Here is a 57,671-nt window from a genome sequence, read left to right on the forward strand (position 1 = left end):
GCTGGACATCGAGTTGCGACCCAATATCTCATGTCGGTGTTGCGCGGACATATGCCTGCTGAACAACTAATGCGCTACCGAGAAGCGGATTCCAAACTACCGGGGCACCCGGAATTAAAATTAACGCCCGGTGTTGAGTTTAGTTCTGGTCGGTTGGGGCATATGTGGCCCTATGTGAATGGTGTGGCGTTAGCGCATCCTGGTAAGGCGGTATTTTGCCTCGGTTCCGATGGGTCACAGCAGGAAGGTAACGATGCAGAAGCAGCCCGCTTGGCCGTGGCGCAACACCTGAATGTCAAGCTGTTGATCGATGATAATGATGTGACGATCGCCGGCCATCCGTCTAAATATCTCCCTGGGTTCAGCGTTCGGCAAACCCTGGAAGGACACGGACTGAAAGTGCTAGAAGGCGATGGCGAAGATTTAGACGGACTCTATGCCCGCATCTGTGAAGCCATCAATACGCCCGGACCAGTTGCGGTGATCAATAAGCGCCCGATGTGCCCTGGCATCGAAGGGTTGGAAGGTTCGAACCACGGACATGACGTAATTTCCGTGAAGCTGGCGTTGCAATACCTGGAAAAGCGCGGTCACACCGCAGCGGTAGATTACTTTAACCAGATAGAGAAGCCAAAAAATACCTACACGTTTTTGGGCATTGGTGAAAAGTGGGACTCTAATCGCAATGTGTTCGGCGATGCTGTCAACAGCGTATTAGATAAGATGAGCGAAGCCGATCGCAAAGCCAAGGTGATGGTAATCGATAGTGACTTGGAGGGGTCTTGTGGTCTGAAAAAAATTCATGATGCTCACCCGGAAGTGTTCATTCCTTCGGGCATTATGGAACGGGGTAACCTGTCAGCCGCGGCCGGATTTGGCATGGAAGAGGGTAAACAGGGGATTTTTGCTACCTTTGCCGCTTTCTTGGAAATGTGCATTTCCGAAATCACCATGGCGCGGCTCAACTACTCCAATCTGCTCTGTCACTTTTCCCACTCTGGCATTGACGATATGGCAGACAATACCTGCCACTTTGGTTTAAACAATTTCTTTGCCGATAATGGCTTAGATGATGGCTATGACACCAAGCTCTATTTCCCTGCCGATGCCAACCAGATGAAGGCTTGTGTGGAAGCAGTTTTCTTTGATCCGGGTCTGCGATTCATCTTCTCGACTCGCTCCAAAACACCGATCGTCTTAGACAGCGATGGCAATGAGCTTTTTGGTGGCGACTACAAATTTGTGCCGGGCAAAGATGAAGTGATTCGTGAAGGCACGGCTGGTTATATCGTCAGCTTTGGCGATGCTTTGTATCGCGCCCTCGATGCGGTAGAGCGCTTGAAGCAAGACGGTCTGGATGTGGGGCTAATCAACAAGCCAACGCTGAATGTTGTCGATGAAGACATGATGGCAAAACTGGGCAATGCACCGTTTGTGCTGACAGTTGAATGCTTCAACCGCAAAACTGGATTGGGCAGTCGTTTTGGCTCGTGGCTGCTAGAGCGCGGCTATGCGCCCAAGTTTGCTTATCTGGGCACTCATGAAGAAGGCTGTGGCGGCTTGTGGGAGCAATATCCACATCAGGGACTTGATCCTGTCGGTATCATGAATAAAGTGAAACAATTGGTTGGTTAGTTCAATATAAATTCAGATTTTCACAGCTCATGGGGAATCGGTGATGGGGAATTGTGGCGAAATATGCCTTCCCACCGATAATCCATGGGCTTATTGTTTAGGTTCTGTCGCGGACATAGTTCAATTGACTTCAGATTTGATGAAGAAAGTATAGAAATTCTACTCTTTGCCGGTAGGCTGGGAAAAATGAGCGTAGATTAAAAAATGATGCCGTCCCATAGAGGGTGATCAGGGCGATCGTTTTGCTGGATCTGCTTGGGATGTCGGGTTTGTGGTTGGATTTGTACTGAGGGAAGGCGACTGAAGGATAATAGCAATGACACCCAAGGATGAACTCCGAAATACTTTAAAAGAAGAATTTCGCATTAACAAAAATATTAGTGAATCTCTTAACAAAGCAGAGTGTGAACGGCTGCTGGCTCTTCTGCATCGTGAAGCGAGTGTGGCAAAGCTGGTGCAGTCTTTTGCAGATAAAAATGCTGAATTAGGTCGTAATAACGCCAACATTGGTAGGGAACGTGGGCGAGCAGAACGTAAACATGCCGAGCTACAGCAAGAATATGAACGGTTAGAACAATCAATCGCGTCGATCGAAGCAGCTAAGACAGAGCTTGAAACTAAAAAGAGAATGTTGGAAGAGGAGAACCACAAACTAGAAACCAAAATCCAAGATTTATCCTCTAAAAATCAGTTTCTAGGTTCTCAAGTGCAAACCTTGACCACTCGCAATGATGAACTGATGGTGGCCAATACCCAGTTGAAGCAAGACAACAAAAATCTGAAGAATATTGTTGATCAAATTAGGCTCCAGTTAGCCAGAGATACAAAAATGCTGCTGGAGCATGAAGATAACGAAATTCGTAAAGCGTTGATCCGATTATTTAGATGGACTTTAGGCTAAGGAACTCGGCCAATGGCACGTCAGAAACGTACTTTCAATGGCATGAGTTATGCGCAAGTACAACGCGCTAACTCAGAAAATCGCCGTAAACTGGAAAAAGATGAACAGCAATGGCTAAAGACCAATGGTTATAAGAACGTTGGCTGGAATCATGTCATTCAACTTTACGAAAAGATTGAGGAGTTTTTAGAGGCATCTCCGCTCAAAGACATGAGCCTCGAGGAATTATTTTTAGAGGCCGATCGCATTGGCAATAAATATCTTGAACCAGAAGACATCACAAACTTTAACCAACAGCTAGCGAAAGAAGTTTCTGAGATTGGCGAACTGATTGATCGCCAATTCCCCGATACGACGATCGAAGTGATTGACTTTAGCCAACCAACAGCCAAGAAATCCCCAAAAAAACGTAATCAAAAAACCTATCGCACCGCAAAACTTTAGTGAGGCATATCGTGGAGCTTGAGAATAAAAATCTTGAGGAATTGTTTCAACTCGCAGACGAAACGGGCAAAAAGCGATACCATAAGCTGACTCGCCAAGACTTTGAAGATTATAAGAAATTTGACCATTGGCGATACATCAATGGTGATAGCGAGTGTGGAACGACTCAGGAAAGCAAGGACTGGGCCAAAGAGCATTCAGATTTGTATTGCCCAATTTGTGGAGACAAATTCTCTGAATGTGGTGGCAGAACTATTGACCATAAACTCCCTCGATCGCAGTATCCGTGGCTATCGATGGACTTCAAAAACTTTTGGGTGATTTGTCGAGCTTGCAATCAGGAGAAAGGTGAAATGCATTGGTTCGAGTATGAACACTATATGTTCATTCATCACCCTAATCTTCTTCCAGCAGTACAGGCAGCGCGTCCAATTCAATTATTGAAATCTTTAGAGAAGTAACGACGACAGCTTAAGGATTGCAAAAACCTTGCTTAGTTTAAATTCACGATGGCGGAAAGGTCAATTGGTAGGGTGACGGTGAAGGTACTACCCTGTCCAGGTTGAGACTGGACTTCAATCTGCCCTTGCATCAGTGCTACCAATCGTGAGGTGATCGCCAGCCCCAATCCCGTTCCATCTGCTGTTTGTGACTGTGCTGCTTCGGTACGAATGTAGGGTTCAAAGATGGTGGTTTGCTCTTCCAGAGGAATCCCGATGCCATCATCACCAATAGAAATAGACCATTGATTTGGCGACACCGTTTGACATGTTAAGCGAACTGTACCGGCATTACTATAACGAATTGCATTGCCAAGAAGGTTAGTAAGAATTTGTTGAAGCCTTAGAGAATCCGTGAAGATATAATCTGGCGAACGATCGCAATCCACAATTAATGTTAGGTTTTTGGAGCGTGCCAATGGTTCTATCATATCTACCGTCAGTTGGATCAACTCGCGCACGTTGGTTTCAGCAAGCTGTAACTTCATCGTTCCAGTACCACAACGAGACATTTCTAGGGTGTCATTAATTAACCGCAACAGCAGACGACCGCTCATCAAAACCCGTTCAATGCTTTCCAGATTGGGCGATCGCACTTGCAGATCGGACTGTTGACGTTGTTGGCGCAGAAACAAGTCGGCATAGCCAATGATAGAAGTTAGGGGGGTTTTCAATTCGTGAGCGAGTTGAGAAAGGTTATCTTTGCTGGCTCGTACTAACCGAGTTAGCTCTTGATTCGTCAAGCGTAGTTGACTTTGCAGTTGTTCAAGTTCCTGAATGCGACCCTGAGTATAGCTTTCAAAACAGCGGGCGATCGCCTCATCAATCACGGTGTCAATAAGCCGAACCGCTCGCAGCATTTCTGTTGGGGTCGCCTTCAATAACTCATCCTCTAACACCGAAAAAATAACAAACCGCAATAAGCGATATTCTTCAGCAATTTCGGATGGCTCGAATCCTTGCTCGGCTCGAATCTGTCCATGCTTGAGGCTAGCTTGCACCAAGGTTTGCAAATCACTGGTTTCCCGATCGGACAATACGGTTGAGAGGGCCGTCAGAACACTCGGCAAACTATCGCGAATGGACTTGAAGGTTAATTCCCGCGTAGACTCGATACGATGATCCTGACAAACCGCTTCAATCCAGCGATCGACAATAGTTTCGCTTCGTTGGGTCAGGGTTTGGCTAAAATCCATGCTGTTAGAAAGTAAAGATCGATCCGAGTCTTGGTATCAAGATAGTGTGTTAATCATTACATGTAAACCTTACAAAAGATAGAGATATTTCAGGAACATCACAAAAGAGGAACCAGCGGATAGGTTAGATACACAAACAGGATTACGGCCAGCACGGCTAACATACCGTCGATGAGATTGCCGATGAAGGAACCAACAATCGTGCCAATACTGGCTTTCAGTGCAGCATTGATTCTCGATTCATCCGGCTGTTGTTGCCTAAATAGCCATTCTCCGACAAAGGCTCCAAGGAATGGGCCGATAAAGATACCAATAATGGGCCCTCCAATCGGCAAGGCCGGCAATAGCCCAACCACTCCCAGAATCAACCCTACGATTGCACCGATTTGCCCCCAGCGACTAGCCCCAAACCGACGTGCTCCCCAGGCGGTGGCAAAAAACTCGACGGCGGCACTCAACACCAACAGGGCAAACACAATCATGATCGACCACGTTACCCCAGCAAATTGTGTAACGGCAGACCAGATGACGATCGCTGCCAAAATTAAGCTGGCTCCTGGCATTCCTGGAATCAGTTCCCCGATCGCCCCCACCACCATCACAGCTACTAAGATCCAATACAGCGTGGTTAAATCCATCCTTCACCTCAGCCTATGTTCTAAGCGATACACCATCAGCCGGCAATGATTAGGGCAAGCGGGGCTGAACTTCTTGTGCAAACTCCAACTCACCTTCGCGCAATTCTGGCGGAACGCCATTGGGATAAGTTTCTGCAATTAATGCCTCGAGCCGTTCAACTCGGTTGCGAGGATTGGGATGAGTACTCAAAAACTCAGGTGGTCGCCCGCCTTGTTGAGCCGAGTTGAGGATTTGCATCAGTTCTACGATGCCTATGGGCGTGTACTCAGCTTCGGTCATAAACTGAAACCCCAACCGATCGCTTTCCAGTTCGTCGGCGCGTCCATAGCGCAAATTGACCAACTGGTTGACAGCTTGTGCAAGGATAGAGGCTTGCTGGCTACTATTCGGATCATCGCTGGCGGCAATAACAATCGCATTTACCAACGCCCGCCCAAGCTGCTGTCGGGCCAAATGCTCGGAGCCGTGCCGCGCCACCACATGCCCCACCTCATGCCCTAACACTCCCGCTAATTGAGCTTCGGTTGTTAAACGACTAAGCAGCGCGACTGTGATAAAAATCTGGCCACCGGGTAGAGCAAAGGCATTGATTGTTTGTGGATCGTTTAGTACATGAAACTCAAACGGATAGGGTGATTCGCTCGCGATCGAGTCTTGCACCACTATCTGTCCCACCCGATCGATGTAGTCTTGCACTGTTTCGTCTGGATAAAGCCCGCCAAACTGCGCTGCCATTTCAGCACGAGCTTGTTGTCCCAGCACAATTTCTTGCTCTGGCGTCAGTTGCACCCGTTGCCGCTCGCCTGTTACTGGGTTTTCAGAGACATTAGTGGCGTAGTTAAACAAGCCGATGACGACAAAAATCAGCGCCAGAACGAAACGGATCAGCAATCTAGCCATTAGAGCACAGCCAACCTTTACAGCAATTTACGTCGAAAGTACTATGTCCGCTGACCTTCGGCATCAGCCCAGCGAGAGAGGAGTACTATAAAATGGCTAACGATTAATTTGGGCTGGTTGTGCGCACATAATGGACAACGATCGGCGCTAATTTGTCGGTAAGCTGTTCGATAATCGCCCGATCGAACTCACTCCAAACTCGCGGCTGCCCAAACATGCAAGGTTGCAAAATACCCCAAAGCTGCTGTTCATGACAAATGTGAGCGTGAATCAGCGCCCGATGGCCAAAGTATTTTCGTTCAAACTCTAGATTCAAAACTTCGGGAGCAGCCGTTTCTACGTCTTCTACATAAATCGAAGGGGCTGTTCGCAGGGCCGCCGCAAACATCGGATCTTCTTGTTCCCATTCTTGTTCCGGTTGCCAACCTTCGGTACTAGTATCCGGTAGGTCAGGCGATCGTCGCCAACAGATATTTCGATGCAAGCGCGTCTGCGGATTTCGCACCTCTAGAAAACAACGATCGGTTTGCAAGACTTCACACACCGCAGGCAGCAGTGCCACGAAAATTGCTTCTGGGTTGGAGTGAGCAAAAGATTGTTCCAGAACAGGAGGTAGTGTCATTGAAGACATGCGTTAATAGTCAAAAACAACAACAATCAGACAGGCATCAGACAGGCGAGGGAATGGATGAGAACCTATCAGAATCTTGGCAATCGAGCATGGTGATGCATTAGTTACGGATATCGCATTCGGATCTGAATTGTGCGGTTGGGTTCCTCCACAGCAAACACGGCATCGTCAAACTTGGCTGGACCAAAATTGGCAGGTGCATCGTTGGAGAACCCATATCCTTCGGCTGGAATGCCAAATAAAGTTCGATTCAGTCGTTCATCGCGGTTGCGATCGTGGTAGATGGCAACGGCATAATTTCCCACAGCAAGGTTTTCAAAAGTGTAGCGGAACAGGGGTGCAGTATTTTCAGAAGCAGCGTCGATCGCGAGTTCATCAGCCTCAGTTGGCTCAATGGGCTGGTCAATCGCGACACAGGTGCGTTCTAGAGCACTGTCATCGTCATTGGGAAAGCCGTCACCACTAGAAAACAACTTTAAGCAAACATTCCCCTCTTGATTCCTCAAGTTGGCTACTTCAACCGTCAGCGTTGTTGTCGATTGAGCTTCAGTGGGTTGAGCTTCAATTTCTTGAGTTTCGACTTGGGCGATCGCTTGATTTGCCCCGTACAGGCTTCCCATTCCCACCAGCAGAAACAAGCCGAGGGTGAATTGCCACATAAACTGTCTGTTCATGGTCTTTTCTATCACTTGACGTCAAATGCATTGCCATCAAACATATCAGGGCGTTGTTGAATGCAAGTCGGAGTTGCCCTTATCCCCAACCCTTCTCCTTCCAGGAGAAGAGAGCCAGAGCACGAGTTCTCTCGCCTGATGGGGGCGGACTAGGGTGAGGGGGATCGGTCAGATTCATAGCTCGATGCAGCCAGGCCCATATCAGAGACAGGGTAACGCATTCTGGACTAGTCATGGGTGGGTGCGTCAAAACAAGGCTAATTGTCAAGCGTTGCTAATTGGATGGATCTCGTCAGGTGGTTGTGCGAAACGCCCTGACAATTGGGAACAAGGTGGGCCAATCATGCCTGAATTCAGCAACATCCAAGCAGTTAAATTTAATCAAGTCATTCAAGCGGGGTTATAAAAATCCTTGCACCCCGATTTGAACCACGCCAATCGCTACCTGCACCACAACCCAGCCCAATGTACAGATGCTAATTGCCTTGCCTCGTTTGAGGCTGCATCCGCTTTGCAACGCCACGATCGCGGCAATAAGGCTCCATACGGCTAATCCAAGCTCGATTGGTCGTCCTAACAGCGGCACCACCGTAAAAATATTGAACACTTGCGGAGCATAGGTAAAGCCAATCGGATTTAGTAAACGCTTGTAGCGGGGAATTGATGCTTGCAGCCACACACCAAACTGCCAAATGGTGAATGTCCAGATATAATATCCGGCAACAATACTGGCTGCATTGATTAAAAAGGCCAGCAGTTGTAACCCCAACGACGTGTTGTAGGTCAGCAAAATCATGCTACTGCCAACAGTATGGGACAGAGCCGCCACACCAACCACAATCTGCGCCGATCGCAGGGTTCTCCTGGCTCTAGTGGTTTTTGTATAGAAATCCGTGTCTAGCGTTAGGGCACGCCACCAAGCTTGACCAAGTCGGCAAGGCAAAAATCATTCTCCAACGGGACGACTATTTCCAGTATTATCCGATACTAAGAACTGAATAACGTGTTTGTCTAGCTCAATTCAATGTTTACACTGGTAGGAAAGCTACTAGCGGGGTTGCGGAACGGTGGTTTCATCGTTTTACTATTCACGCTTTTTCTGGTACTAATTTGGGGAACGTTTGCCCCTGTTGGCACACTGGTTTGGTGGCTCGATCGCGGGCAGAAAAAATTAGAAGAACGCAGTCGTGAGTTGGAAGCATTACTGGAAGATAATCCGGCTGAAGGAAATGGTAAAACCTGCTATATCGTTTTTTTGACAGGAGTGGGCGATCTGTCCGCTGATGAATTGACTGATGGCGAAACCGAATTTCTCGATCGCTTAGAGCAAGACCAACCCCAGTGCGTGACGGTGCGGGATGTGTTTCCCTACTCGGCAGCCAACGCCGATGTTAGTGGACAGCAAGTGTTTGATTTTTTGCGGAATGTCACCGAACAGTCCAATGGCTGGTCGGACTTTACTCAATTTCTGCTCGAAACTCGAAATGTTTGGCGGCTGGCGTTGTCGGCTGATAACCGTTACGGACAGGTTTACAATCCTGCGATCGCTCTAACGATTGTAGAGCGTATGGAAGCGCAGCAAGACATTCCTGCTTCTAGCGAAACGCCAATTCAACTAGTATTAATGGGAAAAAGCGGAGGCGCGCAAGTGGCACTGGGGGCAACTCCGTACCTGCAACGATGGTTAAACGCCAATATCACGATTGTTTCGTTTGGTGGCGTCTTCAATGGCAATGACGGCTTTGATGCAGCAACACACGTTTATCACTTTCGGGGCGATCGAGACTGGATTGAGAACATCGGCGGTATTGTGTTTCCATCGCGGTGGCGTTGGACAATCGGGTCTCCCTACAATCGTGCCCGTCGAGAAGACCGTTATACTGTCCTCAGCAGTGGCTCGCATACCCATCAAGGGGACGAGGGCTATTTTGGGTTAGAGGAAGCTGAAACTGGAAACTCCTATGTGGAACTAACGGTTGAGCAAACGAATCAACTGCCAATTTGGAACGAGTAACCAGATACTATCCAAAACGTCCACTGACATAGTTCTTGGTGGTTTCTTGTTGAGGATCTTCAAAAATACGAGCCGTTTGATCGTATTCCACCAAATATCCAAATCGATTTCCGCCCTCTGCTTCTTCGGCATTGAAAAAAGCGGTCATATCAGCAACCCGCGATGCTTGCTGCATGTTATGTGTCACGATCACGATCGTGTAGTGTTGTTTTAATTGTTGCATCAGTTCCTCAACCCGTAAGGTTGAAATGGGGTCAAGGGCAGAGCAGGGTTCATCCATCAAGATCACCTCTGGCTTAATGGCGATCGTGCGAGCAATACAAAGCCGCTGCTGTTGTCCACCAGATAGCGATAGAGCGCTTTGTTGCAAGATATCTTTCACTTCCTCCCAAAGTGCGGCCGATCGTAGCGACTCTTCCACCAAGTCATCTAAGCTACCTTGATGGTCTTGAAGTCGTGCTCCAAAGGCTACATTGTCATAGATGGTTTTGGGAAATGGATTTGGTTTTTGAAACACCATGCCTACGCGACGACGCACTTCAACCGGATCAACCGATTTGTCGTATAGATCGGTGCCGCGATACAAAATGCGTCCTTCGATACGTGTTCCTGGAATCAAGTCATTCATTCGATTAAAACACCGGAGCAATGTACTCTTGCCACAACCAGATGGGCCAATGAGCGCCGTAATCTTATTTTTGAAGATATCAAGGTAAACGTTGCGCAATGCTAACACAGAACCGTAATGCACCGAAACGTTTTCAACATTGAGAACTGTTTGAGTATCTACAGCAGAAGGAGATGGCATTATAAAACCTCTAACGATCGACTACAATTTTCAATTTCTGTGAATTTGGGAATGAATGCTGATAGATACAGTCAGTTCAATACAATCAGCACATGAACACCACTGTTCTGTCTAGTTTATCGAGTACTTCTACTGCCAGTTGCGCTAGTATACCTGTTTCCGTGCCAAGAGACGAGCAATAACGCTGATGATGAGCACAATGCTAAGTAACACTAGCGCCGCTGCCCAAGCTAATTCTTGTTGCGCCCGAAACGGAATGATCGAGAAGAAGTAAATGAGAACAGGTAAAGTGGCGATCGGTCTAAATAAATCAGTAGACCAGAAGTTGTTGTTTAATGCCGTAAATAGCAATGGGGCTGCCTCGCCAGCTGCACGAGCAACCGCTAAGGTGACAGCGGTAGCAATTGCCGGTAGAGCCGTCGGTAACACAATACCAACGGCGGTTTGAAACCGGGTTGCGCCTAGTCCAACTGCTGCTTGGCGCACTTCACGAGGAATTAACAGTAACCCCTCCTCAGCCGTTCGCATGACGATCGGTAGCATAATTACGGCTAGTGACACCCCACCCGCAAAAGCGGAGAAAGAACCTGTTGTTCCCACAACCAGACTGTAGGCAAATAGTCCTGCTAAAATGGCAGGCACTCCTGTTAACACGTTGGCCGAAAACCGCACCCAGTAGGATACTTTGGAACCACGGCCAAATTCAGATAAATAGATGGCTGCCAAAATACCGATCGGTGCGCTCAGTGCAATTGCAACCGCCAACGTCATCAGGGTACCAATAATAGCATGACCGAATCCGCCATCACTAAGTCCTGGTGGCGGTGGCAATTCAGTAAAAATTTCTGGCCTTAATCGCGGTAAGCCTTGTCGAGCAACATCGAAAAGAACAGCGGCGAGAGGAGCCAGAATCAGAAATGTGAAAAAGCCAGCAATGGTGGTCATCGCCGTATTGAAAATCGATTTGCTGGACGTTTTGGAGCGGGTAAGGTTAATGGGTTCGATCGGTGTAGAATAATCGCCCTGAGTACCGGTCATGAGAAACCCTCTTTCATTAGTAAAGTGTCAACAGAAATCTTAAAATTACTCGATATTTTGGAACTTCCGAATGATTAATTCAGCGAGGATATTGACAATTAAGGTCAGAATCATCAATACCAGTCCGGCATATAGTAATGCGGATACTTGTGTACGGCCTGCCTCGCCAAACTGAGATGCAATTAGGGAAGTAATGGTTGCGCCCGGTTCTAGTAACGATACGGTGATGCGGTTAGAATTGCCCACTAGCATAGCGGCGACCATTGTTTCGCCCATGGCTCGACCTAGTGCTAGCATAATTGAGCCAATGATGCCAGACAATCCAGCAGGAATCAGAACACGAAAAATTGTTTCCCAACGAGTGGCTCCCATGGCCATTGCGCCTTGACGCAGTTCTGGCGGCAGAGAGGCCAATGTCCCTCGCGATACAGAAATGATGAGTGGGGCAATCATAATAGACAGCACAATTCCCAGAGTCAGCAAACTATACCCTCTAGGAATACCAGCAAACAGCGGAATCCAACCTAGCGTATCTGAAAGAAATTGATAGAATGGACGTAGGAACGGAATGAATACAAAAATTCCCCACAACCCTAACACAACGCTAGGAATGGCTACAATTAGCTCGATTGCAAAGGCGATCGGTTCGCGAATATATGCCGGAAGAAAATCTTCGCTGAGAAATACTGCTACACCAATGCCCACAGGAACAGCAATCACGAGTGCAATAGCAGATGTCACCAGGGTTCCATAGATTTGGGGCAAGGCTCCATACACATTTGTGACAGGGTTCCAAGTGGTTGTTACTATAAAGCTAAGCCCGAAGGATTGAATGGCCGGCCAAGCTGACATCGCAATTTCAAAAATCACAAACGCCAGAACCGCTGCAACTCCAATCGCCATTACTAGCGTTAGCCATACAAAACCCTGATCCAAAATTCGTTCCGTTGTAATCTCTTTCTCGATGCTATGTCGGTTGTACAACCTTGTTTCTCGCGCTTCTCCTACCATGCCCACCTCTATACAAACTCTCTACATCCAGTTCATTCATCGATAAAGTTACCAACCAAGGAGAAGAGTAGGGCAGTGAACAAATAAAGCGATGGTTTCTCTATCCACTCACCTCCCACTCATCCATCCCTGTACAAGTTCTACTTATCCATGCAGCAAGCCATTACGCTTGTACCTCATCTAACCTTTCTTGAATTCGTTGAACAACACTATCAGGCATGGGTACGTAATCTAACTCCGCTGTAATATCTCGACCGTCGGTCAGCGCCCACTCCAGCACGTTTCTGAGTGTTTGCCAGCGTTGTGGATCATCGTATTCAGGATAAACCAGAATCCAAGTTAATCCTGCGATCGGGAATGCCTGGTCGTTCTCTGGGTCAGGAACCAGCAATCCAAAGTCTTCAGGGATTTCGACATCTTCAAAGGCTGCTGCTGCTGCCTCTGGAGAGGGTTCAATGAAGTTCCCCGATGCATTCTCTAACGTGGCCATTGGAATATCATTCAACTTAGCGTAGGCGTATTCTACATAGCCGATCGCTCCTTCATTTTGCTGAATTAATGCTGTCACGCCTTCATTTCCCTGTCCACCTTGTCCTGTAGGCCAATCTACCGAGGTTCCTACACCAGCTTGCCAATTCGGACAGGCTGAATCTAAATGATTGACGAAGATAAACGTAGTGCCACTACCGTCCGAACGATGGGCAAAGACAATATCGCGATCGGGTAGGTCGAGTCCTTCATTTTCAGCCACAATCGCCGGATCGTTCCACTGAGTAATTTCGCCTGTGGCAATCCCGCAGTACGCCTCGCGGGATAATCTCAGTTCTTCACCTTCAACTTCAGGTAGGTTATAGGCTAGTACAACCGCGCCGCCTGCCATCGGCACCTGAATGGGTTCAGCATTGTACTGCTGTCGGAATGATTCCAATCGATCGCCCTCGATCGGAGCATCGCTGGCCCCAAAATCAACTGTACCGTTAATGTACTGTTCCAGTCCAGCACCGCTACCAACCGACTGATAGCTAATTTGCACACCTGAATCCACTTCCCGGTTATAGGCATCAAACCAGCGTTGGTATAAAGGTGCGGGGAAGGTTGCCCCTGCGCCACTAATTGCCACAGTTTGTCCATCACCCGTTTGAGCCGGGGCATCGCCTGTTCCAGCCGCCGTATCACCCGGAACGGGAGCCTCTGCGGTGCGTGGCCCACACGCTGCAACACCCATAGAAGCGGCCAGAAGCGTGGCCAAGAGGCCCTTCTTGCTACTCAATGTCATAAATCACCTCGTCTTATCTGCTGGTGTTGAAGGTCAATGTTCAACTTGGCCACAGCATGACAACGAAAAATGATTTGAATATGATTGAAGTTTAAGAATACGTTAAGGAAATTTTACAGCACTCAGCAGCAGAAGAACAAAGTGATAATCATCGATTCGTACTATGGCAACGAATGAGTCAATCAGGAGAATCTCAGGTTGCTGAAACCTGAAATGAATGAGTTTGAAGGGCAGACCTGTCTGAACCATCCTTCATACCGCTACATCTCATGAAAGCGTATAAAATTTTACTTCTAAAATTATCAAAAATATACTCAACTAAAGCGGAATGAAACCAACTCGTTCTACAATTTGTTGACCTTGAGGGGATAATGTCATTTCAATAAACTGTTTAACCGCAGGACTTGTTTGTTGTTTTGCGACCAAATAGACTACGCGGCTAATTGGATAATTCCCTGTTCTCACCGCTTCTCGATCGGTTGGAGAGATATCATTGATGGGAACAATGCGCACCGTTTGTTGATTGACAACTTGTTGCACCGTGCTGTAAGTGATGCCGTCCGTTCCTAGCGATCGCAGTAATGGTGTCGTTTCGTCTTGTTGTGCGGTTGTGAAGTTGGGACCGTCTGCTGCAAACGGTTGCCCCAACAAAACAACATCCTGAAACAAAGTATAGGTTCCACTGTCGGGTGCTCGATTGATCACGCGAATCGGTGCAGGTGAGCCGCCCACCTCTGACCAGTTTGTAATTTGCCCTTGAAAGATTTGCTTGAGTTGATCCAGCGTCAGGCTGCCTGTGAAAGGATTATCAACTCCAACCACGATCGCCAAGGCATCTCTGGCGATTGGCACACCCTGTAAGCCAACATTGGTCTCATCTGGCCGCAGCGGACGGGAACTAGCTGCCATCCACACTTGGTCACGAATTAAATTTTGAATGCCAGCGTTAGTGCCATTCGGTCTCCCGTCGGGTACACCATAGGTCGTCGGCAGTGACGGATTGACCTGCGTGTAGGCAAGCTGAAGTTGCTTCATCAACGCCACCATGGTGACACTGCCATCGATCGTCAACACATCTGGATTCGGCAGCGACGGGTCAAGGCGCAATCCCCCAGTTGCTTGATTTGGAGAAGGTGTGGGGTCTGGAGATAATGGGGGCTGGTTTGGTTGAGTTGGGGAAGGTGGAGATTGCCCAAGGCTCGAAATCAAATTTCTGCCAAAGAACCAGAATCCGGCTGCAATCAACCCCACTGTAATTAGAAAAGCCAGCAACAGGGGAACCGTTTCGTTGTTTTGTCGAGCCATAAAGAGAGAAGAACAGCGCAACCAAGCGCAACATAGTTCGACTCCAGTTTAGCCAATCACAGCCGCATCTTTGACCGATTCAATCAGCTTCTCGACCCGCTCTTTAATTTCATCTCGCACACGCGGGAAAATGTCAGGTTGTTCAGCCGGATCATCCAACTGCCAATCCTCAAACACTTCCTGCATCACCCATTCCGGTGGCAAATTTACCCCACAGCCACAAAGCGAAATCACCACATCAAACTCGTCTGCCTTGAAATCACTGAGTGGTTTCGAGTATTGATCGCTGATATCAATTCCGACTTCTTTCATCGCCGCGATCGCCTCCGGACGTACTTGGCTAGCTTCCAATCCAGAACTCGTCACATCAATTTGGCCCTTACCCAAGGTTTTAGCAAATCCCTCTGCCATTTGCGATCGAGCCGAATTCTTCTTACAAACAAACATGACTTTTTTCACAGCAAGTGTCTCCTTTGTACGTGTATACGTGCGACAGGTAATCGGTAATCAGTAGTTGGTTTCCCACTCCTGGTTCCCAACTCCCAACTAATTCCATCCACTGGGAACACAACGAGGATCGGGCAACGTTGCTTTTTCTGGCTCACGGGGAAACCAAAAAGCGGTGCGCTTGCAACACTCAACTAGCATCAGCATCACAGGCACTTCGATTAGCACCCCTACCACGGTTGCGAGTGCGGCTCCAGAGTTTAAACCAAATAGGGTAATGGCGGTAGCAATGGCAACTTCAAAGTGGTTGCTGGCTCCAATTAAAGCCGCTGGAGCAGCATCTTCGTAAGCTAACTTCATCTTTTGGGCGATGACATAGGTGATAAGGAAGATAAAGTTCGTTTGAATGAAGAGTGGAACAGCAATCAGCAGAATATGGAGCGGGTTTCTAACAATGAGTTCACCCTTAAAGGCGAACAGCAATACTAAGGTAATTAGCATGGCTGTGATGGCTACCGGAGTTAAATACTGCAAAAACTCACGCTCAAACCAAGCTTTACCCTTGTGTTTAAAAATCCAATATCGGGAATACATTCCTGCGAGCAACGGCAACCCCACATAGATCAAAACCGAAAGCACGATCGTTTGCCAAGGTACGCTCAAGTTATTAGCAGCTAGCAACCACCGTCCTAATGGTGCATAGAGGAACAACATGGCCAATGAATTCACCGCTACCATCACCAGCGTGTGTCCCTGATTGCTGTAGGATAAATAACCCCACATCAACACCATTGCCGTACAAGGAGCAATACCTAGCAGAATTGCTCCCGCAATGTAAGAATCAGCCAACGGAACTGAAACGCCCCGAATCAATTCAGTTCCAGCAATGAGTGGACGAAACAACCATCCTAGAAAAAACTGAGCAAATACCACCATTGTGAACGGTTTGATTAACCAATTCACAATTAGCGTAAGAATTACAGGCTTGGGGGCGCGAACTGCTTGTTTCGCTTGCGAAAAGTCAATCTTTACCATGATGGGATACATCATGAAGAACAGACAAATCGCGATCGGAATAGATACCTGGTAGATGCTCATAGCGTCTAATGCCACTGCAACGCCCGGAAACAATCGTCCCAGAATCACGCCTGCAATAATGCATAGAAATACCCATACCGTCAGATAGCGCTCAAAAAAGCTCAGCTTACCTCCAGCTTGTACCGCAGATGAATTGCTTCGATCGCTCATGATGCTCCTCTACGCTTCAAAAAGTTAATTAATAGGTCTTCTCCCGCTGAAGAAGATCTTCCAGTTTCAAATTTGTTTCCGCAACGCCACCAAAGGCCGTTCCCACCTTGTTTTGCTGCAAGTGATCTAGTGCAATCGTATAGACTTCATCGGGTAGGGGCACATAGCCAATGGCTTTGGCAAAGGTTTCAGCATTGAGCAGATAGAACTCGACAAATTCTCGCAGTTCTGGCTTGTTTTGCAGCGCATCAGTGTTGACGTAGATAAACAGTGGTCGCGCTAGGGGTTGATAATCACCAGCTACAACAGTTTCTGAAGACGGTAAGACTGGGCCATTCCCGTTGTCGATCGCCACAGGTTTCAGTAACCGCTGGTTCTCTTCATAGTAGGCATAGCCAAAGTAGCCCAAGCCATTGGGGTCAGAACGCAGTCCTCGCACCAGTGCTTCATCATCTTCGCTGGCAGTATAATCGCTGCGGCTAGCGCGAGATTCGCCTACGATTGCTTCGGTGAAGTAATCAAAAGTTCCAGAGTCACTGCCTGCCCCGTACAAGTTAATTGGTTGATTCGGCCAATCCGGGCGAATTTGATTCCAGTTGGTGATCGTTCCCTCAGCCGCAGGTTCCCATAATCGCTTTAACTCGGCAACGGTCATACTTTCTGCCCACGTATTGGTGGGATGTACCGCGACTGTCAGCGCATCATACGCCACAGGCAGTTCTACATAGTTCACCCCTGCCGATCGACAGGCTTCAATTTCACTGGAGTTGATAGGACGAGAAGCATTGGAAATATCAGTTTCTCCAGCACAGAATTTACGAAATCCACCAGTTGTACCGGAGAAAGTGACCGAGAACTCTGCTGTTTCCCGGTTTTCAAACTGGTATTCCTGCACTGCTTCATCAGTGAGGGGATAGACGGTACTGGAACCATCGGCAACGATCGTCACCTGCTCAACGGTTCCAGTTGTTTCAGTTTGCGGTGACTGTGAACCTGTTTGAGTGGTTGAAGTTGGAGCAGAACAGCCCACCGTCAACGCCAGAACACTAAGGGCAACCATCCCGCTGTAGACAGACTGGCGGATGGGTTGGTGAACTTGATGTTGAATCTGGTTTTGATTTTGAATAGATTTTTGAATGAATGTGCTCATAGCTACTTAATTCCCATGATTGTAGCGAAGGGTACATTGCTTATAATTTCAAAAAAAATTGATTTGTCAAGTTATGGAGAAAACAATCTGTGAAAACAATTGTTAATCTTAAAACGAGGCGATATGGCAGAACGGACTGCTGTTACTCTTCCTCATGACAGGTGCGAGACGGTAGGATTGGGCTGAATCGTCGAAACTCGGCTAGGTACTGCTCTAGAATCACAAATTGAGATAGATTCAGGCTGTAGTAAATCCAACGTCCCTCCTGGCGCGATCGAATCAACTTAGCTTCTCTCAGAACTTTCAAGTGGAACGATAGCTTGGACTGCGCCACATTCAGACTCTCGCAGAGATCACACACACATAACTCCTGCTCTCGCAGCAAATCAACCACCTGCAAGCGCAATGGTTCTGAAAGGGCATGAAATCCAGCACTAATTTCGATCGAGGGAAGAATTGCAAAACCCATCAATTTATGTTGAATTAATTTTTGTTGAAACGTTTCTATCTTAAAACAAACTTTAATTTTCTGCCATACCCTCATCAAGTTTACTCAAACTATAAAAAACCGCCCCAAATCGCTGGAGCGGCAAAGATTAATCTAATCACTCATTCAAGTTTCTAACTGCAAAGAGCGATGCGAACTCTGCTAGACGGCTATTTCTCCAGCAATGAATCAGCCAGTGATGCTACCGCCATCTAATCGACGAACGGCAATCACGCTGGGTTTAGCCGGATCATTCACCCCTTTGCCCGGCCAGTTAGATCCGATCGGCACTTCACGAGTTTGTATAAACTCCTGACCATCTGTGGTTCTCATGGCGAATTCACGAGTTTCAGAGGCCATGTTTTGCCGAATTCCGTTATACTCACCGGGATGCTGAGGTGCTAGGAACAGCGTTTTCTCATCGGCTGAGAGAAACGGACCACAGATTTCACAATCCATTGGCCCATAGGCAAACAGATACGCCTCACCTGCATTCGGACCAGACGTAGGAAGATACCAGACTGAGTTGTTACCAAACAAGCCTCGCAAATCAGACTGGCTAACCGCAGAGCCATCCTCTTTAGTGCGGCTAGGAATGGCTTTGTTGTGCTTGTCTGTAGACATATCTGTCACCATCCAAACATTGCCCTTGGCATCAAACATCAGGTTGTCTGGATTGGAGAAGCCCAAACCGCCCTCAGCAGGCTCACCACCCGTTGCGAAAATTTCCCAGGTGAAAGTCATAGCTGCCGGATCACCATTGTCATCAATCAGCTTCATAATCCAGCCGTGCTCATACGGGGTTTCCCCATTCGGTCCTGCAAAAATGCTGGCGTTGGGACCGCCATCGCTACCGCTGGGTGAACCCGAAGTGTAAGCGATGATCAGCGTTCCATCATCTGAGACATCGGTGTCTTCTGGGCGTGCGCCACAGGTAACGCCCGCAGCATTAGCGGCAAAGTGAGCATCAATGAGAATGGCTCCTTGCTTTTCCTCGTCACTCCCAACATAGAGATCGCCAAGGGTGCGGAACTGTTGCTTGTAGGCTGCGATCGCCGCATCATCTTCAACTTTAATACTGCCGCCTGCGGTGCGATCGGGGTTGGGGAGCGTGATGATCCCTCCTACATGCGCACTAGGCAGATCGGGATTAACAGGTGTGTCCAGCGTTAGAGCAATCCACTGCCCTGTCCCATCAGGATTAAATTTTGCACCGTAAAGCATACCATCTTGCAGTAATCGCGAGTTGGCCTTGTCGGTGGGGTTGCTGACCGCGCCGCTGCTAACAAACTTGTAGAGGTGTCCACTACGACGATCGCAAGCGGAATACACCGCCAAGGGCTTGCCCTGTTCGGCTCGGAAGGCAAAGGCTTCGTGGCGATAGCGTCCTAACCACGTGTGCTTCGTGCCATAATCGTTGGCGTTTGCCGGGTCTACTTCTACTGCCCAACCGTATTTGTTGCCCGCATATCCCAACACGTTTCCTTGTCCAGCAATGTCTTCGATTTCGCCTTCTTCCCAAACCCAGTTAAAGGGTTTAGCACTAGGGGGAAAGGAAGTTCCATCCGCATACACAGGTTCTGCAACTTCACCCTGGAAATTTTCTTCAGCACTAAACACGGTTCCCCAGGGGGTGGTGCCACCTGCGCAGTTCTGGTGCGTCCCAATGATTTTGTCTCCAAGTCCATCCAAGTAACCTTGACCACTGGTTTTACGGAAGATAACAGCCGCAGGCCCTGTTACTTTCAGATAATTGCCATCTTCTAGCCCAGAGATACCAGTGATGCGGCGATCGGTTGCAGCATTGGTGCGCTCCCAAGTTCCATCGGCCTTCTTGCGAATGGAGAGGACAGAAAGTCCTGCATCGTATTGAGCCGCTTTGGAAATTTCGTAAATTTGCGCCTTCAAGGGATCGCCATCGGGGAGAGAGAAGGCATCAATTTCACCGTCTGGAGTGGCTTGAATAGCAGCAAGAACTTCATCAAATGGCAAAGATTTGCCAATTACTTGCTGATATGCCTGCTTCCAAGACTTCGCGCTAATATACTCATGATTGACGACTAAATATCCTTCATTAGAAGCCGTTTCAATAAAGGTGACATAGTCGTTGTTGTATCCAAAGTGGTCGTTCTCACCAATGGGATCTCCCCACGAAACAATCACCTGGTAAGTATAACCTTCTGGCAGTACGACATCATCTTGAACCACAAACTGGCTGTAATCGCTCAGTTGTTTGGACTGATCCATGCCGTCATTCAGCAAAGGCATCGGCCCCCGAATGGGTCGAAAGAACAGTCCACCTGCTTGAGCGGACGCCGTTTCACCTTGCACGGAAGGAGAAAATAGTTGTCCGTTTCCGTTCTTCATAAAGGGTTGCAGTGCGATCGAGCCAGCCCCTGCACCCAAGAACATTAAAAAGTGTCTGCGCTTAACCGCCATAATTGTCAGTGCTCTTCTCTCTGGATAGGTTCGTAATTTGTCAAACAATAACCGAATACCACACAATCCTTAAAAAGGATCAAAACCACCCACGAACCTACCAAACGTGTATTAACGATAGATTAAGCAATCGTTAATAACATCCTGTTGAATTCTATAGATTTTCTTTTATTTGTTTTCGCCGATGTCGTTTTACTGAATACTACCCAAACAATAGCCTTTACCTCGTGCCGTTTTAATGTATTGTGGAGCTTTCGGATTCGATTCAATTTTCTTGCGCAACCGTTCAATGTAAGCGCGCAGCGTTTTAGGATGAATTTCGCGATCGTTTCCCCAAACCTGTTTGATCAGTTCCGCCTGAGTTAAAATCTGCTGGGGATGTTTAAGAAATAGTTGTAAAATCCGAAACTCCTGTAGGGGTAAGTTAACAGGCTGTCCCTGAATTTCAACTCGATATTCATCGGGATATAGCCGAATATCGCCAAAGCTTAAAACAGTAGGTTGACAAAGATAATTCAAATGGGAACGTAATAAGCAACGACACCGAGCAACCAGTTCTCGTAGATGAAATGGTTTTGTTAGATAATCATCTGCTCCCATTTCTAATCCTAAGACTTTATCTTCTTCGCTATTTTTATGACTAATCATTAAAATTGGTACAGGATTGCGACGGGCACGAACAAACCGGCAAATTTCCAATCCATTCATTCCTGGTAAAACGGCATCCAGAACAATTAAATGAAACGGAAAATTTTGTCTATCGCTATGTCTTTGTCGTTCAGCAAGATAAAGCTCTTCCCAGGCAGTTCGCCCATCTGACAAGCAAATTACTTCTAATCCCTCTTCAATCAAAGCAAGCCTGACCGTGTCGCAAATAGATTTTTCACTATCAACCAACAAAACTCGTGTGGTTTGATATCCGTTTCGACTGTGCCATTTCTCCATTCCAAGCTACTTATCCAGCCTCTATTCAGCAGGTGAAGCAAAATTCTACTTCATCTCAACATTTCATTCACCCAGCCAAATGCCAAAGTATACCAATCCTACCCACACGAATGGGGGCAGGATTGCATCAACTAAAATAACAACAACAAAAGATCTAATAAATCGAATTAACCAAAGCGACCACTCACATAGTCTCGTGTAGCCTGCTCCATTGGATTGTTGAACACTTGCTCTGTGGGTGCATATTCAACCAAGTAACCGATTTTGTTACCACCTTCCGTGGCTTCTGCGTTGTAGAAAGCCGTATAGTCAGACACACGGGTTGCCTGCTGCATGTTGTGCGTTACAATCACGATCGTGTATTGCTCTTTCAACTCCTGCATCAGTTCTTCCACGCGCAAAGTTGAAATGGGGTCAAGCGCTGAACAGGGTTCGTCCATCAAAATCACTTCAGGTTCGATTGCAATTGCCCGCGCAATGCACAGGCGTTGCTGTTGTCCACCCGACAAGCCCAAACCACTCTGCTTCAGCTTGTCCTTCACCTCGTCCCAGATGGCAGCTTTGCGTAGAGAGGTTTCCACCAGTTCATCCATATTGCCCTTGTAGCCGTTAATCCGAGCACCGAAGGCAATATTTTCGTAGATTGATTTCGGAAAGGGGTTTGGCTTTTGGAACACCATACCAATGCGACGACGCACCTCAACCGGGTCAACACCTTTACCGTACAGATCTTTGCCGTGAAACGTAACCTTACCTTCAACCCTCGCTCCAGGGATCAGATCATTGGTGCGGTTGAAGCAGCGTAGAACCGTACTTTTACCACATCCAGATGGGCCAATAAACGCCACGATTTGGCGCGGAGGAATATCAAGTGACACATCTCGAACCGCCAACGAAGAACCATAATAGACATTGAGGTTCTTCGTGCGAAGAACGGTTTCGGTAATAGTAGGATGAGAGGCATTAACCATAATGGTGAGTTCTGAAATAGATTAAGGTAACAACAAAAAACAAATGATGAACAACTGGCCAGGTAGTAATAGCTCTGCAAACTCAATTGATTAATTGGTGAACCGGAAGCATGAAGTTAACGAGACTGTTGCAGTCTATTGCGTAGATAAATTGCCAGCGAGTTCATTAGCAACAGAACCACCATCAATACAATGATGCCTGCTGCTGCTAATTCGTGGAAAGCAGGTTGTGGACGAGAGACCCAGTTGTAAATTTGAATAGGCAAGGCAGTAAACGAATCGCGAATGCCGCTGGGCAAGAACGAAATAAAAGTCAGCGCTCCGATCGTGATTAGCGGAGCCGTTTCACCGATCGCCCGCGATAATGCCAAGATAGTTCCAGTGAGAATACCGGGTAATGCTTGAGGCAGAATGTGCTCGCGTACTACTTGCCATCGAGTTGCCCCCAATGCAAACCCTGCTTGACGCAAACTACCAGGAACCGCCCGCAACGCCTCACGAGTTGCCACAATTACGATCGGCAACACTAGCAGGGCCAGTGTTAAACCGCCAGATAGAATGCTCCGACCTCCTGTGATAGGAGCCATAAACCGCACAAATGCCGCTAAACCTAACAAGCCGTAAATAATCGAGGGGACTCCGGCCAGGTTAGCAATATTGATTTCGATAATGTTTTCCCACCAGCTATCAGTGACAAACTCTTCCAAAAAAATGCCTGCGCCAACTCCAACGGGAAACGCAACCACAGCCACAATCAGAATCAGCCACAGCGAACCTACCAACGCTGAAAGCAAGCCAGCTTGATCGGGACGACGAGATGGAAATGAGGTCAAGAAGTTCCAGTTTAGGCGAGGCAACCCATCGACTAGTACATCGATCAACAACCAGGCCAGCACCAACAAGCCAAACAACGTACACACCAGTGCCAGCACCGAGAAGATGCTATCTAACTTATAGCGCCCCGCTAAATTTGGTTGAAAAAGACTATCCTTGGGAGCACGCTCATCGTAAAGAATTTGAGAATCTTGGGCAGTCATTAGTCGTACTTCTCCCGGAAACGGTTGACAAACCAGAAGCTGAACAGGTTCAGAACCAAAGTCATCAAGAACAAGGTCATACCCACTGCGAAGATGGTTTTGTAGGCAAGTGACCCGGCGGGTGTATCGCCCAAACTTACCTGTACGATGTAGGCGGTCATTGCCTGCACTGGAACCAGTGGGTTGAAGCCCAAGCGTGGATTTTGCCCTGCTGCCAGGGTCACGATCATGGTTTCACCGATCGCCCGCGATACCGCCAAGATCACGGAGGCAACAATGCCCGATAGCGCGGCGGGTAACACAACTGAGGTAATTGTTTCTCGCTTAGTTGTGCCCAACGCATAGGAACCATCCCTCAAACTGCGGGGCACCGAGTAAATAGCGTCTTCACTGAGAGAAGCGACCAGAGGAATAATCGAAATGCCAAGTACAATTCCAGCACTCAGGGCGTTGAATCCCTGCAATCCTGGGATAAACGCTTGCAGGAACGGTGTCACTGTTAATAGGGCAAAGTAACCAAATACAACCGACGGAACCCCTGCCAAAACTTCTAGCGCTGGCTTCAACCACTTGCGGAGTTTGGGACTGGCATATTCACTGAGATAAATGGCTGCCATTAATCCGAGCGGCACGGCTACCAAAATAGCGATCGCCGAAGTCATAATGGTGGCGCTAATCAGCACGAAAATACCAAACTGCTGATTAGAGAACAACGGCGTCCATTGGCGATCGGTTAAAAAGCGCCAAAGCGGAACCGCTCGAAAGAATTCGATCGTCTCGAAAATTAGTGTTAAGACAATTCCGATCGTCGTGATGACAGAGACAAAGGCAAAAGCCGCAAAAACGACCTTGACAATATTCTCCATCGTTTTACTCAATTGACGATTAGGCTGCCATAAACTGGACGAACCCGGAGTGGGTGAATCAAGAGTCATCGTAGAAATACTGGGTAGAGAAACTACACAAGCCAGAGAAAACCCGCCAAGTACACCAAACAAATGATTTGCTGTAGAGGTATCTAACATAGACACCCCTACAGTGAGCTACATCAGGACTCAGCCAAGCGGAATAAAGAATATGGCTGTTTGCTGTTTGCAAACTTAGTCCTATTGCTCGGCGGCTAATAGATCGGATAACTTCGTGCCAACCGCAGATCCGCCTTCAAACACCGAGCCAGTTTTTCTATCTTCAATACGCTGCACTCGCAGTTCATTGATCTCGTTCGGCATCGGCACATAGCCCACTTCCTGGATCAAGTTGGCATTAGCTGGGTCCATTTGGAAGTCCACAAAGGCCCGCACAGCCGGATTGTCCAGCGACGTGGTCTTCACATAGATAAACTCCGGACGAGAGAGGGGCTGATAGGTTCCGTCGGCGATCGTCTGTTCGCTAGGAGCGACACAACCATCCCCTCCATCGATTTCTACCAGTTTTAACCGATCTTGGTTCTCCACATAGTAGGCATAGCCAAAGAATCCAAGTCCACCGGGATCAGCAGAAACACCCTGCACAATCACGTTGTCGTCTTCACTAGCCGTAAAGTCACCTCGGGTTCCATCTTCGCCCACAATGGCTTCCGCAAAGTAGTCATAGGTTCCAGAATCGGTTCCGGGGCCATAGAGTCCCAAGTTGAGGCTGGGGAAATCTGGGCGAATCTGATTCCAGTTGTTGATGGTGCCCTGAGCGGCAGGTTCCCACATCGTTTTCAGTTCGTCTACTGTTAAGCACTGAGCGAAGTCGTTCTCTGGATTAACTACCACCGAAAGACCGTCAAAGGCGATCGGAAGCTCTACAAACTCAACACCACCTGCTTCGCAGGCTTCAATCTCTTCCTGCTTAATGGGGCGAGAGGCATTGGAAATATCCGTTTCACCCGCGCAGAACTTCTTGAAACCACCGCCTGTGCCTGATACACCGACCGTGACCCGAACACCAGGATTCGCAGCCATGAACTCTTCCGCCATCGCTTCCGAAATGGGGAACACCGTGCTGGAACCATCTACTAGCACACTACCAGACACATCACCGCCACCCGCCGTGGTGCCACCTGCCGCTGCCGTGGTGTCGCCCGCAGGACTTTGAGTGGTCGTGGTGGTGGTGCCGCCACCGCAAGCGGCCACTAAACCAGCCGTCAAGAGAACGGCTCCAAATTGCTTAAGGGATTGATTCAGAAGCGACATAATCCTTTACGGGGTCTCCTGTTTATCGAAATCATTTGAATTAGCCTCCTGTGAGTTTATAACTTATTTGTAAAGGGAAGGTTAAGGACTCAATAAGACGGTATGAAAACTAACAAATCTGCGGCTTGTTTTATGCTGAGCAAAGCATAGTTTTTAAATTAACTAATGTTAATGGCGTTGAACTGAGAGTCCGAGGCTGGCGATCGCCACATCATAATCAAGTATTAATTTTTTCATAACCTTTGCTCGTTCTAGTTTTTAAAAAATCTTAATCTTAACCAGTTACGTTAACTCCTGACGCCTTGTTTATCTTTACTCAGCGTCGTGGAGTGTGATGCATGTTAAAGAATGCAGTGAAAGTTAAACCTGGTCGATTCCTGGTAGGAACCTTGGCCGCTACCGTGACTGTGATGGCAGCTTCGGTGTCTGCGGTGTTGTCTCAAGGCACTTCTGAAATTCAAATCGACGGTTCCAGCACGGTGTTTCCCATTTCAGAAGCGATGGCGGAAGAATTCCAGGCTGCGAATCCTGGTACACGAGTGACAGTGGGTGTATCGGGTACGGGAGGCGGTTTCAGCCGCTTTTGTGCCGGAGAGACAGCAATTTCCAATGCGTCTCGTCCCATCAAAGCCGAAGAAATTGCGGCGTGTGAAGCAGCAGGTATCGAATACATTGAGCTACCCATTGCCTACGATGCCCTAACGGTTGTAGTCAATCCCAACAACGATTGGGTGGACAGCCTCACGGTCGAGGAACTGAAGACGATGTGGGAACCCGCGGCTCAAGGAACCATCACAAGCTGGAGCCAAATCCGTGAAGGATTTCCTGATCAACCCATCAATCTCTATGGTCCTGGAACTGATTCTGGTACCTTCGATTACTTCACTGAAGCAATCGTGGGTAAATCGGGGGAGAGTCGGGCTGACTTTACAGCCAGTGAAGATGACAACGTTCTGGTTCAGGGTGTGGTCAGCGATGTCAATGCGCTGGGTTATTTTGGTCTTGCCTACTATGAGGCCAATGCAGGTCGGTTAAGGGCTGTTCCAATTGATGGTGGCGATGGCCCGGTTGCGCCAGAGCGGGCTAATGTTGAGAATGGCACCTATCAGCCCCTTTCTCGCCCTCTATTTATTTACGTTAATGCAGAGGCAGCACAGCGTCCTGAAGTTCAGCAGTTTGTGCAGTTTCATCTCCAGAATCCAGAGTTGGTGACTGAGGTCGGTTATGTTCCGTTGCCGTCTGAGGCGTATACCCTAGCCCAAGAGCGATTCAACGAAGGACGGACAGGTACCGTGTTTGCCAACCAAAACACGATCGGCGTTCAGATTGAGGACTTGTTGCGGCTCGAAGCTCAGTAGTTTGTATTCGCAATAACAGTCTGCGTTAGACGCTATTACATCCTGCATCTACCAATGCATGTTGCTTGGGGCGAACTATCCTCGCCCCATTATTGCTGACTGGTACAGATACTTCTAACTTTCCCATGCATCGCTTATCCAATCACTCACAAAAAACGGGATCTCCGCTTTGGAACATCTTGTACCGTCCGATGCTGGTTGCCTCACTGGCCCTGCATGGCTTAGTGTTACTTGTGCCTATTCCCTCTGAGCCAGAATCAGTTGCCGAAGAAGAACCTCCTGAGGAAGAAACGATCGATTTAGCCTCCCTCAATGCCTTAATTGAAAATCCCTCTGCTTTGCCTACGCCCACGCCCACGCCCACGCCAGAGGCGATCGTTCCCACTCCATCACCTGTTCCTGTTCCCACTCCAGCCGCCGTTATTCCTAGTCCCGTTCCCGTTCCCGTTCCCGTTCCCGTTCCCATTCCAGAACCCACACCTGAGATTACTCCAGAACCGACACCAGAAGTTTCCCCCGAACCAACACCAGCAGACCTATCGGTCACCCCTACCCCATCGGATGTGGCTCCCGGGCCAACCCAGCCGTTGCCAGAAGCGTTCCAAGGGCTGACACCAGAACAGTTGCAACAACTGCGAGATTTTTTGGCTCAACGTGAAGCGTTGGATGCAAGTGCCGCCGGAGCGATCGGGCAAACAGCCCGGGCTGCACAACAAGCTGAAATCAACTGTGCTTTATTTGCAGAACACGCGCCATTGTTTTTTGATGACTGTGGGGAAGCAACAGGCGAACCACAGCGAAAGCCAGGCATATTTACAATTGAAATTATCCTTCCCCAGCGGCGTAATCAGATCCTGGAATATTATCAAGAAACTTTTCCAAATTACACCTTTGAACCGATCGAAACGACCTATGCGAATGGAGAGGTGTATGCCATGAAGTTGGATGATAATCCAGTACTGTATCTAAATATTGTCTCAGTGGGGTTACGAGGCAGTACCAAAATTGCAGTATTTTGGTTAAATGATCCAACGACTTAGATCGACTTAGATCGATGTGCTTAACCGCATTTAACACGAGCATGTCCTGAATTCGCTCCCAAGTAGTGGTGACGGATGCTTCAAAGTCCATACTTGGTTCTACCATCGATCGCTCCTGATCGTAAAATGAAATCTCAATGGTTTTCTCTATCTAGCGTTGAAACGTTGAGTGATTGGCCGCGCTGTTTCACCCTCAGCCGAGGTTGATTCACCATAAAATTGCTTAAAGTTGCTCAATATCTCAACCCGAGACGACCACCTGTTGTTGAGGTGACATGATGCCGATTGCTGTAGAACCATCCCTAAGTTTAGAAGTTAAGCTGTTATCAGGGTTGTTTGCCGTTGGCTTAACGCTGGTGCATCTTTTCGCCGGACAACTCCAATTTCTGGAAACCCTGCCACGCAGTCGTTGGCTATCTTTGGCTAGTGGTATTTCAGTTGCCTATGTGTTCGTTCATGTTTTACCTGAATTAAATGCAGCCCAGCAAGGTTTCACTCTTCAACCAATTGGAGGGCTAGCTTTTCTAGAACATCATGTTTACCTACTGGCGTTGATAGGGTTGGTAGCATTTTATGGACTGGAACGATCGGCCAAGCTGTCCCAGCTACAAAATCGTCGGGCTGGTAAATCCGAAATGACTACAGTCAGTGTCTTCTGGATTCATATTGCCTCGTTTGCCATTTATAATGCATTGATTGGCTATCTTCTGGTTCACCGAGAAGAGCCAGAGTTCTTCAACCTAATGCTGTTTTTTATTGCAATGGCAATGCATTTCATTGTCAATGATTTTGGATTACGGGAGAACCATAAGTGGCCTTATGATCGAGTTGGCCGTTGGGTGCTGGCTGGCGCTGTGCTGATCGGTTGGGCGATCGGGACGCATCTGCGCATTCATCAAGTGCCTATGTCCATTCTATTTGCATTTCTGGCGGGGGGAATTGTCCTCAATATTCTCAAAGAAGAACTTCCAGAAGAACGAGAGAGCCGCTTTGGAGCGTTTGCGTTTGGAGCCGCCGCCTACACGATATTATTACTGCTAGCCGAATAACTGACTGAATGCTTCTCACATTAAAGTCCGAATTACACAGCACAAATTAGGTGTGAAATAACACGGTGAGTAGCGGTAAAAACGCGATCGACAACCCTATCCACGCATGATGAGGACAGCCAACCTCATCCTCTGGATCACTCAGTAGTGCGTCAATGCGCTCTTCTAGTCGATCGAGGGCTGGATCGGCTCCAAACGCAGCGCTGAAGGCTTGGGACGTTGTCAACGGGGCTTGCATCACTAGTAACAATGATTCGGCCAGTACCAACGGATCTACTTGCTGAGCAGCCCAGCGATCGGCCCGCAGTTCTCGTAACAGCAATAACTCTTGCCACAGGGCTTCTGTGCAGGGCAACCAGCCTGTAATCTGCCGCAGCCAGCCTAACCAAAAGAACCAGAACGTATCGCGATGGTAAGCATGGGCCTGTTCATGAGCCAAGACTGCTTGCAATTGTTCCGCCGTCAAACTATCCAACAATCCCTGGCTAATGACCAGTTGCGATCGCCACACCCCTATCTGCGCAGCAAATGGTAACGCCTGATTGATGACTCGTCCGCTCAAGCCGTTGATCTGACAGCGAGGATATCGCCGCAGATGCCAAGCCGATCGCCAGCCCAGCACGGCTAACCACAGCAGTTGCAAGAGGGAGGCTCCGGTAAACAGCACGGCTAACCAATAGCCAAACCAGCCAACGGGCAAGCCAAACATGGTGCCCTGTGTGCCCATCGCCAACACGGCTACAGACGTAGACAGCAACAGAAACGGTGGCAGAAGAAACAGCAGCAACGCCCGGGCCCATCGCTGAGAGTTGAGTCGCTCTGATGAGGTCACTGAACCTGTTAAGAGACGCACACCGTAAGCAAATCCGATCGCAAACAAAATCAGGCTGAAATGCATTATGGTGTCTCCCTGGCTTCGCGAACAGCTTTTAAGCGCTGAGCAATGGCTTCTAGTTTCTCAGCACTCGATCGATCTAACTCATCGGCAAAGGCTGCAATCACATCGGGATTCCCTACTGCCAAAAAGCGTCGTAGATGATCATGAGCGTGTAAAACCTTGGCTTCTTCCCGCGATACCAGTGCTCGCCATCGAAAGGCGCGATCGTGCTTGTCACACGCCAACCATCCCTTTTGGGTAAGACGACGCAACACCGTTGTTACGGATGCATATGCCAGTTCGCGATCGGGATCTGCCAAAATTCGATCGTGCACATCCTTCACAGTGACTGAACCTAGTGTCCAGACAATTTCTAGAATTTCCGATTCCAGCGGGCCTAATGAAAGCTGCTTTGGGGTGTGATGGGGCAACGCCATAGCGGACATTGAGCACTACATTGTCCAGTGTAGTGCAGGTTGTCGCCAATGTTGAAACTTGGTGCTTCAGGTCTACTACTTTGTCAATTTTAAGGTCAGTACATTTGGGTGCAGATGAGTTCCTGCTAGCAAATTTTGAGCAACCTACTTAGACTGTAGGTAGATGCGTTGAACCGCGCTGAATTATGCCTAAGGTGGGCTAGGATTAGGAGTGATATGACGGTTGGTGTATGGGTTTTAGGCGATCAACTATGGACAGAACAAGCTGCGCTGCAACCCTGTGCCGATCGCCCGTCGGCAACACCCGTGATTTTGATTGAATCGCTTCAGCATGTGCGCCACCGTCCCTACCATCAGCAAAAATTGGTACTGGTGTGGTCAGCCATGCGCCATTTTGCCGAAGAACTGCGCCAAGCTGAATGGCCGGTAACGTATGTAACCGCAGAGGATTTTGAAGCGCCACTACGACAGTGGATTCGGAACCAGGGTATCACCGATCTACGAATCATGCAACCCGCCGATCGCCCCTTTGCTCAGTTCATTCAGTCGCTGGAGTTACCTTGTAACCTAACGATTGTGCCCAATAACCACTTTCTCTGGTCGATTGATGACTTTCGGCAATGGGCCAAGGGGCGCAAAAACCTGTTGATGGAGTATTTTTATCGGGAAGGACGCCAGCGCTTTAATGTGTTGATGGCAGGCAAACACCCAATCGGTGGACGATGGAATTTTGATAAAGAGAACCGTCAACCCCTCAGGGGCAACCTGAAGCCGCCTACTCCGCACTGGTTTGCGCCAGATTCGATCACTCAAGCTGTGATCGAGCAGGTCAAAACAGGAGACTTTGCCACCTATGGACAAGCAGAACCGTTTCGCTGGGCTGTTACTCGATCGCAAGCGCTGCAAGTCTTAGAACACTTTATCGAGCATCGACTTGCTACCTTTGGCCCGTATCAGGATGCGATGGTGACGGATGAAGAAACCATGTGGCATGCGCTACTGTCGCCCTATCTTAATCTTGGTTTGCTGCATCCCCTAGAAGTGATTCGATCGGCTGAACGAGCTTACCACGAAAACAACTTGGCATTGAGCAGCGTAGAAGGCTTCATTCGCCAGGTTTTGGGCTGGCGCGAATATATGTACGGACTTTATCACTATGTAGACGAAAGCTATTTTCAGAAAAATTGGTTTCAACATACGCAATCTCTTCCTAGGTTCTTCTGGAATGCAAGCGAAATTGAGATGAATTGCTTACGCCAAACGCTATCCCAAGTAGAACGCATTGGTTATGCTCATCACATTCAACGCTTAATGATTTTAAGTAACTTTGCACTGATTTCTGGATTATCACCTCAGCAAGTAGAGAACTGGTTTCATGCTGCCTTTATTGACGGTTATGATTGGGTCATGCAAACGAATGTCATCGGTATGGGTTTGTTTGCCGATGGTGGTGTCGTTGGATCAAAGCCCTATGCTTCGTCTGCAAATTACATCAACAAAATGAGTGATTACTGCAAGCAGTGCCGCTACAATCCCACCGATCGCACTGGAGACACTGCCTGCCCATTTAACTTTTTCTATTGGGACTTTCTCGATCGCCATCGTCACGTGCTGCAATCGCAAGGACGCATGAGTTTTATTTTGAGAAACCTAGATAAATTCAGCGACACCGAATTGCAGGCGATTCGCCAAAAGGCGAGCGATTGGCATCAACAACATTTATAGAGTATGGGTTCTCTCTATCTCATTCTCAACTGTTTTGGAGTAGATTGAAGTATTCTACGATCGCCAACGGATTCATTCCACGTTAAATAATCTTTCCCTTTCCAGTTTGAGCAACCGTCTTGGCTATTCTTGCAACAGTTCATAGGCGCTGAATCAACCTGCCCACGTGGGGGCAAGAACAACTGCATGATGCTGAATAGCTTTTGGCGATTTCCTAAGAGTTTTCTAATCGTTCACTGAGAAACCTGAGAAAATAATCAAGTGGTTTACGAATAATTGGGCATAGGTCATTAGCGTCAAGTCTTTACCTATTGCCGATCGTCAGCACGAATTCACCATCACCACGCACCTGCCATGACCTCAATCCAGCCGTCTACCTTTTCCTATAATCAAGCCTTGGATGTTGCCATTGCAGCGGCTCAGGCAGCAGGAAGCCTACTACGATCGGCGTTTCATGGATTGGATAGCAGGGACAGCGGAGCAATCGCCATCGATGCGGAAGCCGAAGCGGTGATTCGCCAAATCCTGACCACGGCTTTTCCAAACTATGGCATTCGGGGTGAGGCGTTACGCCATCTCGATCGCACGTTTCAGGATCAGCAACAGCATCTCTGGCTGATTGATCCCAATAATGGCACAGCGTCTTTTCTGCGCGGCGAGCGGGGTGCGGCTGTCTCGATCGGACTGCTGCGGGCAACGGTTCCAGTGCTGGGGGTGGTCTATGCCTTTGCGGCTCCTGATGATGCGGGCGATCTGTTTGCATGGGCAGAGGGCTGTGGCGATCTGAAACGCAATGGTGTGGCAGTGCAGCGCTCACCCTGGGCTACATCTCTAGACCCAACCCATACCGTACTAATTTCTCAAGATGGCGATCGCAATTCCAAAGCCAATGCCAAACTGGTAGCTCCTGCTCGCTTTCGCACAGTCCCTAGTATTGCCTATCGCTTGGCATTGGTCGCTGCCGGAGAAGGAGAAGCGGCTGTTTCTCTCAGTGACCCGTGTGAGTGGGACTATGCAGGGGGTCATGCTTTGCTGCGATCGAGTGGCGGTGAGTTGTTTGATGCGTCAGGGCAACCCGTCACCTATGCGATCGATGGCCGCAGTGATAGCGGTGGTCGCTGTTTTGGCGGCTCGGTGTCCATTGCACCGCAATTGTCCCGCAAAAATTGGAGCATTGTGTTTCAGCCCTACAGTTACGACAATCCTTATCCCCTAGCCGTGCTGTCTCGCGGCGAAGCCATCTCGGAAGTGGGGCTATTGGCCCGGGCGCAAGGCTGTTTGCTGGGGCAATTGGTAGGAGATGCTCTCGGTAGTTTAGTCGAGTTTCAAACGGCCCAATCAATTCAGCGCCGCTATCCCCAAGGACTTGACAATCTGGAAGACAGTAGCATCTGGAATACCCTAGCCGGACAGTCAACCGACGATTCAGAGTTGGCGCTGATGCTAGCCCGAGCGCTAGTGCAAGCCGAATGCTTTGATCAGGCTGCCATTGCTGCGGCTTATGCCTACTGGTATCGATCGCCACCGTTTGACATTGGTAATACGACCCAGCAAGCTTTATCGGCTGCTGCGCAAGCCATCAGTCGGGGCAGCAACCCTGCCGAGTCCGCCATCCGAGCCGCTACATTGGATAGTGAAGCGAATGGTGCGCTGATGCGAATTAGCCCTCTGGGCATTTTTGGTCATGCCACCGATGAAGCCCAACTAGCAGAATGGGCACGCCTCGATGCACAACTAACCCATCCTCATCCGGTTTGTCAGGATGCCAATGCGGTGTTTGTGATTGCCATTCGCCATGCGTTGACGACGGGAGAAGCCCCAGCGGAGGTCTATCGCTATGCCAAAAGTTGGGCGGCTGAGTCCAATCTGCATCCCCATGTGCAGCAATGGCTAGCGGAGGCGGAAACTCAACCTCCGGCAGACTATATCGAACGCATGGGATGGGTGCACATTGCCTTACAAAATGCGTTTTATCAGTTATTACATGCCCCCTCTCTAGAGGCAGGGATTGTCACAACGGTGATGCAAGGCGGCGATACCGATACCAACGGCGCGATCGTCGGAGCTTTACTAGGAGCCGTTTATGGACGTGCTGCCATTCCTTGGCAGTGGCGCGATCGAGTGCTTACCTGTCGTCCTATTCAAAAACTGGCAGACGTGAAGCGCCCACGTCCCCAACCCTTCTGGCCGATCGATGCCCTGCAACTGGCTGAACAACTGTTGATTACCGGCAGGAAAGGAAGCCCCTGAAAGACGATAAAAGGAATAAACGACGGCTTAAGTTAGGGAACAAACACAGACAAGGCAGAGGGAACCACACGAAAATGGGCTGGTGTTTGGGCTGTAGATTCGCCATCGGTGTTGATGTCATAGGGCGTAAGGGTGCGGATTTCAACTTCCTGGCATTCAAACCCCTGAATCCACTCTGAATAATCACCATACTTGCCCGACCACAGCGCTGGTAAGGTGGGCACAAATTGCCACCAGTGCTCAATATTCAAGCTGCAAATGTGCAATCGTTGATCACAAACCGATGCATCCGGCGCGATCGTCAACCGTCCTCCCCAATAGCGCCCATTGGCCACCACAATTAGTACCGACCGCAATCGGTGAACCGTGCCCCCATCCAATCGCAATTCCGCCCAAAACGGCGGTGACTCTCGCAAAATCTGAAAACCCGTCATGCCATAGGCCAACACGCCCCAGCGATGTTTTGCTTCTCTAGAAAGTTTGCGGCTGATTTGTACCGTTAGCCCCAAGCTACCTGTATTGAAGAAATAGCGATTGTTGACCCAGCCTAGATCGATGCGTTGGCAGTTTCCCTGAATGATGACATCACAAGCTTCTGGTAACGTTAAGGGAATGCCAAGCGTCCGTGCCAGATCATTGGCCGTTCCCAATGGCAACACGCCCAATGGTAACTGCGTATCTAGCAACCCTTCAATTGCCCAGTTCAGCGTGCCATCACCCCCAGCCACAATCACTTGATCGACCTGATTGCGATGCTGCCGAATCGTGTCTGCTAAATCCCAAGATTGTTCAACCGCTTCAGGAACCACATCTACTCCAGACTGCTGCAATCGTTCGATCGCCTCAGCTAGATCAGCCCCTCCTCGTCGTGCATGACGATTCACTAACAGTAATGCCCGTTGAGCCACAGTGCTCTCCTCTCAGAGAAAATGTTAGAGAAATCTATCAACTATCTATTGATTATCGTTGCTTCTATCATCTTCGTGGGACGAGGACCTAATTGTGAACCATTGAATTAAAAATTCCAAACATTCCAACGGTTAGGCAGGATCGCTCCCTTCCCTACATGTAGTTAGTGATATAGAGACTTGCTCACTATAGTTATTTTTATTTCTTCTAACGCAATGCAACTGCAACCGGTTAATTCAGATCAAATTTATGCGATCGGGTATGATGCGGCGATCGAGCGCCTAGTAGTTGTGTTTCAAAACCATCGCATTTATCAATTTTTTGACGTTCCTGCAACGGTGTATCACGAGTTGCTGCGTGCTGGCTCTAAAGACCAGTACATACAGACTTCGGTAGTTGGTCAGTATCCCTATGCGCAATTGCTGCGGCGCAAGCGCAAACGACATCGGTAAGGGGCAGGTAATCGGGGGATGGGGGATGGGGAGATAGAAGAAAGAGATAGGGGAGTTAGGAAAGCTGAGTAGGATCGACTCCAACTGTCAGGGCATTTCGCAAAACGTCCTGACGAGATCCATCCAATCAGCAAGGCCTCAACCCTGTTTCTCCGGTATGGATGAACATTAAGAAAACTTTAGCCTTTGGCGTTTAGCTTGTACGATAGCAACGAGCCTCATTGGATTTACGTCAGGTTTATGTTAAGCGCTGGTGTTGCTATGCAAGTTGATAGACAAAAAGATCTGTTTGCCTACGAAGCCCTTGCCCAAATTCCCAAAATTCTGACGTTGCTCGATCGCAATCCCCACAGCCCCACCTATGGCTGTTTCGATCGCAACTTCTGGCATTACAAAATCATTGATTTTCCTAGCGGGATGGCGCAAGAATTTGTGCTGCCACTGGCGTTGGCCTACAGCACAAACGTGGCGAATAACCCATTTTATCGACAGCCGATTATCAAGCAATGGGTTGAAGCTGGGATTGTCTATGCAGCAAACAGTGCGCATTCCGATGGCTCGTGCGATGATTATTTTCCCTATGAACGGGCAGCCGGGGCAGCGGCATTTTCGCTGCTGGCAGGAATTGAAAGCTACTTGCGGTTGGGATTAAGTAACCCTATTGTGCTGGAGTTCTTTACCAAGCGAGCCGACTGGTTGGCTGAGCACCAAGAAAGTGGACAGTTGACCAATCACCAAGCGTTGATTGTGCTGTGTCTAGAGTTGCTGTCACGGTTGTTGCAAACCGATCGCTGGAATCGCGCCAAAGTTCAACGGTTAGAATTGGTGCATGCTTGGCAAAACGAAGAGGGCTGGTTTCAGGAATACGAAGGCTGCGATCCGGGCTATCACACGCTAACGATTGCGTGCCTCGCTCGAATTTATAAGCTCAATCCCAATCCTCGCTTACAAGAAGCGCTGATCAAAGCTGTAGAATTAGCCGATCAGTTTGTGCATCCCGATGGATCATTTGGGGGAGAATACACCAGTCGCAATACCTACAATTTCTTTCCGCACGGGTTTGAACTGGTGGGGCGCTGGATGCCAGAGGCGCTGGCGATCAACGATCGTTTCTTGCAAGGATTGGCAACGGGTAAGGCTCCCTGTTATGCCGATGATCACATCATTGGGCATCATACGTGGAATTATCTGCTCGCCTGGCACGATTTTGTAGACGATCGACCTGAGCTTCGGCCCCGTACCAACGAGCGGATTTGGTTAAAACAAGCCAAGCTGTTGATTGATCGACGGGATGGTACAGAACTTTATTTAGCCTTAAACAAAGGCGGTGTCTTCAAGCTGTTTCGTGATGGTGAATTGATCGCCTCCGATACCCAATTTTCGCTTCAGGTGCAGGAGGGCGGCAAACTCAGAAATGCAGTGGGACACTTGATTAGTGACTATACCGTTGAGGTAGAACCCAACGATATCTTAATTCGCGGGCAGTTGGGTTGGGCGAAACAAAAACAAATGACGCCTCAAAATTTAATGATTCTGCGTGTAGTGATGCTGACGATCGGGCGGTTTTTCCCAAATCTCATTCGCAAAACGCTACAAAAGATTTTGATTGTTGGAAAAAATGATGCACCGTTTCAGTTCAGCCGCCAGTTGCACTGGAGAAATGGACGCTGGATTGTCACTGATGAACTAAAAGCCAATGATTGGAAACATGTGATTTCAGCTGGCATTGGCTGCGATCAAACCTCCATTTATGTGGTGATGAGCCGCACGTTTCAAGCCGGTCAACTACAACCTTGGATTGATTTAACGAAAACGGTAAAGCAGTTGCGTGCTGGGGAGTCATTGCAAGTAGAACGAGAACTGTAGCATAGGAAATTCCAAAGGGATTTCGTCAGGTTTTAGTGAGTATTTAGCCGAGCACCGCAGGTATCGGCAGATTCCTTGTTGAGGAGACAGGCAGGAAGTTGATGATGCCTACAGATTGAACAAATCTGCTCTGATTAAGCCCGTGACGCAAACAGACGGGTAACTTCGCAAGCAAAACCAGGCAATAGGGGAGACGTAATCACATCCTCAACCAGCAGGGTCGCTACTAACATCAATTGGGCCTGATTACGACGATAAATTTCAACTCGCTGAGACAGGCGATCGACAATCCAATATTCTCGAACTCCTTGCACTGAATAGAGTTTTAGTTTGGCAGAGCGGTCTCGATTTTCATTTACTTTTCCGGGAGATAGCACTTCTACAACCAGTTCAGGCGCACCGCAAAAATGCCCTGCCTCATCTTGAATTTGCACCAGTCGCTCATAGCTGACCCACACAACATCAGGAACTACATTGTCTGAGTCTGAAAAAATCAAACCAGGCATGATGGAAGCTTCTCCTAAGCCGCTGCTGAGTGACCATTCATCCAGAACTGCAAAAAGTCGTCCAGTGACTTGCTGGTGTTTATGGTGAGGCGATCGCGTCACGAACAACTCTCCATCAATGATTTCGTAGCGAATCCACTCGTTGTCGGGTAACGCTTCCACATCTTGAATTGTCCAGCGAACACCACCTGTGGGTTGGCTCATCAGCGTGCTTACATGACAAGGCTATTTCAATTGTAGAAAAGGCAAGGAAAAAGGGAAATCCGTCCGTGGTGGAGAGGCTGCATTCACCCCCTGCCACCACGGTGGATGAGTAGAAGCAGCAAATTGTGCAGGCGATCGTGCAGGTGACAGAGGTGCAGGTTAACCTCACAGAAACTGGAGTCGAAGTCATTCTGGAAACCGCAGAGGGGCAACTGGCTAGTCCTGTGACTGACTTCTGTGGTCGGTAATGCGCTGATTGCGGATATTCCCAATGCGGTGTTGGCATTGCCGGAGGGTGAAGAGTTTCAGGCGGCAAGTCCAGCCGAGGGGATTGCGCTCGTGGCAGTCACATCGAGAGCCGATGGAGTTCGAGTAGCGATTACGGGGACAGAACGGAGATTCTCCCCACGGGTTCACGGTTGCCAAACCCTATCCACCCCCATTACCCAATTGATTCTGTTTAGGGGCGGTTTGCGAACTGTTCCTGCGAAATTCCCCTTCGATCGCTTATTCCCAATTACTTATTGCCCATTCCCAATTCCACATTACAATTCGATATCCATCTATCAACTTTTCTCAATTCTGTGAATGGAAAGATCAAAAAGATTGAATATTAAAAATGGTTGTGATTGGCTCCATTTCCCAATATTCTGATAACCGAGAGCACCTTTCATGACTGCGTTTGCGGCTCGTGCGAGGTAGGAATTATAGAGCACAGTTAGCAGCTATCAACGAAGATTTAACAAAATGGTACACGATCAAAAACCGACGGTTATCATCACAGGCACCTCTTCTGGAGTTGGTTTATATGCCTCCAAATCCTTTGTCGATCGCGGCTGGTATGTGGTTATGGCCTGTCGTGATATTCCCAAAACTGAAGCAGCCGCACAATCTTTAGGAATTGCGAAAGAAAATTACACAATTTTGCCGATCGATTTGGCGTCGTTGGAGAGTGTTCGGAACTTTGTCAAAGATTTCAGAGCGATCGGCAGACCGTTGACGGCATTAGTCTGTAATGCTGCAATCTACATGCCACTGCTAAAAGAACCACTGCGTAGCCCGGAAGGCTACGAGCTAACTATGGCCACTAATCATCTTGGCCATTTCCTGTTGTGCAACTTGTTGTTGGAAGATCTAAAAAATTCACCTGCTCCTGACAAACGGCTCGTAATTTTGGGAACCGTAACGCACAATCCGGATGAGCTTGGTGGAAAAATTCCGCCCCGTCCCGACTTGGGCAACCTGGAAGGATTTGCGGCTGGGTTTAAAGCACCTGTTTCTATGATTGATGGTAAGAAGTTTGAGCCAGTCAAAGCTTATAAAGACAGTAAAGTGTGCAACGTGCTAACCATGCGAGAGTTACACCGGCGCTATCACGAATCCACTGGCATCACCTTCACCTCGCTCTACCCCGGCTGCGTCGCCGAAACTCCCCTATTTCGCAATCACTATCCGCTGTTTCAGAAACTATTTCCGCTGTTTCAGAAGTACATTACGGGCGGCTATGTGTCACAGGAACTGGCGGGCGATCGGGTAGCAGCCGTAGTCATCGAACAACCCTATAGGCAATCAGGAGCCTATTGGAGTTGGGGCAATCGCCAAAAGAAAGACCGAAAATCCTTTGTGCAACAAGTGTCACCCCAAGCGCGAGATGATGCCAAAGCAGAACGGTTATGGGAACTAAGTGAGAAATTGGTTGGACTGGCGTAAGGAAAGGATGAGGAATGAAAAATGGAAGTCGATGTAGAAGTTTGACTCATCGACTCATTAACTCATTCCTCATTGACTCAACCCAATAGACGCTTGCTTGAGCGGAGTTAACAATTCAGTTGATAGATGCAGGTGATTTAATTCAGTATGGCGATCGTCCGTTTTACCAAGAGCCGGGCCATGATAGTCACTGCCGCCTGTTTTCAAGAGACCATACTGTTGACACAAGGCTTCTAGAGTTTGAGTTTGCGCGATCGTATGGCTGGGATGATAAACCTCCAACCCCATCAGCCCAGCAGCAACAAAGTCTGGCAGCAATGTTTCCACCTGTCCACCACAAAATAGATAGGGGTGGGCCCACACGGGCACGGCTGTACAATCGCGCAGTAGTTTAATCCCTTCAAATACTGAGAATTTTTCATATTCTACGTAAGCTGGTTTACCTTCCCCCAGCCAACGATCGAACGCCTCTTGAGGCGATTGTATATATCCGGCTTTAACCAGAGCATTCGCGATATGAGGGCGTCCTGGAACCATGGTTCCGCGCATAGACAATTCAACCGGATAGCCTAGATCTGCCAGCCGATCGACCATCTTCTGGGCACGGCGAAAGCGACCGGCAATCCGTTCCTGTAGCGGTGGTTGCAACCGATCGCGATTGGGATAAAAGCCCAAAAGATGCAGCGATCGACCGTTATGAACGGTGCTAAGCTCTAGTCCGGGGACGATTTCAATATCATATGGTTTGGCCGCAGTTATTGCCTCGTTCCAGCCAGAGAGCGTATCGTGATCCGTAATTGCCAACACCTTGACACCCGCAGCCAAGGCAGCTGATACCAGTTCCGTCGGGGTCAGGGTTCCGTCTGAGTGGGTGGTATGACAATGAAGCTCTAACATTAGGATCTCGTAGGAGGGTTACTGTTTATGTTAAATTCACCAAGGCGATCATTACCATGTTTACTAGCCTATTTATTCGTCTGGGTTCTATGTCTCTCACCTGCCAACAGCTTTTAACCACTCACCCTCACCTGTGGGAAGACGCTACGGCGCATCCTTTCCTCACGCAATGTCAGACAGGTGAAATTGCAGCCAATCAGTTCAATACCTGGTTAGTACAAGATTATTGGTTTGTGGTGGACTTCACGCGATTCACTGGACGAGTGTTGGCAGCAGCCCCAGTACAGCATTTTGAAGTGCTGTTGGCAGCGTTTGGCACATTGAAAGAAGAACTGAAGTGGTTCCAAGCGAAAGCCACTGAGCGCCAGCTAAATTTAAACACACCGCAACATCCGACTTGCATTGAGTACTGCGATTATATGGCGGGGTTAGTGGCAGACCCCTATGCTGTACAAGCCGTAGCCTATTGGGCGATCGAGTGTGCCTATAATCAGGGTTGGCAGCGACCGGGGCCCATGTCCGAACCCTACTCTGAGTTTGCCGATCGCTGGGGCAATGCTGGCTTTACTGCCTATGTCAAACAATTAGAACAGCAAGCAGATGACGCGCTGCGATCTGCTTCAGAAGAAGTGCAACAGCAGGCAGAACGAGCATTTCTAGAAGTTGCTCGGCTTGAAAAAAAGTTCTGGCAAATGGCCTTTAGCGCTGAGTAAGAAGAACTCGTGATTGGTATCACGCCATATTTGAACAAATTTGCTTCAATCTAATTAGAACTATGTTGAGAGAGGTTCCAATTAATGGATTGTTCAGTTCGATCGATTTCCTCGGTAAGTCTATTCAACTAAGTCAATCTAACTATTGTTGCCTTTCCATTTAGTTTGCTATACTTTGGGACGTGCGAAAGTGATGAATTGAGTCAACCATTTCCAAGTTCTTAAACAGCAATTTTGTTTAGTTCCCAAGCTGTTTTAGTGATTGATTACTTGGCTTTCGCGTTTGCATTTGCCCAGCTAGAATTTTCAGTTCTCAGTCAATGCTTTCATTTAATTAGATAGGCTTGCTATCGTAGTACATGGGCTAGGTATCGTTGTGCTACAAGAACTTGGCTGCGATCGTTCATGCGACCAAAAACCATAAATGAAACCATAGTTGCATGAGAACTGTCAATTCCAACTAACCATCTAGTGCTTAATTTGGCACTTACTAGATACCGTTGTTTTGCATTTACCATTCATCAGTTAATGCCAGGATTAAATCTAATAAGGATTGAATTATTTGTCATTATTCATCCTCCTGGTAATGTTTTCTAATTCTGAGGAGCAATCATGGAAGAGCAAAACTTCAACACTGACAATGAAAAGCGTGATCTTGTCGATGCAGATGCAGCCGTAGATACATCAGTGATTGAGGCGTCTAAGACGGAATCTACTGGTACTTCTGTGCAAAAATCTGATTTCGAAGCCGCGCTGGACGCATCCCTGGCAGACGATGACCACAATCATGCCAAACCTGAAGATCACAATCACGCTAAACCTGAAGGGGCCGGAAATCCTGCCAATCACACATCGTTGGGCGATGTAACCGTGATTAGAACCCTTAATGCAGCGAATATTAAAGCTGATACGTCCCTGCGTGACAATCTGGGAAGACGGGGCGATTTGATGATGCCAGGTAGCGGTAAAAACACCGTCATTGGCTCTGGCGACTCTGACATCATCGTAGGAATTGGAGGTGGTTTTAATACCATTACAACGGGTACTGGCAGCGACACGATCGTATTGGGGGCTGAAACCACCAATCGAGTGTTTGACTTTGATCCAAGTAAAGACAAATTGGCGATCTACAGTGATCTCGACCCGAACAACATTGTGATTGCGCAAGGGAAGAATCCGGGGAAAGGTGGTATCGATCAGCCCCTTGATTCGGTCAATAATGCCCTTGTCATTGACAAATCCTCAGGTCACATTTTGGCTTCTCTGACCTTTACCCAAGCCTCCGCTATTAACGATAACGCTATCAGTAAGATCGATGAGGCAGCCTTGGCTAGCCTTGACTCGGTTCGGTTCAATGTGCAAGAAGGCAGCGGTAAATTAACTGGAACTCGGCGCAGCGATAAATTGGTGGGTGGTGCTGGTGACGATTTCCTTTACGTGGGTGACAACGGCTTCCGCATAGTCAATGCTCGTGGCGATGGCCCAGGCGAGTTCCCCTTCCCCAATGATAGCCCTGGAACCACCAATCTTCGGGCCGATTTGAAGGGCGGTGTATTGCGCATCAACGGCAACTACCGTAACTTTGATGGCGCACCGTTGTTTAGCCAAGGCGAGACGGCGATCGACGAGAAAGCGGTGATTCTGAACGGTTCCGATCCACAAGCGCTGATCAACGGGTTCCTGCAAGTTCCCCAAGACTCTGAAGGCAACCCCATCTCTGGAACTCACCTACACTTCAGCCCTGCTGGAGACAGCCGTGGTAACTTTGCCGATGCCACCGTAGAACGGTACCTTACCAACACTCCTCTCAACAAAAAAGCTGGCCGAATCTCTGGAGAATTTGAACTCTCACCGGAGGAACAAGCTGCTTTCTTGGCAGGCAATTTCTACATCAACCTGCACACCAATGTAGACATCGATAAAGACGGGAAAGGAGGCTTCCCAACGGGTGAAAATCGCGTTAACTTAAACCAAAACGTGATCAAGTTTGCATAACGATGCAACGTTAAGAGGGTGCTTCTGAGCAAAACAAACCTGATGACCAACCGCCTGTTGAGAGGAATTTCAACAGGCCTTTCTTCATGTGTTTATTGTATTAAACTGGGCTGAATTAATTTTGAATTTGATCAAGCACCTGTTTGTCTGGAGGAGTCAGTGATTCGGCGTCAGGAGTCTGATCAGCCCGTTCAGATAAATCTTTCAGTTTATGGCTAGCCGTTTCTCGCGCCTTTTGAATTACTTGATTGCGCTTATCGGTTTTTCCAATGATGCGCTTAGTTGTGTCAAGTCCTTCAAAAATTTGCTCTGATGCTTCATCAGCTTTGGCAGACGCTCGATCGACGTCAATAGAGTTTGGATCAGGTACTTGTGCACTCGATTCATAGGTGGCGACGATCGGTGTTCCAGGACTCAACTCAGTCGTTACCCTGAGCGGTGATAAGAGTCCAATGCACAAAAGAACCTGAGCAATGCCAATTGTGACAATACGCAGAATATTTTTAGAGTCAATTAATATCATTCTAGAGTTCTCCATTGTAGTTTTTGTCATTCTTAAGGCTTGTGCCTTAAGAATATCTCTAATGTGTCTGATTATTCCTCGTTCCTCTGGCAAGTTTGTCCTTTCTTACAAGCAGACGATTGAGTTGCTTTCCAACCGCCACGCCATTGCAGACTAACTGGCGACTTTCTGTTCCTGCAACGATAACTGTTCGTGCATCAACCGTTGTTCAAGGACGGCCACAACTGCTAACTCTTCAGGGCGCAAACCATGCATCTCCTGAACGTTTGTCTGCAAGTGTACCTCCATGATCTGATGCAAGGTTTCATTTAGATAGCAATCAAGAATAGCGGGATGCACATAGTACTTGCGGCAAGTTGCCGGGCGATTGCCCAAATGCGCTGCCACTGCTTTAATTGCTTGCGTAATGTTTTTCTTGGCAGCGGTTTGGGAGGTAAAAGATCCGACCTGCATTAGATGGGAAGCAACTAGAACCGTTCCTGCCCAGGTGCGGAAGTCTTTGGCGGTAAAATCTTCTCCAGTCATTTCGCGCAGATATTCATTGACATCCGCGGAACCGATCGTCTGATAGCTGCCATCTTCATCCACATACTGAAACAAATCTTGACCTGGAATCTCTTGGCATTGCTTAACAATTCTGGCCAACCGTCGATCGGTGAGCTTCATATCATGCTCCACTCCGCTCTTGCCACGAAAGGAAAAACGAATTGTTGAGCCTGAAATTGCCACATGGTCATCTTGCAGCGTTGTCAAACCATAGGATTGATTAGTACGGGCATACTCTTCATTGCCAACTCGAATGCGAGTTAACTCCATGATTTGCACCACTGCCGCTAGCACTTTTCGTTTTGGCAATCCCCGTAGTGCTAGGTCTTGTGCCAATTGTTGGCGAATCGTAGGCAACGATTGGCTAAAAATTAGCAGACGCGTAAATTTGGTTTGGTCGCGCACCGTTCGCCACAGTGGGTGATAGCGATATTGCTTACGTCCCTTGGCGTCCCGTCCCGTTGCTTGCAAGTGCCCATTTGGCAAGGGACAGATCCAAACATCTCGATAAGCAGGAGGAATAGCTAAGGCGTTAATCCGCTGAATTTCTTCGGGATCACGGATTCGTTTTCCATTCACATCGATGTAAATAAAGCTTTTACCACGTCGTTGTCGTTGAATGCCCGGTTTATCGTCGGTCACATAGCGTAGACCTGCTGCCTTCGCTGCTTCTACCGGATCAGAGACGATGACCGATCGAATGTGCTGATGCAAGCGTGTCTGTCGTCCTCGATGCCGATGTTGACGCTTGTGTGGCCGATACCCTTTTCGCCGCATAACCCGATCCCACCGTTGTGAATAATCGCCTAGCAAAACTCTAGCGAATTCACATCATTGACAAATCTATAAAACAGGATAGTCACAAAGACGTAGACGAAAAGTGCAACAATGGCGCAAAACCTCTAGCAAATTTACCGGAATTTTATAAATGTGCCTGTATGTATAAATTAGTTATACATAGGAAATACCAACTATGCTGACTTACCTGCTTGGGACTAGTTTCACAACTGCAATCCTATTGAATGCATTGCTAAGGGACAACTCTATTTCCAAATCAGATGTCCGCTCCTGGTTGGTGCTTGGAATTGCCAGTTTGCTGTGGTTCATCACAATTCCCTGTATTCTTCGCAAAAAGTTTGCCACTATCAAAGTGTTGCCAGTCTCCCTTTGAAGCGATCGCCCTTCGTGATCGGGAGTGGGTAATCGCTGATCGGTTGCTCGATCACGAACGCCGTTTCAATCCCTAATCCCCAGCCACCCCCCATCCCCAACTTTCAATAAACCAAAAGCCCTAAGCACTTGGCCTAGGGCTTAGTGTGGCATTGATGGAATCCTGGCGATTGCGATCGGCTTCAAGGAACTCCTCTTAAGCAGCGTGCCGACAGTGAACCGTCGATTTTGTCGCGTGCGATGGAGCTACGATCGGGCTTTCGCATTTCAGGTTCTCATGCTGAAGTTGTTGCAGTGCCGCAATCATCTCTGCTTTCTTGAGGTGCTTATTCTTGCCGTGGGCGTTCCTCCATTTAATGCCGGCCTTCTGGCATTGCTGCCGCAGTTGCTCAGTCGGGGTTGGCTTTCGCTTCGGCGGCTGCGGAGGGGGATTTTCGCTGGACAACTCCTGAATAGAATCTGAACGATGCGATCGACCACGACTCGACTGATTTAGGCGGCGTTGGGCATAGAGGGCAAACGAACTTGCAACATATCCAGCTCCAAACAATTCAACAACAACTGTTGCTTGCGTAAATAATAATTCCATTGTCAAAAAACTCCTTGACGTGATTAGGAAGTGTCCCACGCATCCCAGGGCGAGGGAATGTAGCGAAGGCTGGGATGTGAAGCGGAACGTGGGAAATCCATTTGCTGAAACTAGCAATTTGGTTGGCGACATTCTAGAAGATATTCAGGAGTTTGGAACAGTAGTTTTTGCAATCTACGCAATAATTTACATTTTGATTCGCTGCGGCTGGTCTGTGGCAAGATAAACTCGGCCACCCCAAAATTTAATTGCGCCGCAGGGCGTCTACCCAAGGAGTAAATTGTTTATGACATCAATGACATCGAGAACATCAACCGTCTTGTTGAATCGATCGACTTGGACAACCATTGATGGTGAACCTGCCGTGGCTCTGGAGCACATGCCAGACAGTTGGCAACGGATCGCGCAAGCAACCTGGATGACAGAACCAGGCGTTTACACAGCAATGGCTCAAGTGTTTCTGGCTAAAAATCTCGGTGGCCATATTCTGTTTTTGGAGCGATCGGACACACAGCACTTGCGAGAAGCCTATTGTACAGGCAACGGCAAACTGGCCTGGGAAGCGGTATATCACTATGGCGAGATGTTTCTGCCCGAAAATTATCCGGATTTATCGCAACTTCGTCATGAGGTTCAGTGTCATCCAATGCAACAAACTGAGCGAATCGCCTTGGTGAACATTGTCAGCGATTTGTTTGATGCACTGGGATATGATGTGCCAGCTACTTTCTACTGGACGTTTTTACATCCTTTGCAGCGATCGGATGTATTTGAAGTGCGATCATTTCGATTTAGTGAGCAAGATTTGGGAATTGCCCGCCAGTTTGACGCCATTTTACATGGTGGTTATGTATCAATGCTGCGGCGATTGATTGATAGCATTTCCAGTCGCCACGGTTTCTTTATTGAACATGGCTGTGGCTGCGAGAATCATTTAGCCAAACTCAAGCCCTGTGACTCGTCGTTTGATTACCGCTTGCCTCCCGAGATGCGATCGAAAACGCTACGGGCTTTCTTCTGGAGCATTCTAGAAGAATATATGCTGTTTGAGCAGCGATCGGCGACTCGCTTAGTGTATAAAAGTGTATAAATCTGAGTAGAATCATCGGGATTCTTCATCCGTTTGAACTGTTCGGATCAGGTATGGAGATCAAGAGCGCACCAGTAGCCGATACGCTAGACTCCATACCTTGGATTCAAGCTGAACAGTTTAGGGATGGGCGATACAACCTATCGGGTTGACATCACCCTCATTGCAGTAAATTTGCCACGGGCCGCTATTGCGATGCAGCAGTGAACCCCGATCGCTGACGCAAATCGCAACTGAGGCATCTTCGCTAGGGCCACGAAATAGAGTTGCGCTTTCTTGTTGACCTCCTAAACTGTATTGGGCACAAGCGATTGATTGTTCAACAAAAATAAATGTTTTCTGTACTGAATCGCAGAAGGACTGAATCTCTAAAAGTTGTTGGCGAATCTCATTGAGGCGATCGGCTGGAGATAATTTTTGGGCTGCTTGAAGTGCTTCTTGGATTCGGTGTCGTAGCTCTTTCTGAATGATCTCACGCTGATCTGTTGGCTTCCATTGATTGTTTTGATAACTGGATTGCTGTTGAATTAACTTTGTAGTTGCCGCGTATCTCATCAGACATTGTTCCTTCACTGAAATACTCATTGGAGGAGATGTCCCTGATTCTTAGACTGATTCTTAGATTGCTTCTTGGGTTTTTCTTAGACCAATTCTCTATTCGGTTGTACCGGATGCTGACCCTCCCAACCTCCCTTTGCCAAGGGGAGGAGTCATCGGCGGTGGGGTGAATGCGATACCGCATGACAACGAATGGAGATTAGACCAATTGAACAAATTATTTTAGGGAGTCACCGTTACTGGAAACTTCAATTCAAAGGCTTCAAAACTGCCATCACTTGGCTCGGCTGTCAAAACTAACGTATACGTTCCAGGATCTGGAAACGTCAGAGAGGTTGCTAGCATCATTTGTCCATCCACTGACCTTTCCTCAAGCGAAATGTGATGAGCAATGCGCCGATCGCTAGCATCATAAATGGCTAGACGACAAGCACAGGATGATGGGGCAATTTCACTACCATCTGGATTCATTAACATCACCCACGTCAAACTGGGAGTACCAGCTTGTGGCGTGTCGTTAGGTTCCAAATGTACCATTGCTTCAACGGATTCTGTCGCACTCATTTGTTGATGCGCGATCGACGGTGTAGCGCTTCCTAATAATACTGGTAGTCCCAAGAGGGCAGAAAAAACGATTGGAACAATCATAGGTTTCATCATGGTTCAAACAATAGTGAGTTGAGTTTCAGAGTATGGATTTGATTCAGAGTAATGGGTCGTGGGTAATGGGTCGTGGGTTATTAAATCACCAATTACCAATTACCAATTCTGCACACCAGAATGAGCAGTACGAGTTCACGCTTAGCGAACAGACTGCATACTATCAAATGCCTTGATCAGTTCCTCCGCAACATAACTAATAGGAGCACGTTCCCGCACTTGAATGTTTGCTGCTAGACTCATCCCCGGCATTAAGGTGAATCGCTCGTTCCCGCGTTCTAAGAATTGCTGATCTAAGCGCACCTCGACCGGAAAAACGGTTGGTGCACCGGGTTGATTACTAAGGGCTATGGCTTCGCTGCCCACCTTGGTGACGACCCCGGTTACGGCTCCATACTCAGTAAACGGATAGGCATCAATGCGCACATCGACAGGCATTCCAACGCGAATATTGGCGACATCAGCATTGGCAACTTGAACGCGCACAATCAGCGATTCATTTGGCACAACTTGCAGCAAGGTTTGTCCCGGTTGAGCCACCGCACCTGGCAACTTCGGACCCAGTTCAAATACAATTCCATCAGCAGGCGCATAAAGGTCTTGATTCTTCAGATCTAGTTGAACTTGATTCAGTTGAGAATTGACCTCGACCAGTTGTTGTTGATTGTTGCGAATGGTGGCATCAAATTCTGCATCGATCGCCGTTAACTGACGCTGTAGGTCTTGATAGATTTGTGTCATCGCTTGTCGGCTTTCCACCTGTGCCCGAGCTTGGCTAAGTTGCAACTCCTGTCGTTGCAAACGATTTTGATTCAGTTGGCTTTGAAGGGTATTGACACCGATCGCCCGTTGCAAGAAATTAGCCCGCGAGATTGCCCCCTCTTCCAGCAAGGGTTGAAACTGATCTAACAGTTCTTGCTGCACCTGTAACTCAAATTCTGATCCTGCTAATTGAGCATCTGTACCTGCAATTTGAGTTTGCAACACCGATTCCTGCAACTGACTTGCCGCTATCCGATCTTGCATCTGCTGCTGAAATAATCTGAACCGCTGCTGTTGCTCAGGCGAGAGAGCATTGGGATCACCTGATAGTTGTGCTACTAGTAACAAACGATTCTGAACTCGATTCATCAGTTCAGGTGGAATCGATACACCGCTTTGTTCCACCATCGACATCGGTGCACCCTGCCGCGCTAATCGCAATACCGCAATTTCTTTCACAAGCTGTTCTTGCTGAAGTAACAATGTTTTTAATTGGTTTTGCAATGATGTTTTATCTAGTTGCATCAACAACTGCCCATGTTGAACTTCTTCTCCTTCTTCAACATGCACTGCTGTTACCACACCCCCCACCTTTGACTGCACTGCTTGCGACTGTGACAGAGGTTCCAATTTTCCTCGCGCCGTTACCACTACATCTACTCGCGCAAAAATTGACCACCCTGCCCCTATAGTGACACCAATCAAGATCACTTGCGTCAGTCGTTTTGTCCAAACCGCTGGTTGAGGCAAGCTCAACGCACCTGCATTCAGATCATCTTCAACTTGATCGAGCGTGGTTTGATAATGATTTCGCAACAAACTCAATGGGTTTAACCAATGACGTAAACGCATAAAACCTCCAAAAAAGGATGAGGGATGAAGGAAAGGCTATAAAAGTCAAGAATGAGGGATGAAGCGGTAGTGGATGGATAGATGAGAGGAGGAAGGTGAGGAAGAGGGGAAAGCGATCGAACTAGCTTTTATGCCCTCTCTACCTACCTCGTCACCCCCGTCTCCAATCCCCAACCCTTGATCCCCTAATCCCCACGACCGCTTTACATACGGGACTGCTGAGTGTACAGGCAGTAATAAAGCTGGCGACGCGCCATCAAATCGTGGTGAGTACCCTGTTCAGCGATAATGCCTGCCTGCATGAACAAAATCCAATCGGCTGGGACGATTGTATTCAGTCGGTGGGTAATGAAGAAGCAAGTACGATCGTGGAATTTTCGCATCAGGTTCTCGCAAACTCGCCGCTCGGTCTCATAATCTAAGGCACTGGTAGCTTCGTCGAAGATCAGCAGTCTGGGGTTACGGGCGACTACGCGGGCAATGGCGATCCGCTGGCGCTGTCCCCCTGAGAGTGATCCGCCTCGTTCACCCACTTGGGTGCTGTAGCCGTCTGATAACTGCATAATAAAATCGTGGGCTTCGGCTACTTTAGCGGCTGCAATTACCTCTTCATCCGATAGGTTAGTAAATAGAGCAATGTTGTCGCGGATGGTTCCTTCAAACAACACAGCATCTTGAGGCACAATGCCAATTTGCGATCGCAGCGATCCTAAATTCACCTTGCTGACTTCGTATCCATCGATCGAAATGCTGCCTGTTTGGGCCGCATACAAACGCGGTAGCAATTTCATCAAGGTACTTTTCCCTGAGCCGCTTTGCCCGACAATGCCAACAAACGAACCGGCCGGAATATCGAGGCTGACGTTGGATAGCTGAAGTTGACCCGGCTTAAACCCAAAGCTGACTTCGTGATATTGCACCCGTCCGTCGATTGGAGGAAGCTGCAACCGGGTTGAGGATTGCGGGGTTTCTTCGGCTGGAAACTCGACAATATCGGCCAATAATTCCATTGACAACGACGTTTCTTGAAACCGCTGCCATAATCGCGCCAAGCGTAATAATGGCCCGGTGACATATCCCGTCAAAATCCGAAAGGCAATTAAACCACCCAGTGTCAATTCTCCCTTCAGCACCGATTCTGCACCTACCCACAACACCAAAAGACTGCTAGTGGTATTAAGAAAATGACTGAATGAACCAAACGTAGCGCTGACTGTTGAGGTTTTAAATCCACTGGCCAGATATTGCACATATCGTTCTCGCCATGTTGCTTCCACCAACGATTCAATGTGTTGCGCTTTAACGGTAAAGATGCCACCTAATACTTCAACGAGATAGGATTGCACCTTAGATCCATGATCGGATTTGATCCGAATCAGTTTTCGCTGAAGCGTTGAAACAATTAGGGTTGAAAGAATTACTAGTGGAACCGTTAAAAGAACACATAGCGTTAAACGCGGGCTATAGAGAAACATCACGGCTATGTAAAAGACCGAGAACACAACATCTAAGATTGCCGTGAGTGCCGTTCCGGTTAAAAACTGACGAATATTTTCTAATTCAGACAATCGTGATGATAACTCACCAACCGGACGTTTTTCAAAAAAGTTCATCGGTAGGTGCAGTAGATGGCGAACAATTTCGATACCCAAGCGTAAATCAAGCCGATTGGTTGTGCTGGAGAGCAAATAGGTACGCAAAACAGTTAAGCCACCCTCTAGCATGGCGAATATGATCATCAACATGCCAAACATTGGCATAGCATTGACACTAGCATTCACAATCACGTTGTCAATGACCTGTTGCACCAACAGCGGATTGGCTATCCCCAATAGCTGCACAAACATAGAGGCGATCAGCACTTGCAGCAAAATGCCTTGTTGTTTGGACAGCGCACCAATGAACCAGTGAAAGCCAAAATGTTTCAGAGGAGTTTGAGGTAATCGATCGAACACGATCGCCTGACATGCCGGAGAAAAACGATCGAAGGTGGTTGCATCAGGAGATAAGCGATTTGCTAATTGCTCAGGAGTTAAGCGCAGCAGCCCCGTGCGGGGAGAGCCAATGACGGTTGTTTTTGGGGAAACTTCATGCAAAATTGCTGGGATATCGTGGCAGCGCAACAGGGCCGGAGTCGTCAGCCGATTAAGACCACCCGCTGTAGGAGTGAAGCGAATCAGTTCTGCACTTAAGCCAATCGCTTGAGCAATCCGTAAGTACAAATCATACGGCTCTAGATGGGTGGTGGAATTTTTCGTCAACCAGCGCCGCAGCGAATCGGGGCGATAGGGCACTTGCAGCCGATCGCAAATCATGCCAAAACACGCTACCACATCTTCCACAGCAGTCGCTTCTGGCGATCGCCAAACGGAATAGGATTGGGCTGAAGGGTCAGCAGACAGGGCAGGGCGGGGCGATGTGGCTGGAGATGGAGGAAATATCAACGATGGAGTAGAAATTGACGAGCCGTGATCGAGATTTGTATCGATCGGGGTGTCAGAATCGATTGAGCTATCTGCAATGGGGGGATTGCTCGAAGCATTGCCGGGCAACAGAGGACGGTTAAACCCCGATCCAGGCAAGGTTGACGGTTTGGGAATGGCGCCGCTGAGAATGGCAGACGACAGAAACGCTCGATCGAGTCCCAAGAGCCGCACCGGAAACAATGACGGACGATGCGGATTCAACTGATTAGCAGCCCCCACAGGCGTTCCAATCGGAATATTGAGATATTCACCACCGCTAACTAACCAAATTCGATCGGCAGTCAGTTCCAGAGGTGCAACGGTATGATACGAATGTCCGCTTGACATGGTGGGATGCCAATGTTTTGCAACCGCTAGCTGCTCGCGATCGATATACTGCACCAAATCCTTGAGGCTGACTTCAGAGAAACGAGTGGGCATTGTGGATAAAAACCGAGACAGCGTATCAAACAGTTCAATTAAGCTAATCCGCTCGGTCAATACTGACATCAAATGTTGTACAGCCAGTAATTCAAATTCATCGGCTGGTAAGGCCAATGTCAGCACATCGGCTAGCTGGTCTGGCGGCTGGTTGTCTGCTACTGTAATTGCCGCTCGTACCGAACCTACCGAAATCCGACGCAGTAGGCTATCCCACCCTATAACCTCACCCTTGCCAACAACAGCTAGGGTCGGGCTTTGATACGACGTGGGGCCCAACAGTCGAACTCGCTCTTGCACGACACAGTGAATGGCAGAAGGTAACTCTTTGGATGCATAGATAAGATCACCGGGGCGAAACGAGCAGAGACGCAACTTTGAAGCAACCTGTCCTCGCAGCTTGGCGGGTACATGATTAAACGGCCAAGCTTCAAAGAATTCTGAAATGAATGAGTCAATTTGTGCATCTACAGAAGTCATGCGGCGTGTCCTCAACCGTCTATAAGGGCTTCATCTCGGCTTGTGTTTGGTTCTGGCTGCACAGCGATCGTCCCTGGAGTTGCAAACAGCGAGCGAACTTGAGTTTGAAGCCACCGATCGTACAATTGATTGATTAGATTTGTGCGAGTTGCTTCAGTTAATCGAGCAGATGTCAACTTTTCTAAGCGTACAATCCAAAAAGTTTCTGCAACAGGCACAGGTCCATAAATTGCCCCAACATGTTCATTGCGAAATAAAGTGGCAATTTCGATCGGCAGAGATGACATCGGTAATGGCCCAATCCACCCACCTGTCTGCCGTTCATTTCCCAAAGAATAACGTTGAGCGAGTTGGGCAAATTCGGCTCCATCATCGCGTAATTGAAAATATAATTCTTGCGCTAATGGTAGATCGGTTAACTGAATTAATGAGAATTCAACTTGATCTAAATCAGATTTCGATCGCAAGAACTCGGATTCAACTTGATGAGCGAACTGTAAGTGTTTGAATTTATCAACTCGCAATCCTCGTAATAAGACTGCATTGAAATAGTCTGAAGTAATACCTTTGTGTTGACACCATTGCTGCACAAATTCCTCAAAATTGTCTGGCATCGCCACATCTGCATTTCCGACAAGCGCTTGGAACAGTTCTTGCTGAGAAATAGAAACATCTCGAATGATGTCATCTAATAGCACCTGACCGACTAATGGCTCTAAGAGTTTGTATTGCACCAATGCAGAAATTAATTGATCGGCGCTGAGCAGGCGATTGCCAATCTTTAAACACGTACTCATAGCATTGCCCTCAACCATGAACCGGAGACGATCGCCAGAGCATAATGCCCTTTCTATGAAAGCCTCCGCATTGGGCTGTGGTAACGATCGCACCCGATTTCCAAACTGGCATAGCTGCAACTGAACGCCATACCAAACGACATAACATCTATACAGAACGAAAACTGCTGTTCAGGAAGAGCACCAAAACCGATCGGCTAGCTGGAACGTACTTTAATCTGATTCAGGCAAGTTAAGCGACCTCTGATTCAGCATTTGCCAGCTAATTGGAACTACTTCTATCATCTTGATTCCAATTAAGCAGTGATAGCCGACACACACAGTTGATAGTTGCAGTGATAGTTGCAGTGATAGTTGCAGAATTAGCACCCGATTCAATTCAACTTACATGCAAATTGCTAAAACACCAATTCTTTATTCAACTTCACTCAGGATACATGCTTTTGCCTATTTAGAACCAATAAAATTGATTGGGTTCTAATGATGAATAGATATATTTTAGTAAAAAAACAAACATTGAGCAACTCAGTATTAGGATGTGATCGGGATCATTCAAACCTAGAAACAGTCAGTGGTTGCGGTATTTACACTTCAGTCAAACGCTTCGGTGATGGAGTGAACACCGTATAAATAAGTGAAGCAGCCTTTGAAAAGATCTGAGGATTTTGGGTTGGCTAAATCGTTTTGCCTTCTTATCTTGGTATAGGAATGCAAGAACCCGATACAGAATCAACGGTGCAGAAACATCATTCAATCGGGTATTAGCCAGGTTGGCGTGTATTTGGAAGGAATTTTGTTGGTAATTCTCTAAATCGTTCCGATGGCGCTGACCTCTTCTGTAGAAATGTTATTGAGTCCGGTTGGTTGTAATTGTGTAGAACGTGATTGAGACCGGACACCGAATTAACCAATTTCTCTATCGCGATGCTTCCCCGTTTTCAGTCGCACAGGCTTCACTGTGGGAGTAGACGTTAGTGTTCGGGCCGATTTCGGCTTGCAATCGCAATTACATCTCAATCACTCTGCTGTTTATCTGATTACAAGGAATCTATCATGAGCAACACCACACAAAAAGCATTGGATGCGATTCTGGAAGCATTACAGAATAATGAAGAAATTAGACCCATCACGGGCAGACGACGGTTTAATGGCACGTCGAACGCAGATATATTCATTGGCAGCGATCGCAATAATGTTGCCCGTGGCAAGCGCGGCAATGATATTTTAGTTGGCATTGCTGGCAACAATACACTCGATGGCGGCAACGGCAATGATCTCTTAATTGGTGGAGATGGAATCGATGTGCTGTCGGGCGGTAACAACCGGGATACACTGTTGGGCGGTGCAGGCGATGACCAACTCGACGGTGGCAACGGCAATGATTTTCTGGATGGTGGACTGGGTGCAGACGTGTTGACAGGCGGTAATGGAGTCGATCAACTCGTAGGTGGTGCTGGCGTAGATACCTTAACGGGTGGAGCCGATCGCGATCAGTTCATCTATAACGGTGATCTGTTTGCCAATGGTACGCCTGCGTTGGTTGCTGCGCCTAACATTAAGGTATTGAATACACCTGACATCATTACTGATTACATGATCGGTGAAGATCAGTTTGTCTTTGACAGAGCCAATCTTGGGTCAAAAGATATTGTGTTCCAAAAAGGAACGGCATCGGGAATTGCGGCTGACGGCAATGTGATTGTGTTAACGGATGGATTTGCGGCGGCAGGAGCGGCGGCTCGGGCCATTGCCAACAATGAGAATATTCAGGCAAAGGAAGGCGTGTTTGTGTACTTTAACACCACGCTGGGCTTGACTCGTACCGTTTACTCGCAAGACTTAGCCAACGGTGGTGACATCAGCGTCCTAGCAAACTTAGACAATCAGCGTGGGGCGGTTGGACAAGCAAATATCGCTAATTTTACAGCCAATGATTTTGGGTTGGCTTAATTCTGCCGAAGTACAGCTTGGGTGAGGTGAGCAACATTCACCCTGCTTAAAGTTCTCCCAACCATCGATGCACTACCGTATCTTGTGACAAACATGACCTCGTGAACTGTTAAATTGTTTAGCTCCTGATTACCTAGAAACACTAGCCTAGAAACGTGTCGGTTAACATGTTGAGACAACAGGGTGCACCTACTTTTACCATCTGTTTGGAATTTCCTCGCCATGAAACAACGAATTTTAGGAGGTGGAGCGATCGTTTGCTCTGCGATGGTGATGTATGGCTGGGCGCAATCTTCCACCTCCAATTTCAATTTGGGTAACTGTGTTGGTGAATTCGCCAAAAAACTTTCTGGACGGTCTCAAGCTGAAAATCAAGCGCAGGAGCGTTGTGTACCCATCACCCTTCCCAAATTGAGCCAAGTTCCAGAGCAACTGTCCATTCCCAGCCTCAGCCGTGCTAGCAAAGTACCTCCCGCCATGGAATCCATGTACGCTGAGTTGTTGGCACAAGCCCATGCCAGTGCCGATGCCGATCGCATTGCCGAAGCCATTACGATTGTGGCAGGTATTCCTAAAAACAGTCAGCATCACGGAGTAGCTCAACAACTGCAAGAGGACTGGTCTCAAGAGTTATTAGAAAGGGCGACGAATCGTTATCAACAGGCCGATATGCCCATGGCCATGACCATGCTGAATGCCATTCCTCAAACGAGCCAACGATATGATCGCGCCACCGAATTACGCGACCGCTGGCAACAGCAAACTACTGCCCTCGATCAAGCTCTGGCTGCCAAGGACATTGGCGACTGGACTAGTGTAATTGCGGCTTTAGGCACGTTAGAAGGCACCGATTTGTATCATAGTGCGCTGGTTCAACAACTATTACAGCAAGCCACTCAAAAGCGGTTTGAACCTGATGCCGCC

Annotated in this window: 54 protein-coding genes (2 of these 54 running past the window's edge); 20 read left to right on the forward strand and 34 right to left on the reverse strand. The window is 48.1% G+C overall.

Annotated features, from left to right (window positions below):
* The 4 genes from OXH18_RS20850 to OXH18_RS20865 form a co-directional block, all read left to right on the forward strand.
* Positions 1-1,635 carry the 3' portion of a transketolase C-terminal domain-containing protein gene (locus tag OXH18_RS20850; RefSeq protein WP_268609387.1) on the forward strand. The gene continues 279 nt to the left of window position 1, outside the view, so the window shows 1,635 of its 1,914 coding nt (coding positions 280-1,914); its start codon lies beyond the left edge, outside the window; its stop codon occupies positions 1,633-1,635.
* Positions 1,636-1,951: 316 nt separating this feature from the next.
* Positions 1,952-2,536 carry a hypothetical protein gene (locus tag OXH18_RS20855; RefSeq protein WP_268609388.1) on the forward strand — a complete coding sequence of 195 codons (585 nt, stop codon included), beginning with the start codon at positions 1,952-1,954 and terminating at the stop codon, positions 2,534-2,536.
* A 12-nt stretch (positions 2,537-2,548) separates the two neighbouring features.
* Entirely contained in the window at positions 2,549-2,980 is a 432-nt protein-coding gene (locus OXH18_RS20860; protein ID WP_268609389.1) for a hypothetical protein, read from the forward strand.
* 11 nt (positions 2,981-2,991) lie between these two features.
* The gene (locus tag OXH18_RS20865) at positions 2,992-3,441 is read left to right on the forward strand and encodes an HNH endonuclease (RefSeq protein ID WP_268609390.1); all 450 of its coding nucleotides are present in this window, start codon (positions 2,992-2,994) and stop codon (positions 3,439-3,441) included.
* 32 nt (positions 3,442-3,473) lie between these two features.
* On the opposite strand, the gene OXH18_RS20870 is transcribed toward OXH18_RS20865, so the two are convergent.
* From OXH18_RS20870 to OXH18_RS20895, 6 genes are all read right to left on the reverse strand, one after another.
* Complete coding sequence (locus tag OXH18_RS20870) at positions 3,474-4,676, reverse strand: sensor histidine kinase (protein ID WP_268609391.1); 1,203 nt, start codon at positions 4,674-4,676, stop codon at positions 3,474-3,476.
* A 98-nt stretch (positions 4,677-4,774) separates the two neighbouring features.
* The gene (locus tag OXH18_RS20875) at positions 4,775-5,314 is read right to left on the reverse strand and encodes a DUF456 domain-containing protein (protein ID WP_268609392.1); all 540 of its coding nucleotides are present in this window, start codon (positions 5,312-5,314) and stop codon (positions 4,775-4,777) included.
* A gap of 49 nt (positions 5,315-5,363) precedes the next feature.
* A complete protein-coding gene (locus tag OXH18_RS20880; RefSeq protein WP_268609393.1) occupies positions 5,364-6,215 on the reverse strand; it encodes a M48 family metallopeptidase in 852 nt (283 codons plus the stop codon).
* A gap of 103 nt (positions 6,216-6,318) precedes the next feature.
* Positions 6,319-6,846, reverse strand: coding sequence for a GAF domain-containing protein (locus OXH18_RS20885; RefSeq protein ID WP_315874613.1), 528 nt, complete (start codon positions 6,844-6,846; stop codon positions 6,319-6,321).
* Positions 6,847-6,950: 104 nt separating this feature from the next.
* Positions 6,951-7,520 (reverse strand): DUF2141 domain-containing protein, encoded by a 570-nt coding sequence (locus tag OXH18_RS20890; RefSeq protein WP_268609395.1) that lies wholly within the window; start codon positions 7,518-7,520, stop codon positions 6,951-6,953.
* A 400-nt stretch (positions 7,521-7,920) separates the two neighbouring features.
* Entirely contained in the window at positions 7,921-8,463 is a 543-nt protein-coding gene (locus OXH18_RS20895; protein ID WP_268609396.1) for a hypothetical protein, read from the reverse strand.
* Between the two features lie 81 nt (positions 8,464-8,544).
* On the opposite strand from OXH18_RS20895, the gene OXH18_RS20900 reads away from it, so the two are divergent.
* Entirely contained in the window at positions 8,545-9,534 is a 990-nt protein-coding gene (locus tag OXH18_RS20900; protein WP_268609397.1) for a hypothetical protein, read from the forward strand.
* Positions 9,535-9,541: 7 nt separating this feature from the next.
* Here the strand turns inward: OXH18_RS20900 and pstB (OXH18_RS20905) are convergent, their stop codons facing one another.
* The 15 genes from pstB (OXH18_RS20905) to OXH18_RS20975 form a co-directional block, all read right to left on the reverse strand.
* Positions 9,542-10,342, reverse strand: a complete 801-nt coding sequence (gene pstB / locus OXH18_RS20905; RefSeq protein ID WP_268609398.1) for a phosphate ABC transporter ATP-binding protein PstB — start codon at positions 10,340-10,342, stop codon at positions 9,542-9,544.
* Between the two features lie 144 nt (positions 10,343-10,486).
* Positions 10,487-11,380, reverse strand: coding sequence for a phosphate ABC transporter permease PstA (gene pstA / locus OXH18_RS20910; protein WP_268609399.1), 894 nt, complete (start codon positions 11,378-11,380; stop codon positions 10,487-10,489).
* A 45-nt stretch (positions 11,381-11,425) separates the two neighbouring features.
* Positions 11,426-12,391 carry a phosphate ABC transporter permease subunit PstC gene (gene pstC / locus OXH18_RS20915; RefSeq protein ID WP_268609400.1) on the reverse strand — a complete coding sequence of 322 codons (966 nt, stop codon included), beginning with the start codon at positions 12,389-12,391 and terminating at the stop codon, positions 11,426-11,428.
* A gap of 163 nt (positions 12,392-12,554) precedes the next feature.
* Complete coding sequence (pstS, locus tag OXH18_RS20920) at positions 12,555-13,667, reverse strand: phosphate ABC transporter substrate-binding protein PstS (protein WP_390904340.1); 1,113 nt, start codon at positions 13,665-13,667, stop codon at positions 12,555-12,557.
* 318 nt (positions 13,668-13,985) lie between these two features.
* Positions 13,986-14,972 (reverse strand): phosphate ABC transporter substrate-binding protein, encoded by a 987-nt coding sequence (locus OXH18_RS20925; protein WP_268609402.1) that lies wholly within the window; start codon positions 14,970-14,972, stop codon positions 13,986-13,988.
* A 48-nt stretch (positions 14,973-15,020) separates the two neighbouring features.
* Positions 15,021-15,431 (reverse strand): arsenate reductase, glutathione/glutaredoxin type, encoded by a 411-nt coding sequence (gene arsC / locus OXH18_RS20930; RefSeq protein WP_268609403.1) that lies wholly within the window; start codon positions 15,429-15,431, stop codon positions 15,021-15,023.
* An 87-nt stretch (positions 15,432-15,518) separates the two neighbouring features.
* Positions 15,519-16,667: an ACR3 family arsenite efflux transporter gene (arsB, locus tag OXH18_RS20935; protein ID WP_268609404.1), complete on the reverse strand. Its 1,149-nt coding sequence runs from the start codon at positions 16,665-16,667 to the stop codon at positions 15,519-15,521.
* 28 nt (positions 16,668-16,695) lie between these two features.
* On the reverse strand, positions 16,696-17,727 hold the full coding sequence (locus OXH18_RS20940; RefSeq protein ID WP_315874771.1) for a PstS family phosphate ABC transporter substrate-binding protein: 1,032 nt from the start codon (positions 17,725-17,727) through the stop codon (positions 16,696-16,698).
* A 232-nt stretch (positions 17,728-17,959) separates the two neighbouring features.
* A complete protein-coding gene (locus OXH18_RS20945; protein ID WP_268609406.1) occupies positions 17,960-18,286 on the reverse strand; it encodes an ArsR/SmtB family transcription factor in 327 nt (108 codons plus the stop codon).
* Between the two features lie 207 nt (positions 18,287-18,493).
* Entirely contained in the window at positions 18,494-20,743 is a 2,250-nt protein-coding gene (locus OXH18_RS20950) for a PhoX family protein (protein ID WP_268609407.1), read from the reverse strand.
* 192 nt (positions 20,744-20,935) lie between these two features.
* A complete protein-coding gene (locus OXH18_RS20955) occupies positions 20,936-21,688 on the reverse strand; it encodes a response regulator transcription factor (RefSeq protein ID WP_268609408.1) in 753 nt (250 codons plus the stop codon).
* Positions 21,689-21,855: 167 nt separating this feature from the next.
* Complete coding sequence (gene pstB / locus OXH18_RS20960) at positions 21,856-22,659, reverse strand: phosphate ABC transporter ATP-binding protein PstB (RefSeq protein WP_268609409.1); 804 nt, start codon at positions 22,657-22,659, stop codon at positions 21,856-21,858.
* A 116-nt stretch (positions 22,660-22,775) separates the two neighbouring features.
* Positions 22,776-23,696 carry a phosphate ABC transporter permease PstA gene (gene pstA, locus OXH18_RS20965; RefSeq protein WP_268609410.1) on the reverse strand — a complete coding sequence of 307 codons (921 nt, stop codon included), beginning with the start codon at positions 23,694-23,696 and terminating at the stop codon, positions 22,776-22,778.
* Positions 23,696-24,631 carry a phosphate ABC transporter permease subunit PstC gene (pstC, locus tag OXH18_RS20970; RefSeq protein ID WP_268609411.1) on the reverse strand — a complete coding sequence of 312 codons (936 nt, stop codon included), beginning with the start codon at positions 24,629-24,631 and terminating at the stop codon, positions 23,696-23,698. Before pstC (OXH18_RS20970) ends, pstA (OXH18_RS20965) begins: the two co-directional genes overlap by 1 nt.
* 171 nt (positions 24,632-24,802) lie before the next feature.
* A complete protein-coding gene (locus tag OXH18_RS20975) occupies positions 24,803-25,876 on the reverse strand; it encodes a PstS family phosphate ABC transporter substrate-binding protein (protein WP_268609412.1) in 1,074 nt (357 codons plus the stop codon).
* A gap of 338 nt (positions 25,877-26,214) precedes the next feature.
* Here OXH18_RS20975 and OXH18_RS20980 point away from each other — a divergent pair, with 338 nt between their 5' ends.
* The 3 genes from OXH18_RS20980 (at position 26,215) to OXH18_RS20990 (ending at position 29,323) form a co-directional block, all read left to right on the forward strand.
* Entirely contained in the window at positions 26,215-27,234 is a 1,020-nt protein-coding gene (locus tag OXH18_RS20980) for a PstS family phosphate ABC transporter substrate-binding protein (protein WP_268609413.1), read from the forward strand.
* 191 nt (positions 27,235-27,425) lie between these two features.
* A complete protein-coding gene (locus OXH18_RS20985; protein ID WP_268609414.1) occupies positions 27,426-28,274 on the forward strand; it encodes a hypothetical protein in 849 nt (282 codons plus the stop codon).
* Between the two features lie 278 nt (positions 28,275-28,552).
* The gene (locus OXH18_RS20990) at positions 28,553-29,323 is read left to right on the forward strand and encodes a hypothetical protein (RefSeq protein WP_390904403.1); all 771 of its coding nucleotides are present in this window, start codon (positions 28,553-28,555) and stop codon (positions 29,321-29,323) included.
* A gap of 46 nt (positions 29,324-29,369) precedes the next feature.
* On the opposite strand, the gene OXH18_RS20995 is transcribed toward OXH18_RS20990, so the two are convergent.
* On the reverse strand, positions 29,370-30,221 hold the full coding sequence (locus tag OXH18_RS20995) for a M56 family metallopeptidase (RefSeq protein ID WP_268609416.1): 852 nt from the start codon (positions 30,219-30,221) through the stop codon (positions 29,370-29,372).
* Positions 30,221-30,637 (reverse strand): BlaI/MecI/CopY family transcriptional regulator, encoded by a 417-nt coding sequence (locus tag OXH18_RS21000; RefSeq protein ID WP_268613227.1) that lies wholly within the window; start codon positions 30,635-30,637, stop codon positions 30,221-30,223. The genes OXH18_RS20995 and OXH18_RS21000 overlap by 1 nt, the downstream gene beginning before the upstream one ends.
* A 216-nt stretch (positions 30,638-30,853) precedes the next feature.
* Between OXH18_RS21000 and OXH18_RS21005 the strand changes: the two genes are divergently transcribed.
* Complete coding sequence (locus tag OXH18_RS21005; protein ID WP_268609417.1) at positions 30,854-32,362, forward strand: cryptochrome/photolyase family protein; 1,509 nt, start codon at positions 30,854-30,856, stop codon at positions 32,360-32,362.
* Positions 32,363-32,716: 354 nt separating this feature from the next.
* Positions 32,717-34,612, forward strand: a complete 1,896-nt coding sequence (locus OXH18_RS21010) for an inositol monophosphatase family protein (protein WP_268609418.1) — start codon at positions 32,717-32,719, stop codon at positions 34,610-34,612.
* Between the two features lie 32 nt (positions 34,613-34,644).
* Here the strand turns inward: OXH18_RS21010 and OXH18_RS21015 are convergent, their stop codons facing one another.
* A complete protein-coding gene (locus tag OXH18_RS21015; RefSeq protein ID WP_268609419.1) occupies positions 34,645-35,520 on the reverse strand; it encodes a lipid kinase in 876 nt (291 codons plus the stop codon).
* A 216-nt stretch (positions 35,521-35,736) separates the two neighbouring features.
* On the opposite strand from OXH18_RS21015, the gene OXH18_RS21020 reads away from it, so the two are divergent.
* Together OXH18_RS21020 and OXH18_RS21025 are read left to right on the forward strand one after the other, a co-directional pair.
* Positions 35,737-35,973, forward strand: coding sequence for a KTSC domain-containing protein (locus tag OXH18_RS21020; protein ID WP_268609420.1), 237 nt, complete (start codon positions 35,737-35,739; stop codon positions 35,971-35,973).
* 261 nt (positions 35,974-36,234) lie between these two features.
* Positions 36,235-37,839 (forward strand): hypothetical protein, encoded by a 1,605-nt coding sequence (locus OXH18_RS21025; protein WP_268609421.1) that lies wholly within the window; start codon positions 36,235-36,237, stop codon positions 37,837-37,839.
* A gap of 134 nt (positions 37,840-37,973) precedes the next feature.
* Here the strand turns inward: OXH18_RS21025 and OXH18_RS21030 are convergent, their stop codons facing one another.
* The gene (locus OXH18_RS21030; protein WP_268609422.1) at positions 37,974-38,549 is read right to left on the reverse strand and encodes a Uma2 family endonuclease; all 576 of its coding nucleotides are present in this window, start codon (positions 38,547-38,549) and stop codon (positions 37,974-37,976) included.
* A gap of 125 nt (positions 38,550-38,674) precedes the next feature.
* On the opposite strand from OXH18_RS21030, the gene OXH18_RS21035 reads away from it, so the two are divergent.
* The 3 genes from OXH18_RS21035 (at position 38,675) to OXH18_RS21045 (ending at position 40,259) form a co-directional block, all read left to right on the forward strand.
* Positions 38,675-38,797 carry a hypothetical protein gene (locus tag OXH18_RS21035; RefSeq protein ID WP_268609423.1) on the forward strand — a complete coding sequence of 41 codons (123 nt, stop codon included), beginning with the start codon at positions 38,675-38,677 and terminating at the stop codon, positions 38,795-38,797.
* Positions 38,787-39,137 carry an AMIN domain-containing protein gene (locus OXH18_RS21040; RefSeq protein ID WP_268609424.1) on the forward strand — a complete coding sequence of 117 codons (351 nt, stop codon included), beginning with the start codon at positions 38,787-38,789 and terminating at the stop codon, positions 39,135-39,137. The genes OXH18_RS21035 and OXH18_RS21040 overlap by 11 nt, the downstream gene beginning before the upstream one ends.
* 159 nt (positions 39,138-39,296) lie before the next feature.
* On the forward strand, positions 39,297-40,259 hold the full coding sequence (locus OXH18_RS21045; protein ID WP_268609425.1) for a protochlorophyllide reductase: 963 nt from the start codon (positions 39,297-39,299) through the stop codon (positions 40,257-40,259).
* A gap of 69 nt (positions 40,260-40,328) precedes the next feature.
* On the opposite strand, the gene OXH18_RS21050 is transcribed toward OXH18_RS21045, so the two are convergent.
* Entirely contained in the window at positions 40,329-41,156 is an 828-nt protein-coding gene (locus OXH18_RS21050; protein ID WP_268609426.1) for a PHP domain-containing protein, read from the reverse strand.
* Between the two features lie 89 nt (positions 41,157-41,245).
* Between OXH18_RS21050 and OXH18_RS21055 the strand changes: the two genes are divergently transcribed.
* Together OXH18_RS21055 and OXH18_RS21060 are read left to right on the forward strand one after the other, a co-directional pair.
* Entirely contained in the window at positions 41,246-41,869 is a 624-nt protein-coding gene (locus OXH18_RS21055) for a thiaminase II/PqqC family protein (protein WP_315874773.1), read from the forward strand.
* A gap of 612 nt (positions 41,870-42,481) precedes the next feature.
* Positions 42,482-43,864 (forward strand): CHRD domain-containing protein, encoded by a 1,383-nt coding sequence (locus OXH18_RS21060; RefSeq protein ID WP_268609428.1) that lies wholly within the window; start codon positions 42,482-42,484, stop codon positions 43,862-43,864.
* Positions 43,865-43,979: 115 nt separating this feature from the next.
* Here OXH18_RS21060 and OXH18_RS21065 read toward each other — a convergent pair whose 3' ends face one another.
* From OXH18_RS21065 to OXH18_RS21075, 3 genes are all read right to left on the reverse strand, one after another.
* Positions 43,980-44,387, reverse strand: a complete 408-nt coding sequence (locus OXH18_RS21065) for a hypothetical protein (RefSeq protein WP_268609429.1) — start codon at positions 44,385-44,387, stop codon at positions 43,980-43,982.
* A 153-nt stretch (positions 44,388-44,540) separates the two neighbouring features.
* Positions 44,541-45,710 (reverse strand): DNA topoisomerase IB, encoded by a 1,170-nt coding sequence (locus tag OXH18_RS21070; protein WP_268609430.1) that lies wholly within the window; start codon positions 45,708-45,710, stop codon positions 44,541-44,543.
* A 589-nt stretch (positions 45,711-46,299) separates the two neighbouring features.
* Entirely contained in the window at positions 46,300-46,692 is a 393-nt protein-coding gene (locus tag OXH18_RS21075) for a hypothetical protein (RefSeq protein ID WP_268609431.1), read from the reverse strand.
* Positions 46,693-46,978: 286 nt separating this feature from the next.
* Between OXH18_RS21075 and OXH18_RS21080 the strand changes: the two genes are divergently transcribed.
* Positions 46,979-47,782: a hypothetical protein gene (locus OXH18_RS21080; protein ID WP_268609432.1), complete on the forward strand. Its 804-nt coding sequence runs from the start codon at positions 46,979-46,981 to the stop codon at positions 47,780-47,782.
* Positions 47,783-47,902: 120 nt separating this feature from the next.
* On the opposite strand, the gene OXH18_RS21085 is transcribed toward OXH18_RS21080, so the two are convergent.
* From OXH18_RS21085 to OXH18_RS21105, 5 genes are all read right to left on the reverse strand, one after another.
* The gene (locus OXH18_RS21085; protein ID WP_268609433.1) at positions 47,903-48,337 is read right to left on the reverse strand and encodes a hypothetical protein; all 435 of its coding nucleotides are present in this window, start codon (positions 48,335-48,337) and stop codon (positions 47,903-47,905) included.
* Between the two features lie 225 nt (positions 48,338-48,562).
* A complete protein-coding gene (locus tag OXH18_RS21090) occupies positions 48,563-49,000 on the reverse strand; it encodes a hypothetical protein (RefSeq protein WP_268609434.1) in 438 nt (145 codons plus the stop codon).
* 141 nt (positions 49,001-49,141) lie between these two features.
* Complete coding sequence (locus OXH18_RS21095) at positions 49,142-50,614, reverse strand: HlyD family type I secretion periplasmic adaptor subunit (protein WP_268609435.1); 1,473 nt, start codon at positions 50,612-50,614, stop codon at positions 49,142-49,144.
* 203 nt (positions 50,615-50,817) lie between these two features.
* A complete protein-coding gene (locus OXH18_RS21100) occupies positions 50,818-54,000 on the reverse strand; it encodes a peptidase domain-containing ABC transporter (protein ID WP_268609436.1) in 3,183 nt (1,060 codons plus the stop codon).
* Between the two features lie 11 nt (positions 54,001-54,011).
* Positions 54,012-54,797 carry a peptidylprolyl isomerase gene (locus OXH18_RS21105; protein ID WP_268609437.1) on the reverse strand — a complete coding sequence of 262 codons (786 nt, stop codon included), beginning with the start codon at positions 54,795-54,797 and terminating at the stop codon, positions 54,012-54,014.
* A gap of 1,053 nt (positions 54,798-55,850) precedes the next feature.
* On the opposite strand from OXH18_RS21105, the gene OXH18_RS21110 reads away from it, so the two are divergent.
* Together OXH18_RS21110 and OXH18_RS21115 are read left to right on the forward strand one after the other, a co-directional pair.
* Positions 55,851-56,747: a calcium-binding protein gene (locus OXH18_RS21110; RefSeq protein ID WP_268609438.1), complete on the forward strand. Its 897-nt coding sequence runs from the start codon at positions 55,851-55,853 to the stop codon at positions 56,745-56,747.
* Between the two features lie 222 nt (positions 56,748-56,969).
* Positions 56,970-57,671 carry the 5' portion of a hypothetical protein gene (locus OXH18_RS21115; RefSeq protein ID WP_268609439.1) on the forward strand. 261 nt of this gene lie beyond the right edge of the window, so only the first 702 of its 963 coding nucleotides appear in the window; its start codon is at positions 56,970-56,972; the stop codon falls past the right edge of the window.

Origin of the sequence: Thermocoleostomius sinensis A174 (assembly GCF_026802175.1) — a bacterium.
Lineage (GTDB): Bacteria > Cyanobacteriota > Cyanobacteriia > Elainellales > Elainellaceae > Thermocoleostomius > Thermocoleostomius sinensis.

What these genes read in the sequence shown, in the direction of transcription:
- OXH18_RS20855 (WP_268609388.1), top strand. Translation starts at nt 1,952, where the DNA reads ATGACACCCAAGGATGAACTCCGAAATACTTTAAAAGAAGAATTTCGC.
- OXH18_RS20860 (WP_268609389.1), top strand. Translation starts at nt 2,549, where the DNA reads ATGGCACGTCAGAAACGTACTTTCAATGGCATGAGTTATGCGCAAGTA.
- OXH18_RS20870 (WP_268609391.1), bottom strand. Translation starts at nt 4,676, where the DNA reads ATGGATTTTAGCCAAACCCTGACCCAACGAAGCGAAACTATTGTCGAT.
- OXH18_RS20875 (WP_268609392.1), bottom strand. Translation starts at nt 5,314, where the DNA reads ATGGATTTAACCACGCTGTATTGGATCTTAGTAGCTGTGATGGTGGTG.
- OXH18_RS20880 (WP_268609393.1), bottom strand. Translation starts at nt 6,215, where the DNA reads ATGGCTAGATTGCTGATCCGTTTCGTTCTGGCGCTGATTTTTGTCGTC.
- OXH18_RS20885 (WP_315874613.1), bottom strand. Translation starts at nt 6,846, where the DNA reads ATGTCTTCAATGACACTACCTCCTGTTCTGGAACAATCTTTTGCTCAC.
- OXH18_RS20890 (WP_268609395.1), bottom strand. Translation starts at nt 7,520, where the DNA reads ATGAACAGACAGTTTATGTGGCAATTCACCCTCGGCTTGTTTCTGCTG.
- OXH18_RS20900 (WP_268609397.1), top strand. Translation starts at nt 8,545, where the DNA reads ATGTTTACACTGGTAGGAAAGCTACTAGCGGGGTTGCGGAACGGTGGT.
- pstB (WP_268609398.1), bottom strand. Translation starts at nt 10,342, where the DNA reads ATGCCATCTCCTTCTGCTGTAGATACTCAAACAGTTCTCAATGTTGAA.
- pstA (WP_268609399.1), bottom strand. Translation starts at nt 11,380, where the DNA reads ATGACCGGTACTCAGGGCGATTATTCTACACCGATCGAACCCATTAAC.
- pstC (WP_268609400.1), bottom strand. Translation starts at nt 12,391, where the DNA reads ATGGTAGGAGAAGCGCGAGAAACAAGGTTGTACAACCGACATAGCATC.
- pstS (WP_390904340.1), bottom strand. Translation starts at nt 13,667, where the DNA reads ATGACATTGAGTAGCAAGAAGGGCCTCTTGGCCACGCTTCTGGCCGCT.
- OXH18_RS20925 (WP_268609402.1), bottom strand. Translation starts at nt 14,972, where the DNA reads ATGGCTCGACAAAACAACGAAACGGTTCCCCTGTTGCTGGCTTTTCTA.
- arsB (WP_268609404.1), bottom strand. Translation starts at nt 16,667, where the DNA reads ATGAGCGATCGAAGCAATTCATCTGCGGTACAAGCTGGAGGTAAGCTG.
- OXH18_RS20940 (WP_315874771.1), bottom strand. Translation starts at nt 17,727, where the DNA reads ATGGTTGCCCTTAGTGTTCTGGCGTTGACGGTGGGCTGTTCTGCTCCA.
- OXH18_RS20945 (WP_268609406.1), bottom strand. Translation starts at nt 18,286, where the DNA reads ATGGGTTTTGCAATTCTTCCCTCGATCGAAATTAGTGCTGGATTTCAT.
- OXH18_RS20950 (WP_268609407.1), bottom strand. Translation starts at nt 20,743, where the DNA reads ATGGCGGTTAAGCGCAGACACTTTTTAATGTTCTTGGGTGCAGGGGCT.
- OXH18_RS20955 (WP_268609408.1), bottom strand. Translation starts at nt 21,688, where the DNA reads ATGGAGAAATGGCACAGTCGAAACGGATATCAAACCACACGAGTTTTG.
- pstB (WP_268609409.1), bottom strand. Translation starts at nt 22,659, where the DNA reads ATGGTTAATGCCTCTCATCCTACTATTACCGAAACCGTTCTTCGCACG.
- pstA (WP_268609410.1), bottom strand. Translation starts at nt 23,696, where the DNA reads ATGACTGCCCAAGATTCTCAAATTCTTTACGATGAGCGTGCTCCCAAG.
- pstC (WP_268609411.1), bottom strand. Translation starts at nt 24,631, where the DNA reads ATGACTCTTGATTCACCCACTCCGGGTTCGTCCAGTTTATGGCAGCCT.
- OXH18_RS20975 (WP_268609412.1), bottom strand. Translation starts at nt 25,876, where the DNA reads ATGTCGCTTCTGAATCAATCCCTTAAGCAATTTGGAGCCGTTCTCTTG.
- OXH18_RS20980 (WP_268609413.1), top strand. Translation starts at nt 26,215, where the DNA reads ATGTTAAAGAATGCAGTGAAAGTTAAACCTGGTCGATTCCTGGTAGGA.
- OXH18_RS20985 (WP_268609414.1), top strand. Translation starts at nt 27,426, where the DNA reads ATGCTGGTTGCCTCACTGGCCCTGCATGGCTTAGTGTTACTTGTGCCT.
- OXH18_RS20990 (WP_390904403.1), top strand. Translation starts at nt 28,553, where the DNA reads ATGCCGATTGCTGTAGAACCATCCCTAAGTTTAGAAGTTAAGCTGTTA.
- OXH18_RS20995 (WP_268609416.1), bottom strand. Translation starts at nt 30,221, where the DNA reads ATGCATTTCAGCCTGATTTTGTTTGCGATCGGATTTGCTTACGGTGTG.
- OXH18_RS21000 (WP_268613227.1), bottom strand. Translation starts at nt 30,637, where the DNA reads ATGGCGTTGCCCCATCACACCCCAAAGCAGCTTTCATTAGGCCCGCTG.
- OXH18_RS21005 (WP_268609417.1), top strand. Translation starts at nt 30,854, where the DNA reads ATGACGGTTGGTGTATGGGTTTTAGGCGATCAACTATGGACAGAACAA.
- OXH18_RS21010 (WP_268609418.1), top strand. Translation starts at nt 32,717, where the DNA reads ATGACCTCAATCCAGCCGTCTACCTTTTCCTATAATCAAGCCTTGGAT.
- OXH18_RS21020 (WP_268609420.1), top strand. Translation starts at nt 35,737, where the DNA reads ATGCAACTGCAACCGGTTAATTCAGATCAAATTTATGCGATCGGGTAT.
- OXH18_RS21025 (WP_268609421.1), top strand. Translation starts at nt 36,235, where the DNA reads ATGCAAGTTGATAGACAAAAAGATCTGTTTGCCTACGAAGCCCTTGCC.
- OXH18_RS21030 (WP_268609422.1), bottom strand. Translation starts at nt 38,549, where the DNA reads ATGAGCCAACCCACAGGTGGTGTTCGCTGGACAATTCAAGATGTGGAA.
- OXH18_RS21045 (WP_268609425.1), top strand. Translation starts at nt 39,297, where the DNA reads ATGGTACACGATCAAAAACCGACGGTTATCATCACAGGCACCTCTTCT.
- OXH18_RS21050 (WP_268609426.1), bottom strand. Translation starts at nt 41,156, where the DNA reads ATGTTAGAGCTTCATTGTCATACCACCCACTCAGACGGAACCCTGACC.
- OXH18_RS21055 (WP_315874773.1), top strand. Translation starts at nt 41,246, where the DNA reads ATGTCTCTCACCTGCCAACAGCTTTTAACCACTCACCCTCACCTGTGG.
- OXH18_RS21060 (WP_268609428.1), top strand. Translation starts at nt 42,482, where the DNA reads ATGGAAGAGCAAAACTTCAACACTGACAATGAAAAGCGTGATCTTGTC.
- OXH18_RS21065 (WP_268609429.1), bottom strand. Translation starts at nt 44,387, where the DNA reads ATGATATTAATTGACTCTAAAAATATTCTGCGTATTGTCACAATTGGC.
- OXH18_RS21070 (WP_268609430.1), bottom strand. Translation starts at nt 45,710, where the DNA reads ATGCGGCGAAAAGGGTATCGGCCACACAAGCGTCAACATCGGCATCGA.
- OXH18_RS21075 (WP_268609431.1), bottom strand. Translation starts at nt 46,692, where the DNA reads ATGGAATTATTATTTACGCAAGCAACAGTTGTTGTTGAATTGTTTGGA.
- OXH18_RS21080 (WP_268609432.1), top strand. Translation starts at nt 46,979, where the DNA reads ATGACATCAATGACATCGAGAACATCAACCGTCTTGTTGAATCGATCG.
- OXH18_RS21085 (WP_268609433.1), bottom strand. Translation starts at nt 48,337, where the DNA reads ATGAGATACGCGGCAACTACAAAGTTAATTCAACAGCAATCCAGTTAT.
- OXH18_RS21090 (WP_268609434.1), bottom strand. Translation starts at nt 49,000, where the DNA reads ATGATGAAACCTATGATTGTTCCAATCGTTTTTTCTGCCCTCTTGGGA.
- OXH18_RS21095 (WP_268609435.1), bottom strand. Translation starts at nt 50,614, where the DNA reads ATGCGTTTACGTCATTGGTTAAACCCATTGAGTTTGTTGCGAAATCAT.
- OXH18_RS21100 (WP_268609436.1), bottom strand. Translation starts at nt 54,000, where the DNA reads ATGACTTCTGTAGATGCACAAATTGACTCATTCATTTCAGAATTCTTT.
- OXH18_RS21105 (WP_268609437.1), bottom strand. Translation starts at nt 54,797, where the DNA reads ATGAGTACGTGTTTAAAGATTGGCAATCGCCTGCTCAGCGCCGATCAA.
- OXH18_RS21110 (WP_268609438.1), top strand. Translation starts at nt 55,851, where the DNA reads ATGAGCAACACCACACAAAAAGCATTGGATGCGATTCTGGAAGCATTA.